52 protein-coding genes (1 of these 52 only partly in view) are annotated in these 47,030 nt (G+C 69.9%); 27 read left to right on the plus strand and 25 right to left on the minus strand.

Features of this window, described 5'->3' with window-relative positions; translation table 11 throughout:
* A protein-coding gene (locus DAERI_RS16890) for a PRC and DUF2382 domain-containing protein (protein ID WP_103130610.1) crosses the window boundary here: on the minus strand, window positions 1–741 show its 5' portion. The gene continues 171 nt to the left of window position 1, outside the view; only the first 741 of its 912 coding nucleotides appear in the window; the start codon lies at window positions 739–741; its stop codon lies off the left edge, out of view.
* A gap of 209 nt (window positions 742–950) precedes the next feature.
* Between DAERI_RS16890 and phoU the strand changes: the two genes are divergently transcribed.
* Window positions 951–1,595 (plus strand): phosphate signaling complex protein PhoU, encoded by a 645-nt coding sequence (gene phoU / locus DAERI_RS16895; protein WP_103130611.1) that lies wholly within the window; start codon window positions 951–953, stop codon window positions 1,593–1,595.
* A gap of 20 nt (window positions 1,596–1,615) precedes the next feature.
* Window positions 1,616–1,936: a MafI2 family immunity protein gene (locus DAERI_RS22125; RefSeq protein WP_133162062.1), complete on the plus strand. Its 321-nt coding sequence runs from the start codon at window positions 1,616–1,618 to the stop codon at window positions 1,934–1,936.
* A 99-nt stretch (window positions 1,937–2,035) separates the two neighbouring features.
* Here the strand turns inward: DAERI_RS22125 and DAERI_RS16900 are convergent, their stop codons facing one another.
* The 6 genes from DAERI_RS16900 to DAERI_RS16925 form a co-directional block, all read right to left on the minus strand.
* A complete protein-coding gene (locus tag DAERI_RS16900; protein WP_103130612.1) occupies window positions 2,036–2,263 on the minus strand; it encodes an antitoxin in 228 nt (75 codons plus the stop codon).
* Between the two features lie 14 nt (window positions 2,264–2,277).
* Window positions 2,278–4,092 carry an ABC transporter ATP-binding protein gene (locus DAERI_RS16905; RefSeq protein ID WP_103130613.1) on the minus strand — a complete coding sequence of 605 codons (1,815 nt, stop codon included), beginning with the start codon at window positions 4,090–4,092 and terminating at the stop codon, window positions 2,278–2,280.
* Between the two features lie 127 nt (window positions 4,093–4,219).
* Window positions 4,220–6,013 carry an ABC transporter ATP-binding protein gene (locus DAERI_RS16910; protein WP_103130614.1) on the minus strand — a complete coding sequence of 598 codons (1,794 nt, stop codon included), beginning with the start codon at window positions 6,011–6,013 and terminating at the stop codon, window positions 4,220–4,222.
* A gap of 67 nt (window positions 6,014–6,080) precedes the next feature.
* Window positions 6,081–7,001 (minus strand): phosphotransferase family protein, encoded by a 921-nt coding sequence (locus DAERI_RS16915; RefSeq protein ID WP_103130615.1) that lies wholly within the window; start codon window positions 6,999–7,001, stop codon window positions 6,081–6,083.
* Window positions 7,002–7,062: 61 nt separating this feature from the next.
* Entirely contained in the window at window positions 7,063–7,518 is a 456-nt protein-coding gene (locus DAERI_RS16920; protein ID WP_103130662.1) for a peroxiredoxin, read from the minus strand.
* Window positions 7,519–7,546: 28 nt separating this feature from the next.
* Window positions 7,547–7,726 (minus strand): hypothetical protein, encoded by a 180-nt coding sequence (locus tag DAERI_RS16925; RefSeq protein WP_133162063.1) that lies wholly within the window; start codon window positions 7,724–7,726, stop codon window positions 7,547–7,549.
* A gap of 158 nt (window positions 7,727–7,884) precedes the next feature.
* Here DAERI_RS16925 and DAERI_RS16930 point away from each other — a divergent pair, with 158 nt between their 5' ends.
* Together DAERI_RS16930 and chrA are read left to right on the plus strand one after the other, a co-directional pair.
* The gene (locus DAERI_RS16930; RefSeq protein WP_103130617.1) at window positions 7,885–8,985 is read left to right on the plus strand and encodes an acyl-ACP desaturase; all 1,101 of its coding nucleotides are present in this window, start codon (window positions 7,885–7,887) and stop codon (window positions 8,983–8,985) included.
* A gap of 96 nt (window positions 8,986–9,081) precedes the next feature.
* Window positions 9,082–10,242 (plus strand): chromate efflux transporter, encoded by a 1,161-nt coding sequence (chrA, locus tag DAERI_RS16935; protein ID WP_103130618.1) that lies wholly within the window; start codon window positions 9,082–9,084, stop codon window positions 10,240–10,242.
* A 515-nt stretch (window positions 10,243–10,757) separates the two neighbouring features.
* Here the strand turns inward: chrA and DAERI_RS16940 are convergent.
* Together DAERI_RS16940 and DAERI_RS16945 are read right to left on the minus strand one after the other, a co-directional pair.
* A complete protein-coding gene (locus tag DAERI_RS16940) occupies window positions 10,758–11,060 on the minus strand; it encodes a CxxCxxCC domain-containing protein (protein ID WP_103130619.1) in 303 nt (100 codons plus the stop codon).
* 56 nt (window positions 11,061–11,116) lie between these two features.
* Window positions 11,117–12,202: a pyridoxal phosphate-dependent aminotransferase gene (locus DAERI_RS16945; RefSeq protein WP_103130620.1), complete on the minus strand. Its 1,086-nt coding sequence runs from the start codon at window positions 12,200–12,202 to the stop codon at window positions 11,117–11,119.
* A gap of 101 nt (window positions 12,203–12,303) precedes the next feature.
* On the opposite strand from DAERI_RS16945, the gene DAERI_RS16950 reads away from it, so the two are divergent.
* Both DAERI_RS16950 and DAERI_RS16955 read left to right on the plus strand, forming a co-directional pair.
* Window positions 12,304–12,936: a TetR/AcrR family transcriptional regulator gene (locus DAERI_RS16950; RefSeq protein WP_165794256.1), complete on the plus strand. Its 633-nt coding sequence runs from the start codon at window positions 12,304–12,306 to the stop codon at window positions 12,934–12,936.
* On the plus strand, window positions 12,933–13,259 hold the full coding sequence (locus tag DAERI_RS16955) for a hypothetical protein (protein ID WP_103130622.1): 327 nt from the start codon (window positions 12,933–12,935) through the stop codon (window positions 13,257–13,259). The genes DAERI_RS16950 and DAERI_RS16955 overlap by 4 nt, the downstream gene beginning before the upstream one ends.
* A 41-nt stretch (window positions 13,260–13,300) precedes the next feature.
* On the opposite strand, the gene DAERI_RS16960 is transcribed toward DAERI_RS16955, so the two are convergent.
* The 4 genes from DAERI_RS16960 to DAERI_RS16975 all read right to left on the minus strand — a co-directional run bounded on the left by DAERI_RS16960 (window position 13,301) and on the right by DAERI_RS16975 (window position 15,512).
* Window positions 13,301–13,732, minus strand: a complete 432-nt coding sequence (locus DAERI_RS16960; RefSeq protein WP_103130623.1) for a hypothetical protein — start codon at window positions 13,730–13,732, stop codon at window positions 13,301–13,303.
* Between the two features lie 92 nt (window positions 13,733–13,824).
* Window positions 13,825–14,310 carry an SRPBCC family protein gene (locus tag DAERI_RS16965; protein ID WP_103130624.1) on the minus strand — a complete coding sequence of 162 codons (486 nt, stop codon included), beginning with the start codon at window positions 14,308–14,310 and terminating at the stop codon, window positions 13,825–13,827.
* Entirely contained in the window at window positions 14,261–14,644 is a 384-nt protein-coding gene (locus tag DAERI_RS16970; protein WP_103130625.1) for an ArsR/SmtB family transcription factor, read from the minus strand. The genes DAERI_RS16965 and DAERI_RS16970 overlap by 50 nt, the downstream gene beginning before the upstream one ends.
* Before the next feature lie 250 nt (window positions 14,645–14,894).
* Entirely contained in the window at window positions 14,895–15,512 is a 618-nt protein-coding gene (locus DAERI_RS16975; protein ID WP_103130626.1) for a TetR/AcrR family transcriptional regulator, read from the minus strand.
* Window positions 15,513–15,586: 74 nt separating this feature from the next.
* Between DAERI_RS16975 and DAERI_RS16980 the strand changes: the two genes are divergently transcribed.
* Window positions 15,587–15,991, plus strand: a complete 405-nt coding sequence (locus DAERI_RS16980; protein ID WP_133162064.1) for a DoxX family protein — start codon at window positions 15,587–15,589, stop codon at window positions 15,989–15,991.
* A 48-nt stretch (window positions 15,992–16,039) separates the two neighbouring features.
* Here the strand turns inward: DAERI_RS16980 and DAERI_RS16985 are convergent, their stop codons facing one another.
* Window positions 16,040–17,878: an acyl-CoA dehydrogenase C-terminal domain-containing protein gene (locus DAERI_RS16985; RefSeq protein ID WP_103130628.1), complete on the minus strand. Its 1,839-nt coding sequence runs from the start codon at window positions 17,876–17,878 to the stop codon at window positions 16,040–16,042.
* Between the two features lie 149 nt (window positions 17,879–18,027).
* Between DAERI_RS16985 and DAERI_RS16990 the strand changes: the two genes are divergently transcribed.
* On the plus strand, window positions 18,028–18,723 hold the full coding sequence (locus DAERI_RS16990) for a Crp/Fnr family transcriptional regulator (RefSeq protein ID WP_103130629.1): 696 nt from the start codon (window positions 18,028–18,030) through the stop codon (window positions 18,721–18,723).
* A 1-nt stretch (window position 18,724) separates the two neighbouring features.
* Here DAERI_RS16990 and DAERI_RS16995 read toward each other — a convergent pair whose 3' ends face one another.
* The gene (locus DAERI_RS16995) at window positions 18,725–19,396 is read right to left on the minus strand and encodes a DNA-3-methyladenine glycosylase family protein (protein ID WP_103130663.1); all 672 of its coding nucleotides are present in this window, start codon (window positions 19,394–19,396) and stop codon (window positions 18,725–18,727) included.
* Between the two features lie 116 nt (window positions 19,397–19,512).
* Here DAERI_RS16995 and DAERI_RS17000 point away from each other — a divergent pair, with 116 nt between their 5' ends.
* Window positions 19,513–19,977, plus strand: coding sequence for a YbaY family lipoprotein (locus DAERI_RS17000; protein WP_103130630.1), 465 nt, complete (start codon window positions 19,513–19,515; stop codon window positions 19,975–19,977).
* Between the two features lie 4 nt (window positions 19,978–19,981).
* Here the strand turns inward: DAERI_RS17000 and tmpR are convergent, their stop codons facing one another.
* Genes tmpR through DAERI_RS17020 form a run of 4 tightly spaced genes read right to left on the minus strand, consistent with a single transcriptional unit; the run spans window position 19,982 to window position 23,585 of the window.
* Window positions 19,982–20,698 carry a bifunctional dihydropteridine reductase/dihydrofolate reductase TmpR gene (gene tmpR, locus DAERI_RS17005; RefSeq protein ID WP_103130631.1) on the minus strand — a complete coding sequence of 239 codons (717 nt, stop codon included), beginning with the start codon at window positions 20,696–20,698 and terminating at the stop codon, window positions 19,982–19,984.
* Window positions 20,695–21,105 (minus strand): NUDIX domain-containing protein, encoded by a 411-nt coding sequence (locus DAERI_RS17010; protein ID WP_103130632.1) that lies wholly within the window; start codon window positions 21,103–21,105, stop codon window positions 20,695–20,697. The genes tmpR and DAERI_RS17010 overlap by 4 nt, the downstream gene beginning before the upstream one ends.
* 60 nt (window positions 21,106–21,165) lie before the next feature.
* Window positions 21,166–22,647, minus strand: coding sequence for an ABC transporter permease subunit (locus DAERI_RS17015; protein WP_103130633.1), 1,482 nt, complete (start codon window positions 22,645–22,647; stop codon window positions 21,166–21,168).
* Window positions 22,644–23,585 (minus strand): DMT family transporter, encoded by a 942-nt coding sequence (locus DAERI_RS17020; protein WP_103130634.1) that lies wholly within the window; start codon window positions 23,583–23,585, stop codon window positions 22,644–22,646. The genes DAERI_RS17015 and DAERI_RS17020 overlap by 4 nt, the downstream gene beginning before the upstream one ends.
* Window positions 23,586–23,693: 108 nt before the next feature.
* Between DAERI_RS17020 and DAERI_RS17025 the strand changes: the two genes are divergently transcribed.
* The 10 genes from DAERI_RS17025 (at window position 23,694) to DAERI_RS17070 (ending at window position 30,166) form a co-directional block, all read left to right on the plus strand.
* Window positions 23,694–24,002 carry a hypothetical protein gene (locus DAERI_RS17025; RefSeq protein WP_103130635.1) on the plus strand — a complete coding sequence of 103 codons (309 nt, stop codon included), beginning with the start codon at window positions 23,694–23,696 and terminating at the stop codon, window positions 24,000–24,002.
* A gap of 102 nt (window positions 24,003–24,104) precedes the next feature.
* Entirely contained in the window at window positions 24,105–24,782 is a 678-nt protein-coding gene (locus tag DAERI_RS17030; protein ID WP_103130636.1) for an SRPBCC family protein, read from the plus strand.
* Between the two features lie 213 nt (window positions 24,783–24,995).
* Window positions 24,996–25,745: a hypothetical protein gene (locus DAERI_RS17035; RefSeq protein ID WP_103130637.1), complete on the plus strand. Its 750-nt coding sequence runs from the start codon at window positions 24,996–24,998 to the stop codon at window positions 25,743–25,745.
* On the plus strand, window positions 25,742–25,924 hold the full coding sequence (locus DAERI_RS17040; RefSeq protein WP_103130638.1) for a hypothetical protein: 183 nt from the start codon (window positions 25,742–25,744) through the stop codon (window positions 25,922–25,924). The genes DAERI_RS17035 and DAERI_RS17040 overlap by 4 nt, the downstream gene beginning before the upstream one ends.
* 34 nt (window positions 25,925–25,958) lie before the next feature.
* On the plus strand, window positions 25,959–26,840 hold the full coding sequence (locus tag DAERI_RS17045; protein ID WP_103130639.1) for a TAXI family TRAP transporter solute-binding subunit: 882 nt from the start codon (window positions 25,959–25,961) through the stop codon (window positions 26,838–26,840).
* Window positions 26,841–26,965: 125 nt separating this feature from the next.
* On the plus strand, window positions 26,966–27,187 hold the full coding sequence (locus DAERI_RS17050) for an FmdB family zinc ribbon protein (protein WP_103130664.1): 222 nt from the start codon (window positions 26,966–26,968) through the stop codon (window positions 27,185–27,187).
* Window positions 27,184–28,287 (plus strand): S1C family serine protease, encoded by a 1,104-nt coding sequence (locus DAERI_RS17055; protein WP_103130640.1) that lies wholly within the window; start codon window positions 27,184–27,186, stop codon window positions 28,285–28,287. Before DAERI_RS17050 ends, DAERI_RS17055 begins: the two co-directional genes overlap by 4 nt.
* A 115-nt stretch (window positions 28,288–28,402) precedes the next feature.
* Window positions 28,403–29,014 carry a deoxynucleoside kinase gene (locus DAERI_RS17060; RefSeq protein WP_103130641.1) on the plus strand — a complete coding sequence of 204 codons (612 nt, stop codon included), beginning with the start codon at window positions 28,403–28,405 and terminating at the stop codon, window positions 29,012–29,014.
* A 97-nt stretch (window positions 29,015–29,111) separates the two neighbouring features.
* Entirely contained in the window at window positions 29,112–29,735 is a 624-nt protein-coding gene (locus tag DAERI_RS17065; RefSeq protein WP_103130642.1) for a deoxynucleoside kinase, read from the plus strand.
* 53 nt (window positions 29,736–29,788) lie between these two features.
* Window positions 29,789–30,166, plus strand: a complete 378-nt coding sequence (locus DAERI_RS17070; protein ID WP_103130643.1) for a hypothetical protein — start codon at window positions 29,789–29,791, stop codon at window positions 30,164–30,166.
* An 83-nt stretch (window positions 30,167–30,249) separates the two neighbouring features.
* Here DAERI_RS17070 and DAERI_RS17075 read toward each other — a convergent pair whose 3' ends face one another.
* Window positions 30,250–30,747, minus strand: a complete 498-nt coding sequence (locus tag DAERI_RS17075) for a ferritin-like domain-containing protein (protein ID WP_165794257.1) — start codon at window positions 30,745–30,747, stop codon at window positions 30,250–30,252.
* Window positions 30,748–30,885: 138 nt separating this feature from the next.
* Window positions 30,886–31,263, minus strand: a complete 378-nt coding sequence (locus DAERI_RS17080) for an ArsR/SmtB family transcription factor (protein WP_103130645.1) — start codon at window positions 31,261–31,263, stop codon at window positions 30,886–30,888.
* Between the two features lie 64 nt (window positions 31,264–31,327).
* Between DAERI_RS17080 and DAERI_RS17085 the strand changes: the two genes are divergently transcribed.
* The 5 genes from DAERI_RS17085 (at window position 31,328) to DAERI_RS17105 (ending at window position 37,980) form a co-directional block, all read left to right on the plus strand.
* Window positions 31,328–32,800 (plus strand): UDP-N-acetylmuramoyl-L-alanyl-D-glutamate--2,6-diaminopimelate ligase, encoded by a 1,473-nt coding sequence (locus DAERI_RS17085; RefSeq protein ID WP_103130646.1) that lies wholly within the window; start codon window positions 31,328–31,330, stop codon window positions 32,798–32,800.
* A gap of 34 nt (window positions 32,801–32,834) precedes the next feature.
* Window positions 32,835–34,892 (plus strand): DUF3160 domain-containing protein, encoded by a 2,058-nt coding sequence (locus tag DAERI_RS17090; RefSeq protein ID WP_103130647.1) that lies wholly within the window; start codon window positions 32,835–32,837, stop codon window positions 34,890–34,892.
* Window positions 34,889–35,767 carry a CapA family protein gene (locus DAERI_RS17095; protein ID WP_103130648.1) on the plus strand — a complete coding sequence of 293 codons (879 nt, stop codon included), beginning with the start codon at window positions 34,889–34,891 and terminating at the stop codon, window positions 35,765–35,767. Before DAERI_RS17090 ends, DAERI_RS17095 begins: the two co-directional genes overlap by 4 nt.
* A complete protein-coding gene (locus DAERI_RS17100; protein ID WP_103130665.1) occupies window positions 35,764–36,345 on the plus strand; it encodes a hypothetical protein in 582 nt (193 codons plus the stop codon). The genes DAERI_RS17095 and DAERI_RS17100 overlap by 4 nt, the downstream gene beginning before the upstream one ends.
* Window positions 36,346–36,576: 231 nt before the next feature.
* Window positions 36,577–37,980, plus strand: coding sequence for an RtcB family protein (locus tag DAERI_RS17105; protein ID WP_103130649.1), 1,404 nt, complete (start codon window positions 36,577–36,579; stop codon window positions 37,978–37,980).
* 438 nt (window positions 37,981–38,418) lie between these two features.
* Here DAERI_RS17105 and DAERI_RS17110 read toward each other — a convergent pair whose 3' ends face one another.
* The 3 genes from DAERI_RS17110 to DAERI_RS17120 are packed head-to-tail and all read right to left on the minus strand — an operon-like array spanning window position 38,419 to window position 41,883.
* A complete protein-coding gene (locus tag DAERI_RS17110) occupies window positions 38,419–39,762 on the minus strand; it encodes a M20/M25/M40 family metallo-hydrolase (protein WP_103130650.1) in 1,344 nt (447 codons plus the stop codon).
* Window positions 39,763–39,810: 48 nt separating this feature from the next.
* Window positions 39,811–40,815, minus strand: a complete 1,005-nt coding sequence (galE, locus tag DAERI_RS17115; RefSeq protein ID WP_103130651.1) for a UDP-glucose 4-epimerase GalE — start codon at window positions 40,813–40,815, stop codon at window positions 39,811–39,813.
* Window positions 40,816–40,863: 48 nt separating this feature from the next.
* A complete protein-coding gene (locus DAERI_RS17120) occupies window positions 40,864–41,883 on the minus strand; it encodes a LacI family DNA-binding transcriptional regulator (protein WP_103130652.1) in 1,020 nt (339 codons plus the stop codon).
* Window positions 41,884–41,958: 75 nt separating this feature from the next.
* On the opposite strand from DAERI_RS17120, the gene DAERI_RS17125 reads away from it, so the two are divergent.
* Window positions 41,959–43,161 carry an MFS transporter gene (locus DAERI_RS17125; RefSeq protein WP_103130653.1) on the plus strand — a complete coding sequence of 401 codons (1,203 nt, stop codon included), beginning with the start codon at window positions 41,959–41,961 and terminating at the stop codon, window positions 43,159–43,161.
* 15 nt (window positions 43,162–43,176) lie between these two features.
* On the opposite strand, the gene DAERI_RS17130 is transcribed toward DAERI_RS17125, so the two are convergent.
* Complete coding sequence (locus DAERI_RS17130; protein ID WP_103130654.1) at window positions 43,177–44,385, minus strand: citrate synthase family protein; 1,209 nt, start codon at window positions 44,383–44,385, stop codon at window positions 43,177–43,179.
* Between the two features lie 118 nt (window positions 44,386–44,503).
* Between DAERI_RS17130 and DAERI_RS17135 the strand changes: the two genes are divergently transcribed.
* Window positions 44,504–45,814: a hydroxymethylglutaryl-CoA lyase-like TIM-barrel protein gene (locus DAERI_RS17135; RefSeq protein ID WP_103130655.1), complete on the plus strand. Its 1,311-nt coding sequence runs from the start codon at window positions 44,504–44,506 to the stop codon at window positions 45,812–45,814.
* 29 nt (window positions 45,815–45,843) lie between these two features.
* Complete coding sequence (locus tag DAERI_RS17140; RefSeq protein WP_103130656.1) at window positions 45,844–46,644, plus strand: polyphosphate kinase 2 family protein; 801 nt, start codon at window positions 45,844–45,846, stop codon at window positions 46,642–46,644.
* The last annotated feature ends 386 nt before the right edge of the window (window positions 46,645–47,030 follow it).

The following is a 47,030-nucleotide window of genomic DNA, read 5'->3' on the forward strand; positions in this document are numbered from 1 at the left end:
CGCCCGCTCGGCCTCCAGCTCCACGCGCACGGTCTCGCTGGCGCCGTCCGCGAACACGTCGCCCTGAACCGGACGTGCCTCCGTCACGGGGTGGCGCTCGATGACGACCTCCTCGCGCTGAAGGGGCACGTTGACCGTCTCCTGTCGGGTCTCGACGTGCTTGCCGATCTCGACCTGCCCGGCGAGGTAGCGCTCCTTGTTCACCGACAGGCGCTCCTCCAGAAGCTGGAGGCGGCCCGGCGTCTTGAACATCCGGTCGGAGCTGTCCTCGTCGCGGTAGTTGTAGGAGCCCGTCGTCCCCGTTCCCGCCGCCGCCATCCCCGTCCCCATCGCCGCGGTGTCCGTCATGGTCTGGGTGCTGGAGGTCGTCATGCCGGTGTCGCCGCGCAGCACCCGCTCGTCGCTGCTCTGGAGGTCGAAGGTGTAGTCCTCATCGGAGGAGTAGCGGTGCATGGAGCTGAGCTGGGCCGCCGTGAGACCGTCAAAATGAACGCCGTCGTCCTCGATGCGCGCCAGCCCGATGGGGATAATCCGGGCGCCCTCCAAGCCGCCTCCGTCGTCGTCGACGAGGAGGTAGCGGATCTTCCCCTGGTCGTCGTCCACCAGCACGTCGCGCACAGTGCCGATACGCTGACCACCGCTGATATAGGCCGCCGAGCCGATCGGGTTGTATATCCCCGTGTCCTGGAAGTCCTGGCTGAACCTGCTCGAAATATCGGACAGTCTGTGCAGATGTGGCATACCTTTGGCTCCCTCTGAACTGAATTGCTGTTCGGAGCTATTGTCTGCATTGCGGCCATTCATTGTCTGAGAAGACTAAAAAGTGCATGTAACCCTAACGTTGCTTGAAGTGTCCTTCAAGGCCGGGTTAATCAGGGGCCAGACAGGATCATGACCTCCCCATGACCCAGCGACTCCCCGCGGGTGATACGTTCCTGACAGGAGTGCCCATGCGTGAAGCCCTCGAAACCGACCTGCGAACCGTCCTGAACGGCGTCCTGAATATGCTCGGCACGGTCGAGCGGATGCTGCCCATCGCCGGGGAGGTGCTGCTGCACGGGCGCACCGAGCGGCTGGGCGAGGTGCAGGCCATCGACCGCGAGGTGGACGCCCAGGAGGATAGACTCGAGGCCGAGTGCCTGCGAATCATCGCCCTGCACCAGCCCGTGGCGCGGGACCTGCGGCTGGTCGCCCTGATCCTCAAGAGCCTGTCCGACATCGAGCGGATGGGGGATTACACGGTGCATGTCGCGCAGGACGGAGCGGAACTCGCCCGGCAGCCCGCCCTGAAGCGCTACGTGAACCTGGGGCGGATGCTGGAGCGCCTGGGCGAGATGAGCCAGAACCTCCGCACCGCCATCGCCGACCGCGACGTGACCCGCGCCGAGGCCACCATCCGCATGGACGACGAGGTCGACGACCTGTACGAGCAGATTCAGCGCGAACTCGTCACCTACATGCTCGAAGACCCCCGCAACATCTCCAAGTCCCTGATGCTGATGCGGGTGGGCCGCAGCCTGGAGCGTATCGGCGACCATATGGAGAACGTGGCCGAGCGGGTGAGGTACTGGGTGACGGGGCAGCGGGAGGCGTAGGGGACGGGAGAGTCGGGACCATGGAGGCCCTTTCGAGCAGTGATCCCGAAAGAGCGACCGTCGCTTTAAGTGTTGTCCGCGCTTTGCTCGGGGCGGTCACGCCGGAAATACGCCGCGTAGGCTTCGTGATGGACGGGCGAAGGATTCAGATTCTGTGTATCCACGATGGTGCGCCGAGCGAGAGTCTCAGCGAAGAGATGAACGACGTTGAGGCGGAAATCCTGGGCGATTTTGCCGCCGACGTATCTGTAGAAATACAACTCGTGAGGCTGGATGCTCCGGCGGCCATAGAAAGGGAAGCCGTCTGGGTCTACGCTCGAAAAGAAGGAGCGCCCAATTGACAATCCGAGGAAAGGACCGCCGGAGTTATCGCCAGAGCCGCCAACCCACCGTATAGATGCAGCTCTTCGTGTCCAGCAGGTACAGGTTGGGATTCGGCATCACAACAAAGGCTCCCTCTCCTGCATGGGGGGCTGCTCCCGCTCAATGGGATTCTCGAAGCTGGTCAGGGCCGCGAAGATGGCGTCCCCGTCCTGCCGCTTCACGGGCGTAACGACCAGCCCGCGGCCGCACCGCCTGATCTCCACCTCGCCGTAGGGAAGCTGAACCTCCGATGGAATGCGGACAACCTGACTCTTGCCGCTCCTGAACACTTTGCTCCGGGTCATGCCCCACCTCCCCTTCAGGTAGCCACCGTATCCACGTCCTCCGCCCACAGCGCCCGCATCTCCTCGCTGCGGTCCAATAGCTCGGCCAGCGTCCCCGAGTCGGTCAGGTGCCCGTGCTCCAGCAGCAGGATGCGGTCGGCGCGGGTCAGGGCGGCGCGGCGGTGCGAGACGACGAGGCAGGTGGCGTCCGTCTCGCGGAAGAGGCCGTCCCACAAGAGGGCTTCCGTGCGGGCGTCCAGCGCACTGGACACGTCGTCGAACACGAGGAGATCGGCGTCGCGGGCGAGCATGCGGGCGACGGCGGTGCGCTGCACCTGCCCGCCGGAGAGCTTGACGCCGCGGGCGCCGACCTGGGTGTCCAGCCCCGCCGGAAGCTGCGCCACATCGGGTTCCAGCACGGCGAGCCGTACGGCCCGCTCCAGCCTCTCCGGGTCGCTGCCGCTCAACACGTTCTCGCGCAGGGTGTCGGAGAAGAGGCTGGGAATCTGGGCGGTGTACGCGCTGCGGGGCGGGACGAGGAAGGTGGCGGGGTCCGTGACCTCCTCGCCGTTCCAGAGGATGCGCCCCGAGTCAAGCGGCATCAGGCCGAGCAGGGCGCGCAGCAGGGTCGTTTTGCCACTGCCGATGCGCCCGGTGACGACGACAAACTCGCCCCGGTGCAGGGTGAAGCTCACGTCGGTGATTCCCGCGCCGCTGGGATGATGGGCGGTCAGGCCCTCCACCCGCAGTTCCTCCAGGGGACGGGCTTCGGGCGCGGTGTCCCTGGCGGGCGGCTCGTCATACAGGTGGACGGGGTGGTGGGCGACGACTGTTCCGGCGGGCGCGTCCTGGAGCAGCCGTTCCATCCGGTCGTAGCTGACCCCGGTGCGCCGATGGCGGGCAATCGCGTCGCCGAAAAAGCCCATCGAGCCGGTCAGGCGCGGCAGCAGGCCGATGAACAGCACGAAGTCGGCCACGTCGAGTGCCCCGCCCCGCACCTTGTTCGCGCCCAGCAGCAGCACCAGCCCCACCGCCACGTTCACCATGTTGGTGTTCACGCCGCGGATCAGCTCGGTGAGGAGCACGTCGCGCAGGGCCGCGCGGCGGCGCACCTCGCCGAGGGCGGCCATGCGGGCGACCATCTGATCCTCGCGGGCGGCGAGCTTCACGGCGCTGACGGCCCCGAAAGTCTCGCCGATGAAGTCGGTCACTCGGGCGGTCGCCTCACGCATCCGCCGGCGGTAGGTGCGGATCTTGGGCGAGAGGCGCTGCACGAACACGATCATCAGCAGGAGCGGCGTGCAGACCAGCGCCGTGATAATGGGGTCCACCCGCGCCATCAGCGTGACCGCGATGAGGCAGTAGGCGACCAGGCCCCAGCCGTCCACCCAGACCTCGGTGTAGGCGGCCACGTCGTCCACGTCGTCGCGGAAGCGGCTGACCGCCTCGGCGGGGGTGTCGGGGAGGCGGCGCGAGCCCCGGGCAGTGAGCAGGTAGCTCAGCAGGTTGCGCCGCACCAGGGCGTCCAGCGTGTACCACAGCTCGATCCAGGCCACGAACGCCCCGTAGAAGATGCCGAAGCGGCTGAGGCGCACGAACGCGAACCATCCGACCGACACCCAGGCGGCGGCGACCAGCGGGTCGATGGGCGCGCCCGCCGACCGGAGCGGGTCCGCCTCCTCCAGGTGCCGGAATACGCCGCTGACGGCCAGGGTGAGCAGCGCGGGCGCGGCGTGGACCATCCCCCACATCAGCAGGTTGAAGGCGAAGAGCCCCGGCCGGTACGTGAAGAGCCGCCGGGAGAGGGCGAAGGTGCGGTCGTGGGCGGGGGGGGGCGAGGTGGTGGTCATGGGAGGCTCCGCAGACAGGGCAGTGGGAAGTGGTGAGTGGGAAGTGGAAAGGAGGGACGGGGGCTCCGGCCCGGGCAGGGGCAGGCGCAACCACTCCCCACTGACCACGGGCCACTTCCTACCCCCCTCACGCCAGCACCCCTTCCTCCAGCTCCTCTGTCCCGGCCCGCAGCAGCGCCGCGTAGTGGCTGTGCCCGTCGCGGGCGAGGGCGGCGCGGGGGCCGTCCTCCAGCACCCGCCCGTCGCCCAGGACGAGGATGCGGTCGGCGCGGGCCACGGTCTCCAGGCGGTGGGCGATCACGATGGCGGTGCGCCCGGCGAGCAGGCGGGTCATCGCCTGGGTGAGCTGCGTCTCGGTGGCGGGGTCCAGGCGGCTGCTGGGCTCATCGAGGATGATCACGGCGGGGTCGCGCAGCAGCACCCGGGCGAAGGCGAGGAGCTGCGCCTGCCCCGCGCTGAGGCTGCCGGTGGGCAGGGGCGTCCGCACCCCGTCCTCCAGCCGGGCCAGCCAGCGCCCCAGGCCGACCTCGCGGAGCGCGGCCTCGACCTCGGTGTCGGGGACCGAGTCGTCGAAGAAGGAGAGATTGTCACGGACGGACGCCTGGAAAAGCTGCACGTCCTGGGTGACGACCGCCACCCCGGTGCGGAGGCTATGCAGCCGCACGTCACGGGTGTCCACTCCGCCCAGTTTCACGCTGCCCTCGGTCGGGTCGTACAGCCGCGACACCAGGCGGGTGAGGGTGGTCTTGCCGCTGCCCGTCCGGCCCAGCAGGCCGACCGTCTGCCCGGCGGGAAGGTGGAAGGAGATGTCGTGCAGCACAGGGCGAACGCCAGGGTCCTCCGGCGCGTAGCTGAAGCTCACGTGCTCAAAGCGCAGGTCGAGGGGGCCGTCCGGCAGGTCGCGCGTGCCCTCGGTGAGTTCCGAGCGCAGGGCGAGCAGTTCGCCGACCCGGGCGAGACCTGCCCCCGCCTTCTGGAGGTCCTGAAGCTGTTGGGTCAGTTGGTCGATGGGTTCCTCGACCATGCTCATGTACTGGTACAGCAGGAAGGCGGTGCCCAGCGTGATCGCCCCCGCCGCGTACAGGCCGACCGCCGCGCCCAGGATGCCCACGTACCCGGCCGCGAACAGGATCATGCTGAGCTGCCACACCACCGCCCGCCGCCGCCACGAGAAGGTGCTGCGCCGGAAAAACTCGCGCTGAACGCGCAGGAAGCCGCGCAGGTGGTGTTCACCCGCGCCCAGCGCGCGCACGTCGTCCAGCCCCGAGAGCCGCTCCTCGACGTAGCCGAAAAGCTGGGCGCTGCTCTCGCGCTCCAGGCGGGTGGGTTCCACGCCGATCTTCCGCACCCGGTTCATGGCGATCAGGGTCACCGCCACGAAGAGGGTGATCCCCACCCCCACCCGCCAGTCTGTCAGGTAGAACATCACGACCGCGCCGAGCAGGAGCAGCGCCGCCCCGAAGACGCGCACCGCGAACTGCGAGAAGAAGTTGCTCAGGGCCGTCACGTCGCCGTCGATGCGCTCGATCATCTCGCCGGGCGTGCGCTCCTTGTGCTCGCGCATGTCCAGCGAGAGCATGTGCCGCATCAGGTCCGCGCGCAGCCGGTTGGTGGCCGTCCAGCCCACCCGCGCGCCCACGTAGGTGGCCCCGGCAGTCAGCAATTGCACCCCCACCGCGAGCGCGATGTACAGCCCCGCCAGCCGGGCGAGCAGCCCCACGTCTGCCCCAGAGCCCAGCTTGGCGTTGTCCACGAAGCGGCGCAGCAGTTGCGGCAGCAGCAGGTTCAGCCCGGTGCCCGTCAGCAGCAGCGTGGCGAGCGCGATGACCTGCCATTTCAGCGGGCCGAGGTACGTCTTCAGGACGCCCAGCGCACCGGCACGCGGTGGGGAAGATGAGGAAGGAGACGGCGCGTCGGGCATTTTTCCAGGCTAGGACGGCGGGGGATGAGGACGCATCCGCCGAGTGGCGCAGTGGGGGGGGCGGGATTCATGAGGGTCCGAACAAGGCCGTTCCCACTTCCATCCAGTTGTCCGCGCCGGTCAGGTGCAGGTCCTCCAGAATCCCGTCCCACTCGTCCGGGTAGTACAGCAGGGCGCGGGCCGTCGCCTCGTGCACCTCATCCGGGGTGAGGTTCAGGGTGGCGGCCCAAGCCCGTCGGGCGGCGGGCCAACGGCGGAATTGGTTCACGGCGGGCGAGATCAGGTCGTGGGCGGGCGGGCCGGAACGGGCGTCGCTCCAGTCGATCAGCCCGGTCAGAGTGACGTGCCCGGCCTGCTCCCCGCACAGCAGGTTGAGGAAGTTCAGGTCCCCGTGCAGCAAGACCGGCGCGTGCGCGAAGCCGGGGCCGTTCCACACCACGTCGAGCAGAAACGCCTCGGCACTCCGGGCTAAGGCGGGAGGAGCGCGCAGTTCGCGGGGGAGTTCGAGCCCCTGACGCAGGAGCAGCCCCGGCCAGTCGAAATGGAGGTCGGCGGGGAGGGGCAGGGCCTGCACGGCGCGCAGCAGTTCCGCCTGCTGTCCTGCAAGCCGAATCTGCTCGGACTCGGCGAGCTCTCCCCACACCTCCCGCAGAGGCCTGCCCGGCAGGCGCCGCGTGACCAGATACGCCCACTTTCCCAACGTCCCCCCAGCCAGCAGGTCGGGGGTGGGCAACGGCAACTGCCCCCGGACTGCCCGGAGCGCCGCGCCCTCCCGCCGCGCGTCCCCGGCCCAGAAGGGGGGCACAAGCTTGACCACCGCGTCCCCGACGGCAAACACGGCATTCTTCCCCAGCCGGAAGCGGGTGAAGTCGCCTTCAGGCAGGCCGTGGCGCTCCCGGACCTCCTCCAAAGCCGCTCGCCAGGGAGCGAGGGGCTGGGTATGGAGGGTCAGGAAGGCGCCGTAGGTGAGGGGTTCGGGGAGGAGCATCCCGTCAGGCTAGGCCGCACCGGGGCTCGCCACATCCGCTGCGTGGCGGACCCGCAGGACGTTACAGTTCCGCCAGCTTTGCCAGCACCACTTCCGGGCGCACCGTGTAGTCGCTCGTCTTCGCCTCCACATGCTCGAAGCGCACCACACCCGCCTTGTCGATCAGGAAGACGGCCCGCCCGGTCACCCCGCGCTCGTCGATGGCGACCCCGTACTGCCGGGCCACGTTCAGGTTCAGGTCGGCGAGGAGGGGCACCTCGATGCCGTACTCGGCGGCCCAGGCCTTGTGGGTGTACACGCTGTCGCGGTTGACGCCCAGGACCACGGCCCCGGCCTCGGCGAAGTCGTCCTGCCGCCCGGAATACTCGGGAAGCTGCATGGAGCAGACCGGGCTGAAGTCGAGCGGGTAGAAGACCAGCACCACGTGGCTGTGCCCCCGGTAGCTGCTGAGGGTCACCGTCTCCCCGGTCGAGGAGGGCAGCGTGAAGTCGGGCGCGGGCTGACCGAGCAGGCTCATGGCGTCCATGGTAGCGAGTGGGGGCGGGTTACTCCGTCCTTTTGAACATTCCCCACAGCAGTCCGGCCACGACAGGCAGCACGATAAGAGCCGCCGTGAGCCAGCCGCCCACGCCCCAGCCGCACGCACGGTTGGCGAGGCCGAGTCCCGCACACAGCACGGCAAAGAGAATCAGCCAGGGAAAAGAACGCCGGGAAGACTCCGTCACCACGTCACCGTACCCTGGCCTGAACGGCACCGACGCCGGAACTATGAATGTTTCCCGCTTTACACCGCGTCCCAATTCACCGGTGTGTCAGGAAAGGGGGGCTAGTCTGGACGAGTACCGTCCACCACTCTGCACCCCCGGACGGCAAGGAGACCGACATGGCCGAGATTCTCCCCCCCAACATGCTGAACGAGCGCCCGCGCACGCCCGCCGGGCTGCTGAGCAACCGTGAAAAAGACCGCCTGATCGAGCGGGGCTTCCTGGGCCTGTACCGCTGGTACACGGCGCGCAGCCAGGAGACGCGCAACTGGAACCCCGACCGGTCCTTCGACTGGCGAAACATGAACAAGGACCTGCCGCCCGAGGTCATCACGGTGCTGCAGGGCTTTTTCGCGGTCGAGCAGTACGCGCCCGACTTCACCAGCCAGCTTATCCACGTGGTCCGGCGCTCGCATGGCCGCAGCCACTTCCAACTGCGCTGGGGCAGCGAGGAGGAAAAGCACGCCGACGCCTGGGAGAACGCCGTGCTGTTCAGCGAGCAGCGCAGCCCCGAGTGGATCGAGGAGTACAAGCAGCGGCTGCGGTCCCAGACCTGGGAACTGCCCTTTCCCGACGCAATCCACAACCTCGCGTACACCGTGTTTCAGGAGCGGGCCACCCAGCTCAACTACCTGAACATGATGAAGATCGCCCAGGGGAGGAGCGAGAAGCCGCACCTGAAGGGCGTGACCGACCCGGTCCTCGCCAAGGTCGCGCAGACCATCGCGGTGGACGAGGCGGCGCACTACAACTTCTTCCTCGAGGGCCTGCGGATGTACCTCTACTACTACCCCGAGCGCACGCTCGACGCGATCAAGAACGTGATTGCGCAGTTCTCCATGCCCGCCGCGCAGCTTGTGCCCGACTGGCAGGAGTTCTACGAGACGGTGTACCGTGCGGGCATCTACGGCCCCCGCGACTTCTCGCGCGACGTGATGCAGGTCGCCTTCCGCAACCTGGGCATCGAGAGCCGCAAGGCGCTGGAGGAGGGCATTCGCAAGACCCGCGAGGTGCCCGACTTCGACGGCGGCAACTTCAAGACGACCGCCATCTTCGAGACCTTCGACTACGGCCAGGTCGAGGGCGACGTGCGGAGGCTGCACGTCAAGATTCAGGACTACGAGAAGGAGATCGGCTTCGACAAGCTCGACCCCACCGAGTTCGTCGAGAACCCCGAGGTGCCGAAGAAGGCGGAGTCCGGGCAGGCGGCGGACGACTGAGCCACCCCTCAAAACAGTGAGGCTCCTGCTCTGGCGGGGGCCTTCTGCGTTGGGGCCTGACCCGCCGGGCACGCTCGCCCCGTAAGCTGACCCCCAATGCCCGCCCTCGAAGTCTTTCTCGTCTTCCTGCGCCTGGGCCTGACGAGTTTCGGCGGGCCGGTCGCGCATCTGGGCTACTTCCGCGCGGAGATCGTGGCGCGGCGCGGCTGGCTGGGCGAGGCGGGCTACGCGGACGTGGTGGCCCTCGCCCAGTTCCTGCCCGGCCCGGCGAGCAGTCAGGTCGGCATGACGCTGGGGCTGCTCCGGGCGGGGTGGCCGGGACTCTTAGCGGCCTGGACAGCCTTCACCCTGCCCAGCGCCCTCCTCATGTTCGCCTTCGCGCTGGGTCTGACCCGGTTAGGAGACGTGGCGGGGGCCGGGTGGCTCGCGGGACTCAAGGTCGCCGCCGTGGCGGTCGTGGCGCAGGCGGTGGCGGGGATGTGGGGCAGTCTGGTGACGGACCGGACTCGGGCGGGGCTGGCACTGGGGGTGGCGGCGGCCTTGCTGCTGCTGCCGGGGGCCGGGGCACAGATGGGGGCGCTGCTGGTCTGCGCGCTGGTCGGCTGGCGGTTTCTTCCTGCCGGAACAACTGGCGCGGGCCACCTGCCGCGCGTTCCTGTCTCCCAGCGGGTGGGAGCAGGGCTGCTGCTCGCCTGCGGGTTGGGTCTCCTGCTCCTCCCCCTCCTCGCGCCGCTGGGTGCCCGGTGGGCGCTCGCGGACGCCACCTTCCGGGCGGGGGCGCTCGTGTTCGGGGGTGGGCACGTGGTCCTGCCGCTGCTGGAGACGGGCTTCGTGCCCCGCTTCCTGCCGCACGAGACCTTTGTGGCGGGGTATGGGGCGGCGAACGCGGTGCCGGGGCCGCTCTTTACCTTCGCCACGTACCTGGGGGCGGCGCAGGGGGCGGTTCCCGCCTGGCAGGGTGCCCTGATCGCCACGCTCGGCGTCTTTCTCCCCGGCGCCCTGCTGATGGCCGGGGCGCTGCCCTTCTGGACGGCGCTCTCGGCCCGGCCCGCCGCACGCTCGGCACTGGCGGGGGTCAACGCGGGGGTGGTGGGGCTGCTCCTCGCTGCCCTGTATGACCCGGTCTTCACCTCCGGCATTCGCGGCCCGCGGGAGGCGGCGCTGGCGTTCGTGGCCTTCGGGGCGCTGACGGCGGGGCGAGTTCCGGCTTGGGCCGTCGTGGGGGCATGTGCGGTGGTGGGGTGGGTGCTGTCCTGAAAGACCGTCTGACAGGGCAGGCAGCGGCAACGACCTCAAGGCGTGTGGTTGTGGGAAGGAGAGCCTTAAGAGGCGTGACCGGATGGGCAGGGCATCTTGATACGGTTTGCCCCCACCCCCCCCGCCCCCCTACCCCCACCGGGGGCAGGGGGGAGTTTTCCGCTGCGCTCGGCAAGGGGCCCGGCCCATCACGCCTGTGGCCGTCCTCCTTCACGCGGAATGTTTGATCTTGCTGCATCCTCAGCCACGTGCCCACCGTCTCGCTGCGCGAGCCGACGTGGTGAAGGCGGTGCGAGAGCAAGTTCCTTGCGGGGATCGTCCGTCCACCATAGACGGTTTTGAAAAAGCTAAAGCTTTGGCGCCATTGGCTCCTCCCCCCTGCGGGGGAGGTTGGGAGGGGGTGGCGAGCACAGATCGCCCTATTGCCCGGCCCCAGAGGGCCCTGGCGTCCCCTCCCGATCCTCAACTTTCCAGCCCGTACATCCCTGTCCGTCAGCAACCGTCTCACATAGTCGCTAAGTCCCGTAAGCCTCCTCCTCCAACCCGTAAATCTCGAGGAACCGCTGGACCCGGGCCTCCAGTGAGGGCAAGGGCGCCACTTCCCCGCATACCCAGTCGGGCTGGTAGTTGCGGCAGACGGCGGGCCGGGTCATGTAGACGGCGCACAGGCAGTCTCTACCCAGATGGACGCACGGCACGCCCAGCGGCTTCCCCAGCGCGTGAATATCGGGGGCCGAGCAGCACGCCCCGCACGCCGTACACTCGCGCACGAGTGGGGAGCGGGGCGGGAAGTCGGGGGGCGCGGCGAAGGGGTCCATGGGCGGATCAGGAAGACCGTAGCGCCTCTGGCCCGCGCCCGGTGTAACCCGGTCCTCTACCTGAACTCGCGGGCCGCGGCGATCAGCGCATCGTTCTCGGCGGGGGTGCCCACGGCGACGCGCAGGCAACCCTCCAACATGGGGAGCCGGTCTTGGCGGCGCACCACGATGCCGCGGCTCAGCAGGTGGCGATAGGCGGCCTCCGCGTCCGGCGTGCGGATCAGGTAGAAGTTCGCCCGGCTGGGGTGAACCGTCCAGACGGGGTGATCCGCGAGGGCGGCGATGACCCGCTCCCGCTCGCGCACGACCTCTGCCGCGCGCTCGGCCACGTACCCAGGGTTTTCCAGCGCCACCTCCAGCGCGGCCTGGGCAAGAGTACCGACGTTGAAGGCGGGAACGAGCTTCTGAAGCTGGGTGGCGAGGGCGATGCTGCCCAGCGCGTACCCCAGCCGCACGCCCGCCAGCCCCCACGCCTTGCTGAAGGTCCGCAGGCTGAGGCGGTTCTCCCCCGCCCGCACAAGGTTCCGGTAATCGGTGCCGCTGAACTGGTGGTACGCCTCGTCGAGGACGACGACCCAGCCTTCGGCGGCCTCCACGACCTCGCGCACCGCAGCCTCCGCGTCCACGAAGCCGGTCGGGGCATGGGGCTGGGTCACGTAGAGCACGCCGGGGCGGTTCTCCCGCAGGGCGGCCTTGAGTGCCCCCACCGGCAGCGAGAAGTCAGGGTTCAGCGGCACCTGCACCAGCCGGGCGTCCAGCAGCCGCGCCTCCAGGGTGTACACGCTGAAGGTGGGGCTCACCGTCAGCACGGTCTGCCCGATCCCCGCCAGCTCGGTGAGCAGCTTGATGAGGACGTTGCTGCCCGGCGTGAGGACCACGCCCGCCGGGTCCCAGCCCTCGAAGGCGGCGACCCGTTCCTTCAGAGTGTCGGCGTGGAGGTCGGGATAGCGGTTCCAGGGACGGGCCAGCATCCGCCCCGTCGCCACCACCTTGAGGTCCGCCGGGAAGTCGTAGGCGCTCTCGTTCTGGTCGAGCTTGATGGGGGCGTCGATGGGCGTGAAGGGGTACGCGGGCACCGAGCGGACGGCGGGGCGCACCCCGGCGGGCTCGGCGGGATTCGTCACAGGAGGCCGGGAGGTCATGCCGACCGTTCTACCACCCGCCACGCGCCCCGGGTGGGCTGTCCACGCATCCCAAACGGGCGTTCGCTTGTTCGCGTGCTAGCCTACCCTCACAGCCGCCCATGACGGACCGTCCTGCCCCCACCCCCGAGATGCCGCCCGCCGACTCCCCCGCCCGGAACCGGCGCGAGCAGATTCACGAGGTCGCGGGCCGCCTCTTCTCCGAGCGCGGCTACCACGCGACCAGCATGCGCGACCTGGCTGGGCAGCTCGGGATGCAGGGGGGCAGCTTGTACGCGCACATCAGCGGCAAGGAGGACCTGCTCGTCGAGATCGTGCAGCAGGCGGCGCGGCAGTTCGACGCGGCCCTCCTCCCGCTGCGGGGCGAGGCGATGCCCGCCGACCAAAAGCTGCGCGAGGCGATGGAGCGGCACATCCGGGTGGTGGCCGACAACATGGAGAGCGCGACCGTGTTCTTCCACGAGTGGAAGCACCTCTCGCCCGCCGCCTACGCCCACGTGACGAGCTGGCGCGACACCATCGACGCCTTCTACCGCGACCTCGTGGCCCAGGGGATGGGCGAGGGCCTGTTCCGCCCCGACCTGGACGTGAAGATGACCGCCAACCTGATCCTGTCCGCCGTGAACTGGACCTACACCTGGTATCGCCCGGGCGGCCCCCTCACCCCGCGCGACGTGGCCGAACGGTACGCCGACATGTTGCTGGTTGGCCTGCGGGCACCGGACCCGGCATGAGCCACCCCACCGTCACGGTCCGCATCCGCGACGCGCTGCGGTACGCCCAGGGCCGCGCCGCGAAGCTGGACCGCACCCAGCAGCTCGAACTGGGCGAGGACCTGTTCATCCGCATCGGTCCCGGCGGGCGCAAGTTCCTGCTGTTCTGCCTGGACGGCGAGCCGGACCAGGGCACCGCCCGCGCCGTCGCCGAAGCGCTGGGGCTGAAAGACCCCCAGTACGGCTGGCACCAGGGGGCCACCCTGCGCTCGCTGACTGTGGTGGAGGCGGGGGCGGAGGGCAACGCTGAGGCGGGGATAGAAGACGCACCGGAGGGGAGCTGAAGCCGAGCGCGCACGCTACGGTGGGCCTCACTCCCCTCCGCTCAATCCCGCCTCGTCATGTCGGCCGTGTACCCGCCGCCGGGCCACTGCCAGCCGCCCGTCACCGTCCGGCCATCCTCGCTGAACGTTCCCCGGTAGAAACTCGGGGAGTCCCTGACTCCGGCCCAGATGGTGAGCGTGTCGCCCTCCAGCTCGTAGACGTAGTCGAGCGTCATCCCATCGGTGTAGCTGTAGACGCGCGTGTGGATGTCCGCAGACGGCTCGCCCCCGAAGGGATACAGGTGGCCGATGATCTCGATCCCGCGGATGGGCCTGCCGTCATGCATGAGGTCGAAGTGCTGCATCAGGAAGAAGCCGCCTTGCAGCCACTCGTACCGGACCTCGCCCGTCGCGTCCCCGAAGACCTGCCAGGTGCCGACCAGCCGGTCAAGACTCCTGAGGTCGGGATTGGGTGTCAGCGGTTCGGCGGACATGCTGTTCCTCCTGTCTGAAAGGGGTGGACACTGAGCCACGCGGGAGTTCGGCCCGGTGAGTGTGTACTCCGTTGCGCCACGCAAGCCCACGTTCAGCCCAGCGAGACGGCCACCTGCTCCAGCAGGTCCAGCGCCCGCTGCATCCCCGCCTCCATCCCCGAGTTCAGGTGGGCGTCGCGGTCCGCCTGGCTCCGGTGCTGCACCAGGATGGTGAGGGTCGTCCGGCCGTTCTCCTCGGTAAAAGTGACGGTGTTCAGCGCCTCCCCGTCCGGCATGCCCTCGTAGACCTCCGTGGAGACGATCCGCTCGTTGGGCACGATCTCGCGGTATTCACCGTGGAAGCCGACCTCGGGGCCGCCGTTCGGCACCATCACGTAGCGCCAGGCGCCGCCCACCCGCAGGTCGATCTCGGCCACCGTCACCTCACCCAGGTCGGCGCCCCACCAACGTTTGACGAGGTCGGGGGTGGTAAAGGCGCGGTAGACGAGGTGCCTGGGCGCAGCGAACTCGCGGGTCATCAGGATCTGCTTATCGCCGGGGAGCGTCACGGTCGCGGCCTTGCTCGCCTGTACCACCATCTCGTTCCTCCTGCTGGAGTTCTTCCAGCACGCTGTCCAGCCGCTCAAACCGCGCGGACCACGTTCGCTCGTACTGGCTCACCCAGTCGTGGATGGGCCTGAGCGCCTGGCCGTTGAGGCGGTAGAGCCGCTGCCGTCCGTCGTCCCGCACGCCCACCGCGCCGACTTCGCGCAGCACCCGCAGGTGCTTGGACACCTGGGGCTGCGCCAGACCGAGCAGCCGCACCAGATCGTTCACGCTGCGCTCCCCCGTGGCGAGGAGATCCAGAATCTCCCGCCGCCGGGGCTCCGCCACCGCATTGAACGCATCCGTGGTCGTCGCCGCCCGTGCCATGGGACTATTATATACCTATATTGGAATATATCAAGAGGGAGGCTCCCTGTTGGAGACCGTAGCGCTGGCACCCCGTTCCAGGCAGGCCGGCAGAAGAGGCCTGTCCTTCGGCACAAGCCACACCTTGTGGTGCAGGCCTCCCCACTCGGTTCAGGAACCCGAAAGCACGCCCCCGGTCACGAGCCCGGGCCTGCGGGAACACGCCCGATCCCGAACCTTCACGCGCAGCGGTGAGGCTGATGGCACGGGGTCACGCGGCCCCGGAGGACTTCAGCGCCCCGATCAGGCCCGGCCAGATCACGCGCAGAACGGCCTCGGTGAGTTCCTCCCCACTCATCCCGGGTTGCGAGGGCCACCACTCGGCCAGCCCGTGGATGCCCTGCTTGACGAACTCCATCTGGAGGCGCAGCCGCCGCATCTCCGCCGCGCCGGGCGCCTGCGGCAGCAGGGGAAGGAGCAGGGCCAGCAGGGCAGTCGTCACCTCCTCCTGAATGGAGGCGGCCAGGACCTCCAGGGCGGGCTCCCCGCGCGGCGTCACCAGCAGGACCCGCATCGCCTGCGGGTGGCTCCCGACATAGGTGAAAAAGGCCCGCAGGGCCGCGCGCAGCCGCTCCTCCACATCGCCTTCCGCGACCAGGGCCTGCTGCCCCACCTCCAGCAGCTCGGCCCGAATCACCGTCATCACCTCCGCGAAGAGGTTCTCCTTGGAAGAAAAGTGATCGTACAGCACGGGTTTCGAGACGCCCGCCCGCGCCGCGATCTGGTCCAGGCTCACGCCGTAGTAACCGGACGCGGCGAAGAGGTCGGTGGCGCTCTGGAGGATCAGGGAACGGCGCTCGTTCCGCTTCAATCTGCGCTTGTCACCCACCTCCTCATGCTAAGCTACTAACCAGTAACCTACTATTTGGTAGGTTCGGGCTCTCGTTCCAGGAGGTCGTGCTCGTGGTTGTATCAGCGCTTCAGATCGTCTTGGCGTTGGTGATGCTGCTCTCCGGTCTGGCGAAGAGCCGGATGTCCAAGGCCCGCCTCCTTCAGACCGGGCAGTCCGGCATGACCGACCTGGAATTGCCCACCATTCGCTTCATCGGCATCAGCGAGCTGCTGGGCGCCCTGGGCCTCACCCTGCCGTGGTGGACGGGGATCGCGCCGTGGCTCACGCCGCTCGCCGCGCTGGGCTTCGCGGTCATCATGGTCCTGGCCTTCGGCGTCCACACCGGGTTGATGCGCCGCGCCCCCAGCCCGGAGGTCGCCCGGCGGGAGGCGTGGAACCGGGTCACGAACGTCGTGCTGCTGATCGCCTCGTTGACTGTGGTGGTCGTGCGGGGTGGGGAATTGCTGGGGCAGTAAAAGGAGGCACCCCCACCCGCGGGTGAGGGCGCCCGAACCTGGCTGCGCTTACGCCCCGACGAGCGCAGGCTCGAAGCCGAACACCGCGCGGTCGTCCACGGCGAGGGGCTCGTTTCCGGCCTTGATGGTCGCGGCGAGGGTCTTCGTCTCGGGGAAGAGCTTGGTGAAGTAGAAGCGGGCGGTCTGCACCTTGGCGAGGTAGAAGCCGCTCACGTCCTGCCCGGCGTCCACCTTTTCCTGGGCGATCTTCGCCATGCGCGCCCACAGGTAGCCGTACACCACATGGCCGAAGTAGCGCAGGTAGTCCACGGCGGCGGCGTTCACCTCGTCGGCGCCTTCCGGCCCCTGCATCGCCTTCTGGCCGATCACCATCGTCAGCGTGCCGAGCTGGTTCGCGGCCTTGCCCAGCGCGTCGAGGTACGGCGCCAGGTTCTCGTCCTCGGCGTTCTCCTCGACGAACTCCTGGAGCATTCCAGCGAGCTTCTGGAGCTTCTTGCCGCCGTCCATCAGGACCTTGCGGCCCAGCAGGTCGAGCGACTGGATGCCGTTCGTGCCCTCGTAGATCTGGGCGATGCGGGCGTCGCGGACGAACTGCTCCATGCCCCACTCGCGGATGTAGCCGTGCCCGCCGAAGACCTGCTGGCTCTGGACGGCGACATTGAAGCCGTTGTCGGTCATGAAGGCCTTGGCGACCGGCGTGAGGAGCGCCACGAGGTCGGCGGCCTCCTTGCGCTTGGCCTCGTCGGGGTGGTGGTGCTCGATGTCGATGCTCAGCGCGAGCCACATCGCCAGCGCCCGGCCCGCCTCGGTGTACGCCTTGCCCGTCAGCAGCATGCGGCGCACGTCGGGGTGAACGATGATGGGGTCGGCCACGTCCTGCGGCTTCACGCGGGGCTCGTGGCGCATCTGCACGCGGTCCTTGGCGTAGGCGAGGGCGTTCTGGTACGCGACCTCACCGAGCGCGAGGCCCTGGAGGCCGGTGCCCAACCGGGCGGCGTTCATCATGATGAACATGTGGTTCATGCCCTTGTTGATCTCGCCGACGAGGAAGCCCCTCGCGCCGTCGAAGTTCAGCACAGCGGTCGCGTTGCCGTGAATGCCCATCTTGTGCTCGATGGAGCCGCACATGACGCCGTTGCGCTCGCCGGGCGTGCCGTCCGCGTTCGGCAGGAACTTGGGCACCAGGAAGAGCGAGATGCCCTTCGTGCCCTGCGGGCTGCCCTCCAGCCGCGCCAGGACGAGGTGCAGGATGTTCTCGGCCAGGTCGTGTTCGCCCGCGCTGATGAAGATCTTGGTGCCCGTGATGCTGTAGGAGCCGTCGCCGTTGTCGGTCGCCTTGGTGCGGATGATGCCCAGGTCGGTGCCCGCGTGCGGCTCGGTGAGGCACATCGTGCCGGTCCACTCGCCCGAGACGAGCTTGGGCAGGTAGAGGTTCTTCAATTCCTCGCTGCCAACGGCGTGCAGGGCCGAGTACGCCCCGTGCGAGAGGCCGGGGTACATGGACCACGCGACGTTCGCCGAGTTGATCATCTCGACCATCACGTTGGAGACGAGGTGCGGCAGGCCCTGGCCGCCGTAGGTGGGGTCGGCATCGAGGGCCGTCCAGCCCGCCTCGCGGTACTTCTTGTACGCGGCCTTGAAGCCGGTGGGGGTGGTGACACTGCCGTCCTCGTGCCGAACGCAGCCCTCCTCGTCGCCCACGCGGTTGAGGGGCACGAGTTCGGTCTCGACGAAGCGGGCGCCCTCCTCGAGCACCTGGGCGATGAGGTCGGGGTCAGCGGTCTCGTTCTCGGCGTAGAAGGGCAGCCCGGCGAGCATCTGGGGGGCCTGGAGCAACTCGTGCATCAGGAACTTGATGTCGCGCAGGGGGGCTTTGTACTGGGGCATGTCTGGTCTCCTCCTGGGGGCACCCCGAAGAAGGGCACCTCTCACTTTTCTCTTGTACTCAGTCTAAAACGTTAACCGACCTAAAGTCACGTGTGCTGCGTCACACCGTACCGCTCCCTCACAGCTCTTCGGGTATTCTGGCCGGGAACATGAACTACCCAAGCCTGGTCTGGCACCTCAAGCGTACCGAGTTGTTCGCGGACCTTGAGCTGACCGAACTGGAACGTGTGGCCGCGTCCACCCCCTACCGTTCCTATGGGCCGGGAGAAGTCATCTACCGCATGGACGACCCGGCGGACGCCCTCTACTTCGTGCGCAGCGGGCTGGTCAAGATCAGCAAGCTCTTTCCCAACGGCAAGGAAGCCATTCTCGGGGTGATCGGCCAGCACGACACCTTCGGCGAACTGCTGCTGCAACCCGAGGAGCGCCGCCCCACCCAGGCCGAGGCGCTGGAGCGCACCACCCTGATCGTGCTCCCGCGCCACGAGCTGCAAAAGCTGCTGGACACCAAGCCCGCCCTCGCCATGAAGCTGATCCGCCTGATGGCCGCGCGGCTGTTCGAGGCGCAATCGTGGACGGCGGCGGTGAGTGCCTACTCCGCTCCCGAGCGGGTCGCTAGCCTGCTCTACCGCCTCGCCAACGAGTTCGGGCGGCCCCACGCGCAGGGGGTGGAACTGGCCCTCAAGCTCAACCAGGAGGACATCGCCCGGATGGTGGGCGCCACCCGCGAGACGGTGAGCCACTCGCTCGGGAAGCTGAAGCAGGAGGGAGCCATCGTGCGCGCGCGCACCCCGATGATCCTCAACCCCAAGGGGCTGCGCCGCTTCCTGGAGGAGGAAGAGTAGGCTACAGCGGGTCTGTCCCGGCCAGCACGGGGGCCGGGTCGTCCTTTCCCATCTTCGCCGCCAGCCGCCGCCGCGCGACCTCCGCCCAGAGGTAACGCGCGGCGAGCGTTCGGTAGGGGGACCAGGCCCGGACGGCGGCCTGCGCCTCCTCAGGTGATGCTTCTGGATACAGCCGCGCCACCTCCTGCCGCAGCACGAGGTCGCCGAAGCTGAACACGTCGGGGCGGGAGAGGCCGAAGATCAGGAACATCTCGACCGTCCAGCGCCCGATCCCCGGCAGGGGGATGAGGGCCGCAATCACCGCCTCGTCGGGCAGGGCCGCGAGGTGGGCGAAGTCCACCCGGCCATCTAACGCCGCGTCCGCCAGCGCCCGCACGGTGCGGACCTTGGCCCAGGAGAGGCCCGTGGCGCGCAGCTCGTCCGGCGTGACTCGCAGCAGATTCTCGGGGGTGATGCCGCCCAGCGCCGCCTCCAGCCGGGCGTGGATACTGGCCGCCGCCCGGACGGAGAGCTGCTGGCCGCCCACACTCCGCACCAGGGTGCCGAAGGGGTCCGGTGTGGGGGCGAGTACGGGCAGCGGGCCGACGCGCGCCAGCACCTCGGCAAGTGTGGGGTCGCGGGAGAGCCAGGCGAGCGCCCCGGCATGGTCGGTCAGGGGAGGGGTGGGGAACACCCGACCACTCAAGCGCACCACCCGCCCCGGGCGCATGAGCCACTCGGCGGAGGAACGTGAAGAAACTTCAGCCCGCGCCCCTCGCACCTGATGGGCGACCGCCTTAGCGTGGGGGCATGAAGCGTTTCCTTGCCGTGCTGCTGGCCGCCCTCCTCGCCGCGCCCGCGTTGGCGCAGATTCGCATCACCCGGCCCGCCCCGCCCCCCGCTCCGGCGACCCCGGCCACCGCGCCCGACCTCTCGGACGTGCCCGCGGGGTGGCGCGTGGTGAGTGGCCGCATCCAGGCCCCCCGTGAGGTTCGCCTGCCCGCCGGAAGCACCGTCACGATCAGCCTGGAGGACGTGACCCTGGCAGACGCCCCGAGTACCACCCTGCTGCGGGTGAGCTTCCCCGTGAGCCGCCTCTCGACGCCGTACCAGATTCAGTTCAATCCGGTGCGCCTGAATCCCCGCCGCACGTACGCCGTGCGGACCCAGGTTCGCGGGCCGGACGGCCGCCTGCTGTACACGAGCGACACCCGCCAGGAACTCCCGGGCGGGCGCAACGCGGTGCTGAACCTGCGGGTGGTGCCCGTCCGCTGAGCCCTCACAGGTTCCACCCCCCCGCCACCTCCAGTTCCTGCCCCGTCACGTAGTCGCTCGCCCGCACGAAGTACAGGGCCGCGTCCACGAGTTCCGCCACCGTGCCGACCCGCCCGGCGGGAATCTCGCGCAGGGGCTGGCTCACCGACGTTTCGATGACGCCCGGGGACACCACGTTCACGCTGACGCCCGTGCCCGCGAGGACCTTGGCGAGCGCGTGCGAGAGGTGCAGGACGCCCGTTTTAGCGACCACGTAGGGCACGATGCCGGGCCGGGCGATCAGGTGCCGCGCTCCCGCGTAGCCCAGGTTCACGATGCGACCGAAGCCCGCCTCCCGCATCAGGGGCGCCGCCGCCTGGCAGGTGGCGAAGGTCGCGGTGAGGTTGGAGGCGAGCATGTCGGCCCACTCGGCGTCCGTCGTCTCCAGGAGGGGCTTATGAACATAGTTGCCGACGTTGTTGATGAGGACGGCGAGGGGCGAATCCGGGAACGCCTCGTGGGCCTCCCGGACGAGCCGCCGCGCCTGGTCGGGGTCGGTGAGGTCGGCCCGGAGGACGGTCGCCCGCACCCCCCGCTCCTCGCAGAGCCGCGCCGTCTCCCGCGCGTCCGCCCCGCTGCCCCGGTAGTGGACGGCGACCGCGTACCCCTCGCCCGCGAGCGCGACCGCCAGCGCCCGCCCGATGCCCCGCGCCGAGCCGGTGACGAGGGCGGTGCCCCTCACGCCTCCCCCCGGCTCAGGGCGAGGTCCACCAGGGTCCGGGTGAAGGTATTGAGCGGGTAGGTGGAAGCCTCCCCCAGCGGCACCCACGCCCACGCCTCGATCTCCTCGTTCGGCGTGACCTCCGGCGTGTCCGTCCGGGCGAGGAAGTCCACCAGCACCATGTGGGCGGGCTTGTGGAACTCGGGGCTCAGCACGGCCTCCTGCGTTTGGGCATAGCGCACGTCGCGCAGGCTCAACCCGGTCTCCTCGCGGAACTCGCGCACCACGGCCTGTTCCAGCGTCTCGCCCCAGTCCACCTTGCCGCCGGGGACGCCCCACAACCCGCGCCACTTCGTCGTGCGGGCGAGCAGCACACGGTTGTCCGGCCCCCACACCAGGGCCCCCACGCAGACGACGGGTCTTTCCATGGGGAGCAGGGTAAGCGGTGCGCGGGGAACGGGACGCAGGAGAAGCGACAAAGCCGGGGGCTACACCCTCCGCCGCTGGCGCAGCACCCGCCGCTCGAGGGTCGTGACGATCAGGTAGAGCGCCACGCCCAGGAGGATCAGCAGGGCGATGGCCGCGAACTGGCGGGGCGTGTTGTAGTAGGCCCGCGCCTGGTTCACGGCGAAGCCCAGCCCCGGCGCGTTGCTCACGAACTCCCACACGACCGCGCCGATCAGGGCGAGCGAGAGGGCCAGCCGCAGGCCCCCCAGCATCACGGGCAGGGCCGAGGGCAGTTCCAGCCGGGTCAGCCGCTGCCAGGGGCCAGCGCGCAGGGTGGAGAAGAGTTCGTGGTCGGTGGGCCGCACCTCGCGCACGCCGACGATGGTGGCGACCATGACGGGGTACAGGGCGCTCAGGGCGCTGACGAGCACGGCGGGCACGGTGCCGAAGCCGAACCAGGTGATCAGCAGCGGCGCCAGCACCACGATGGGCGCGCTCTGCGACGCGACGACAAAGGGGCTCAGCAGGCGTTCGAGCGCGCGGGACTTCGCCAGCGGATACCCGATCACCGCCCCCGCCAGCGAACCGAGCAGGGCGCCCAGCAGCGCGATCCGCGCCGTGTCCCAGGTGAAGGTGAGGAATTCCCCGGGGGTGCGGCTCAACTCCGCCCAGACCCGCGCGGGGGTGGGCAGCAGGAACGGCTGGTTCAGCAGGCGGGCCGCGACCTCCCACAGCAGCAGCCCCGCCAGGAGGGCGGCGGCGGGGGCGAGCGAGCCGAGCCGAAAGCGGCCGCGCGGCTCCACCTCCAGCCGGGTGCTGTCCCCCGTCCCCAGCAGGTCGCGCAGCCGGGCCTCCAGGCCGTCCGTGTAGGCGGTGACCCGGCCCTCGCCGCGCGTGTCGAGCACGTCCACGATGCGCCCGCCCCGCAGCACGGCCACCCGGTCCCCCAGCCACACCGCCTCGCGGATGGAGTGGGTGACGAGGACGGTCGTGCGCCCCGTCTTCTCGTGCAGGTGGCGCAGCTCGGCATTGAAGCGCTCGCGCACCAGGGCGTCCAGCGCCGCGAAGGGCTCGTCGAGGAGCAGCACGTCGCCGCTCTGAGCGAGGGCGCGGGCCAGCGCCACCCGTGCCCGCATCCCGCCCGAGAGCTGGGCGGGGGCGTAGTCCGCGTAGGCGTCCATGCCGACAAGGTGGAGGGCCTCGCGGGGCTCCAAACCGCCCCCCGCCCCCAGGTCCTGCGGGAGCGCGACGTTCCGCAGCGCCGTGCGCCAGGGGAGCAACCGGTCATCCTGGAACATCAGCGCGGGCGGCGTGGCGACCTCCACCGTGCCCGATTGCGGGCGCAAGAGCCCCGCAATCACCCGCAGCAGCGTGCTTTTCCCGCCGCCCGAGGGGCCGATCACCGCCAGGAACTCGCCGTGCGGCACGGTGAGGTTCACGTCCTCCAGCACGGTTTGACCGCCCAGGCGCACGGTCACGTCCGTGAGCCGGATGGCGATGTCGGCGTCCCCGGGCGCGTTCATGCCGGGGGCCTTCCCCGCGTGTTCACCAGGATGACGCCCGCAATCGCCACCGCCCCGCCCACCAGCGACAGAACCTTGGGCAACTCCCCCAGCCACACCCACGCGATCAGGATGGCGAGGACTGGGCTCACGTACAGGAAGGAGGTCGTGGTTCCCGCCCCCACCCGCGACAGGGCGAAGGTCCAGGTCAGGTAGGCCAGCGCCGCCGGAAACAGCCCGATGTAGATCACGGCGAGGTGCGCGGGCAGCGGCGCGTGGGCGAGCTGCGCCCCAAAGCCCGGCAGGAAGACGAGCAGCGGCAGCGTGCCCGTCAGCAGGCTCCAAACCGTGAAGTGCAGGGGATTGATCCTCTTCAATAGGGGCTTTTGAAAGACGAAGTACAGGCTGGTGAAGAGGGCGGCGGCCAGGATCAGCAGCGCCCCCCGGGTGAAGTCCAGGCTCTCGCCGCGCCCCAGCACGATCAGGGCGACGCCCGCCAGGCTGATCAGCGTCCCCAGCCAGCCCAGCGCGTTCAGCCGCTCCCCGGCGAAGCGCGTGGCGAGGAGCGCCGTGATGACCGGCCCGGCGGCGATGATCAGGCTGGCGGTTCCGGCGGGCACCGTCAGCTCGCCGTAATTCAGGCAGACGTGGTACAGGGTGATCCCGGAAAAGCTCAGCAGCCCGATTCGCCCCAGGTCGGGCAGGGACGGCAGGGGGATGCGGGCGACCACCGCGTACACCCCCAGCGCCACGCTCGCCACCAGGAAGCGGTACAGGGTGAGATGCCCCGGCGAGAAAGCCTCCAGCCCCGCCCGGATCCCCGCGAAGGCCGACGCCCAGAACAGGATGGTGACCCCGATTGCCCCCAGCGACAGGGGGTCGAGGCGGCCGACCTGCGGCGCGCGCGAGGTCGGGGAGCCTTCTCCGGGGGCGCGGGAGGGGGAGCGGGGCCGAGTCACGCCCGCCAGCCTAGCGCGGCCCGTGCATGAGGGGGGGGTCAAGGCGGACACATCCGCCCGGCCAGAGACAAGCGGAAGCATGAGGAGCAACGACAGGAGGTTTCCCGCATGGACGACAGCAAACGCGGCGACGCTCCCCAGACCGGCGCGTCCTATATGGGCGCCACGGGGGATACGCCCGACGCGAATACCAACCTCGACCCCGACATGCAGGGCGGCGAGAGCGGCGCCGACCGCCAGGCGACGGGCGACATCCATGACCGCCACACCGAGTCCCGCGGCCTGGGGTCGGGCGAGAACGGGCAGAGCGACCCCGCCCGGCAGATGGACAACAGCGGGATGCTCGACCCCACGGGCCAGGGCGAGGACTCGGACATCATCGGGGCGAGCGGCGACGACCGCAACGCGGAGCGCTGAACTGCCCGCCCCCTCAATTTCACCTTAAATGTGGGTTGGGGAAGGATTCACCCGGCCCGCGAAGAGCGGCCCCTAGACTGCCGGGAGCGGAGGAGACCAGCTATGAGCGCGAACATGGACAATTCGAACAGCAAGGAAACGGGCAACAGCATGGACCAGGGCCGCCTGATCAGCGGGGCGGCGGGGGGCGCGCTGCTCCTGCTGGGCCTGCGGCGCCGCGGCTTCCTGGGGCTGAGCATGGCCGCTGTGGGCGGCTACCTCGCCTACCGCGCAGCCACCGGCAACGACCCGGTGATGTCGGCGGCGGGCCTGAGCGGCAACGCGGCGGCGGCCAAACCGATCTTCGTCGAACACAGCGTGGTCATCGATCGCCCGGCCCAGCAGGTGTACACCTACTGGCGCAACTTCGAGAACCTGCCGCGCATCATGAGCCACCTCGAGAACGTGACCATCCTCGACGAGCGCCGCAGCCGCTGGGTCGCCAAGGCGCCGCTGGGCACCCACGTCGAGTGGGAGGCCGAGATCGTGAACGACAAGCCCGGCGAGCGCATCGGCTGGCACTCACTGCCCGGCGCGACGGTGGACAACGCGGGCAGCGTGCAGTTCGAGAGCCTGCCGAACGGCGGCACCCGCGTTCACGTGGCCCTCTCGTACCGCCCGCCCGCCGGGGCACTCGGCGCGGCGGTCGCCAAGCTGTTCGGCGAGGAGCCCAGCCAGCAGATCGCCGACGACCTCCAGAAGTTCAAGCAGACCTTCGAGGGAGCGAATCCCCAGGCCTGAAGCACAGGGACATAGAGGAGGCGGTGGCCAACGGGCTGCCGCCTCCTTTCTGTTGCCCCGCACCACGCCTTACCCCAGGAGAGGGATCAAAACGCCTTCTCCAAGAGCAGAGCATCGAGTGGAGGGCCTTGTTCGTCCGTCCCCGGGTCTCAGCTCACCCCACGCGCTCCCCGCAATGGCAACCCCCCACCCTCTTCCGGCGTATAAGGAAGCATGAGCAAGCCTGTCCGCCAGGAGACGGTGATCGCCACCCGGCCCGCCGGGGACCTCGCGCCCACCCGGGTGACACCGGGGCGAATCGCGCTCTACACCGGGGGCGCCGTGCTGGCCCTCGCGGCGCTGGCGGGCGCGGCGGTCGCGGTGGCGGGCGTGGCGCTCACGACGGTCACGGTGGCGGCCCTGATCGTGGCGGTGCTCGCCGTGATCTTCCTGATGCCCGCCCTGCTGCTCGCGCTGAATGCCGGGCGGGTGCGGGCCAAGGAGGAGGTCGCCCGCGCGCTGCCGCTGGAAACCTTGATCGTGCAGCGCCAGCAGTTCGAGAACCTGATTGCAGCCAAGGGGCGCCAGCTCGCCGAGGCAAACGGGCACCTCGCGGACTTTGCCCGGCTGATCGACCAGAACCGGAAGGAGATGGACGCCGCCGACATCGCCCGCTGGGAGAATGACCTCCAGGTGAGCCGCGACGCTTTCGCCCGCGCGCAGACACACCTGGAAGACCTGCGCGCCGACCTCGTGGAATTTGACCGGCAGATCAAGAAGGCGCGGATCGACACCCAGCTCGCGCAGGCCAAGGGGAACGTCGCCTCGGCGCTTCAACAGGCCAACCTCAGCGCCGAGGACCGCCACGTCACGGAATCGGCCCTCTCCGAGATCGCGCGGCGGGCGGGGCGGAACGCCGAGCTGCTCGACCAGGCGCTCGCCAGCGGGGAACGCAGCGCCCGGCCCGGCGGGGGCGCCGCGTGAGGCGGGCGCGGGTCCTGGGCACACTCCTCGTCCTGATCCTGCTGATCTGCGGGGGCGTGATCTACCTCGACCAGCGGGGGGCGTTGGGGGCAAGTTCGCCGGGTCAGACGACAGCGACCCCAGCGACACCCAGCACCTCGACCCCCTCCGACGATCCCGGCTACGGCGAGCTGAAGTGATGCCCCCTTCCCCCCCTTCTCCACCGGAGGCCCCATGAGACACGTCCCCCTCACCGCCCTGCTGCTGACCCTGAGCGCCGCCGGGGCCGCCACCCCCACGTTCCTGAATGTGGCGACGGGCAGCCCGACGGGCACCTACAGCGCCATGTTCAAGAACATCGGCCTGGTCTGCACCCAGAACGCGTACCTGCGCGAGCGCGGCACCAGCGGGTCGTTGGAGAACATCGACCTGCTGCTGAGCAACGAGGTTTCGCTCGCCTTCGTGCAGTCGGACGTGCTCAAGGCGCGCCAGCAGATCGACAAAGACCCCCGGGTGGAGAACATCAAGGCGCTGCTCCCCCTGCACCGCGAGGAACTGCACCTCTTCGCCCGGCCCCCCGTTGTCAAGAAGAACATCCTGGGCCGGACCACGACGACGGGCATCCAGACCTTCGCGGACTTGAAGGACAAGCGGGTGGGAGCGTGGGGCGGCAGCCTCATCACGGCGCGGGTCCTCACCGCCATGAGCGGCGTGCCCTTCCAGGTTGTCAGCCTCAAAGACCAGCCCTCGGCCTTCGCGGCGCTCCAGTCGGGGCAGGTGGACGCCGTGCTCGCGGTCGTGGGCCAGCCCGCCACCTGGGTGAAGAACCTCAGCGGCGTGAACCTGATCGCGGTGCCGACCAACGCCAGGCTCAGCGCGATCTACACCCCCGCCAAGCTGTTCTACCCCAACCTCAGCGCGAACTCGGTCCCCACCATCGCCGTGCAGAGCGTCCTCGCCACCCGCGACTTCAAGACGCCGGAGAGGAAGCAGCTCCTGCTGGGTTACCAGAAGTGCGCCATGAGCCACCTCGTCAACCTTCAGGAGGACGAGGGGATGCATCCCAAGTGGCAGGACGTGGACTTCAAGACCTGGCCCTGGCCGCGCTATAAGTGAGGGCGAAGAACAGCGGGGCTCAGGCCGGGCCAGCTCCTCATGGGGAGGCTGGGGCCTTGACGTTCTGCTTGGCGGGACGCCCCTCCGCGTCCGGCTTGCTAGATTGACGCCGGAGGCACATGGCCATGCCGACGTACGTTTACAAGAACATTGAGACTGGCGAAACCTACGAGATCAAGCAGAGCATGCGCGAGGCACCCCTGACGCGGCACCCCGAGACGGGAGCGCCCATCAAGCGCGTCCTGTCAGCTCCCGGCATCGCGTTCCGGGGCAGCGGCTTCTACGTGACCGACTCGCGCCCTAAACCCAGCGAGGGGAGCAGCAGCGGGGGGGGCGGCGGCGAGTGAGGCCCGCCCTGCGCGCTGGCCTGGCGGCCCTGCTGCTGGCGGGGGTGGTCACGGGCGCGTACGTCACCGGACGGGTGGACGCCCAGCGCGCCCTGGTCACCCCGGATGAGGTCAACACGGTCGAGGTCAGCCAGCGCGCCCTCCCGGCGGTCGTGCGGATCGACGCGCGGCTGCGCCGGGAGGTGCTGCAACCCGGCGACGACCCGGTGGAGACGGGCAGCGGCTTCTTTTACAAGAAGAACCTGATCGTCACGAACTACCACGTGATCCAGGACCAAGAGTCGGTCAGCGTGACCCTGTACAACGGGCGGCGCGTGACGGCGCGGGTGGAGGGCATAGACCCCGGCATCGACATCGCCATCCTGCGGGTGACGGGGGTGACGGCGCCCCGGACGCTGGCCTTCGGGCGGAGCGCGAGCCTGATCCCGGGGCAGAAGCTCATCACCATCGGCACCCCGTTGCGGATTCAGAATTTCGTGGGCGTGGGGAACTTCAGCGTGGCGGCGAGCGCGCGGGACCTGCCGCGCAACGACCAGCTCGGGCAGGAGATCGGGCAATACCTCGTGAGCACGAACAACATCCAGGGCGGCAACAGCGGCGGCCCGCTGCTCGACTCGCGGGGGGCCGTGGTGGGGGTGGCCGACTCCAATGCCGCGCCCAACGGCTTCGTGCCCGGCGTGATCGGGATCGCCATTCCCGGCGACCTCGTGCGCCAGAGCCTGGACGACCTGGAGAAGATCGGGGTGCCGCAGCGGGGCACGCTGGGCGTGACGCTGGTGGACCTCGACACCCTGGACCCCGCCCTGCGCCAGCTCGCGGGCCTGAGCAGCTCCGAGGGCGCCCTGGTGGACGAGGTGCCCGCCGGGAGCGCCGGGGCGCGGGCGGGCCTGCGCGGCTCGCTGCGCAACAGCCGCGGCCAACTTCTCGCCCCGCTGGGCGACGTGATCGTGTCGGTGGACGGGCAGCGCGTGCGCGACAGTTTCGACGTGACCCGCCTGGTGGCGACCAAGCGCCCCGGCCAGGTCGTCAACCTGCGGCTGTGGCGCAACAAGAAGCCGGTGGACGTGCGGGTGACGCTGCTCAAGCGCACCTTGCAGTGAGCGAGTGGGCATTGTTCAGCAGCCAAAAAGAAATGAAAGAGCACGGCTCGCGCCAGGGCTCTTTTTTTCTGACCGCTGACGGCTGACCGCTGGAAGCCCTATCATTCCCCCCGTCATGTATCTGGTCGTCGAAGGCCCCATCGGGGTGGGAAAAACGAGCCTCGCCGGGCGCCTCGCCGCGCGCTACGGGGCAGAGCTGAATCTGGAGGTCGTGGAGGAGAATCCCTTCCTGGCCCGTTTCTACGAGTCCCCGGAAACCTACGCCTTTCAGGTGCAGGTGTTTTTCCTGCTCTCGCGCTTCAAGCAGCTCTCGGCCCTCGCGCAGCCGGGCCTCTGGAGCGGCAACGTGGTCAGCGACTACCTCTTCGACAAGGACTTCATCTTCGCGGCGATGAATCTCAAAGACGCCGAGTTCGCCCTGTACGAGGACCTCTACAGCCACCTCTCGCCCCGGCTGCCCACCCCCGATCTGGTGGTGTACCTGCGCGCCGAGCCGGACCTCCTCCTCTCGCGCATCGGGAAGCGCGGGCGTCCCTTCGAGCGCGACATGCAGGCCGCCTATCTTCAGGAGCTGACCAGCCGTTACGACGAATATTTCCGCACGTACCCCGGCAGGCTGCTCACCGTGGACGCCAGCGGCTACGACTTCGTGGGGAGCGCGCGGGACGAGCAGGCGATTCTGAGCCGGGTCCACGAGGCGCTGCACGCGGAAAGCGCGGCGGACTGATGGACGGCAGTGAGTGGTCAGTGGTGAGTGGTGAGTGGGTCGGTGGTCTTTCCACTCCCCACTCCCCACTTCCCACTTCCCGGCGGCGGAGCCGCTGATGTACCTCGCCATCTCCGGCAACATCGGCAGCGGCAAGAGCACCCTGACGCGGATGCTCGCCGACCGCTACGGCCTGCGCCCAGTGTACGAGCCGTACGCGGAAAACCCCTACCTGGAGGATTTCTACCGCGACATGCGGCGGTATTCCTTCCACAGCCAGGTGTACTTCCTCTCGCGGCGGCTGGAGCAGCACCTGGGTATGGTGACGGGGGCGCGGTACGTGATTCAGGACCGCACGGTGTTCGAGGACGCCAACATCTTCGCGCGCAATCTCTACGAGTCCGGCCAGATGGAGCCGCGCGACTGGGCGACCTACCGGGGCCTGTACGAGGGCATCCTCCCCGCCCTGCGGGTGCCCGACCTCCTCATTCACATCGACGCCAGCCTGCCTACGCTGAAAAAGCGCATCGCGCAACGTGGCCGGGCGTATGAAAAGGACATCCCCGACGCCTACCTCGCGGGCCTGAACCGGCTGTACGACGAGTGGATTCGGGGTTTCGACGCCTGCGCGGTGGTACGGGTGCCCGGCGACACGCTCGACTTCGTGCAGGATCCCGCCGCCTTCCAGTGGGTGTGCGACCGGGTGCAGGCGCACGGGTTCGGGCTGCCGCTGCTGCGCTGAGGGAACGACTTTCGGGGGATGCTGCCCGCCCAGCGCAGGCTCAGAATCGGGACGTGAAGCGTTTCTGCCTGGGCCTGTGCGCCTGTCTGCTGCTCACCGGCTGCAATGACGACCGCATGGAGGCCCACTGGCCTGCCCCGCGAGGCATTCTGAACGGGCAATATGCCGGGATGGAGATGGTCGGAATCGACCGCTGGGGTGGGTATGGCGTGAATGGACGGGTGGCCGAGCAGTTCATCGAGCTGCGCTGTATCCAGCAACCCAGGCGCCGAATTCGCCGGGCTTACTGGCCGGGGCCGGAGTGGGCCGGGACGGTGGAATGGGGACAGGCAGGCGTAACGTACCGCCTCCCACGCGGCTGGCGAAGCCCGGACCTCCACCCCTTCACCTTCAGCCCGGCGGACGTGGCGCGACTGAGGGAGTGCCCCTAACCTAGCCCTTTCCCGCCCTTGACACACGAACAAGGGACAGAACCTGTCGGCCCTGTCCCTGATAGCCCAGTCCTGCTCGCTGTTCAGGCGTTCATCGCCTCGACGTTGATCTGCTGGGCGACCTGGGTGAGCTGCTCGTCGGCCTGCTTCTCCTCGTTCAGGGTCTGCTCCAGGAGCTGCACGGCGTCCTGGTCACCCAGAAGCTGGGCATAGGTGCGCGCGGTGCCGTATCCGGCGATCTCGTAATGCTCCATGGCCTGCTGGGCGGCGATCAGGCCCGCTTCCAGCACCTCGGGCGAGGCGTTCTCCTGCATCAGCTTCTGGGCTTCCTGCACCAGGCCCTTCATGCCCTCGCATTCCTCGCCGCCGGGCTGCTGGCCCAGCCGCTGGAAGATCTGCTCCAGGCGCTGGATCTGCCCCTCGGTCTGCTGGATGTGCATCTGCATGCCCTGCCTCAGCTCGGGCGTCTGGATCATCCCGACGCTCTGCTGCATCGCTTGCAGGCCCTGCTGCTCGGCGCTGTAGATGTCCTGGAGCTTGTGCACGTAGAGGTCCTGAAGGTCTTGCATTTGCATCGCCATATTCATTTCACCTCTGCCGAGTATTTTGACCGGGAACTGACCCTACCTTCCTGGCAGCAGACTCAAGAACATGAAGGCCGGGGTTTCAACGTCGCTTCATGAACCCAAGGCCGCGAGGCGTGTCGTTAAAGGGACGGCTTACACCCCGGCGTGGCCTACATGTTCCAACACATTGCCCAAGAGGCCTGTCACGTGCGCATCCGCGAGGCGGTAGTACACCACGCGGCCCTCCCGGCGCGGCGCGACGAGGTGCCCCTCGCGCAGCAGCCGGAGCTGGTGGCTCACGGCGCTCTCGCTCGTGCCCGCGATCACGGCGAGGTCGCACACGCACAGCTCGCCGGTGCTCAGGGCCGTCAGCAGCCGCAACCGGGTGGGGTCGGACACGGCCTTGAGCAGCGCGGCCGCCCGCGCAAGTGCCCCCTCGTCCGGCTGGGCGGCCCTGGCCCGCGCAACCGCCTGGGGATGCACGCAGGTCACCTCGCAGGTCTCGTCCCGGGGAGGAGTGCGAACAGTCATGGCGTCAGCATACGGCCCGGCCCAGCCCCAAAAAGAAAGCCCCCGCCTTTGCTAGCCTCCCCCCATGCGCCTGCCCGACCTCGCCGCCGCCCTGAACGTCCCCGCCCATGACCTCCCGAGTGTGGAGGTGCGCGGCGTGACGCACAACGCGGCGTGGGTGCAGCCGGGCTTCCTGTTCGTGGCGATCCGGGGGGCGCGGTTCGACGGGCACCACTTTTTGGGGGAGGCGCGGGCACGGGGCGCCGTCGCCGCATTGGGGGAGGGCCTGCCGGAGGGTGTCTCCTCTCCCCTGCCCTACCTGACGGTGAGGGACGCGCGGGCCGCCCTGGCGGACGCGGCGGCGGCGCTGGCCGGGCACCCCAGCCGCAGGCTCCGGGTGGTCGGCGTGACGGGCACGGACGGCAAGACGACCACGAGCTGGCTGACCCGCCACCTGCTGCGGGCGGCGGGCCTCCCCACCGGCCTGCTGAGCACCGTGGGCTACGAGCTGCCCGACGGCGTGCTGCGCCACTTCCCGGCGCACTTCACCACCCCGGAGGCTCCCCAGGTGCAGGCGGCGCTGCGCGAGATGCTGGACGCGGGCGGGCGGGCGGCGGTGCTGGAGGCGAGCAGCCACGCCCTGGCCCTCGACCGGGTGCGCGGGGTGGACTGGGACGTGGCGGTGTGGACGCACCTGAGCCGCGAACACCTGGACTTCCACGGCACCATGGAGAACTACTTCGCCGAGAAACGCAAGCTGGTGGAGCGCGCCCGTTTCGCGGTGCTGAACGCCGACGACCCCTGGACGGAGCGATTGACGGGCCTCGCCCCCGCCGGGACGACCTACTCCGCCGAAGGGGGGGAGGCCGACTGGCAGGCGAGCGGCACCCTGGAACGCGCGACCGGGCTGCACTTCCGCGTCACTTCACCACTCGGGGAGTTTGGCGCCGTGCTCCCCATGATCGGGCGCTTCAACGTGGCGAACGCGCTCGCGGGGATGGCGGCGGCAGCGCACCTCGGCGCGACCGTCCCGCACCTTGTGGAGGGCTTGAGCACCTTCCGGGGGGTGCCGGGGCGGATGGAACTCGTGCCGGGGACGGAGGGTGATCCGCGCGTGATCGTGGACTTCGCCCACACGCCGCCCAGCCTGGAAAAGGCCCTGTCTACTCTGCGCGCGACGACGAACGGCAGACTCTGGGTCCTCATCGGCTCGGCGGGGGGGCCACGCGACCCGGGCAAGCGGGCGCCGCTCGGCGAGGTGGCGACCCGGCTGGCCGACCACGTGGTCTTCACCGAGGAGGATCACCGCGACACACCGCTGGACGACATCCTGCGCGAGATGGAGCGGGGGGCGCGGGAGGCGGGCCGGGACAACTTCACGAGCATCGGTGACCGGCGGGAGGCCATCCGGCACGTGATCCGGGCGGCAGCCCCGGGAGACACCGTGCTCCTCGCCGGGAAGGGGCCGGAGGACACCCTCGAACGGGACACCGGGACGCTGCCGTGGGACGAGGTGGGCGAGGCGCGGGCGGCGCTGGCCGCTCGGCACGAAAGCTGATGCACCCTCTTCCCCGAACGTGTCTAATACCACCATGCCTCTCCCCCGCCCGGCCCTGGCCCTCACCCTGCTGCTCGTGCTCCCCGGCGGGGCGCGGGCGGCTTCCTCATACACCCTCCCGGTCAACCTGGGCACCCTGAAAAACCCGGGGCTGCTGCGGGGCGACAAGGATGCGGGCCTCCCCGCCCTGAACCCGGCGCAGCGTTCGGCCCTCTCGCGCCAGGGTTTCGTGATCGCGCCCACCCAGTGGCGGCAGTTCGACGCGGTGTACGAGGCGACCCGCTACGCCAATCAGCCCGTCTTCGTCACGACCGACGCGGTGCTGCACATCTATCACCTCGTCTTCGACAAGCTGCTGCGCGACCTGGAACGCGAGACGTTTGAGCCCGCCGCCCGCCGCATGACGGCCCTGCTCGTGGCCGACGCCCGCAGGCAGCGGCAGGCCCTCGCCGGAACGCCGCTGGAACCCGACGCGCGGCGGGCGCTGGCTTACCTGGCCGTGGCGCAGAAGCTGGCCGACCCGAGCAGCCCCATTCCGCCAGAGGTCGCGCCGCTCGTCCAGGCGGAACTCCGATTGATCAACGCCCATGCCGGACTCGCCGGGTCCCCGATCTTCGCCTCCTCCAAGATGATCGAGGACTACTCGCAGTACGTGCCGCGCGGGCACTACACCCGCTCGGAGGCGTTGAAACGCTACTTCCGCACGATGATGTGGCTGGGGCACATGAACCTGCGCGTGAAGGACGCGGGCGAGACGCGCACGGCGGCCCTCGTCACCCGGCTGCTGACCGGCAACGCGGAGGCGCAGGGGCTGTGGGCCCGGCTGTACGACCCCACCACGTTGCTGATCGGGGCGAGCGACGACCTGAACTTCCGGCAGTACGCGGCGACCCTCCAGACCGTGACGGGCGGGAACGTGCGGCAACTCGCCGACCCGGGAAAGCTCTCCGCCTTCCAGGCCGCGCTGTCAAAACTGCCCCCCCCGCGCGTGAACAGTGTCTTCGTGGTCGCCAAACCCGGCGAGGGCGTGGACGTGCGCCAGCGCGAGACGCTGGGCTTCCGGCTGATGGGGCAGCGGTTCACGCTCGATGGGGCCGCGCTGCAACAGCTCGTCTACCGCGAGGTGGGCACCGAGGACAGGCCGCGCACCCTCCCGCGCGGGCTCGACCTCCTCGCGGGGATGGGGAACGAGGCGGCGTTGAACGAGTTGCGGCGGCTGGGGGACGCCCGGTACGCCAACTACGAGAGGCAGATGGCGAAGGTGCGCGCCCAGTTCGGGGCCCTCCAACCCGCCGACTGGACCGCGAACGTGTATAGCGGGTGGCTGTACGTGCTTCAGGCGCTGGCAAAACCGGGGGCGCGCGACAGCCGTTACCCCGCCTTCATGCGGACGCCCGCCTGGACGCGCAAGGAGATGCTCACGGCGCTGGGCTCGTGGACCGAACTGCGGCACGACACCCTGCTGTACGCCAAGCAGACGATGGCCGAGATGGGCGGTGGGGGCGAGCCGCCGCCTCCCCACGGCTACGTGGAGCCGAACGGGCAGGTCTGGACCCGGCTCCTCGCGCTGGAGGCCCTGACGCGGCGGGTGCTGACGAGTCAGAAAATCCTCTCCGAGCGCACCGCGAACAACCTGTCGAACCTGCGGCAGATGCTGACCCTGCTGGACCGGGCCACGACGAAGGAACTCGCCGGGCAGGCCCTGACGACCGACGAGTACGACCAGCTCCGCTACTTCGGCGGCTGGCTGGAGGGGCTCAAGCTCGCCAGCACCGACCCCGAGCAGGAGGGCGGCACGGAAGGCACCCCTGAGTTCGACGAGACCCCCTATGCGGCGGTCGTGGCCGACGTGGCGACTGACGGCGGCAACGCGCAGGTGCTGGAGGAGGCGACCGGCACCATCCACGAGCTGTACGCGGTCGTGCCCGACGGTCGCGGCGGAATCCAGGTCGCGCGCGGCGGCGTGTACTCGCAGTACGAGTTCACGGTACCCCTCTCGGGCCGCCTGACCGACGAGGCGTGGCGCGCTCGACTAAAGGCCGGGCAGCTCCCGCCCCCCCACCCCTGGCTGAGCGGCGTCGTGGTGAAGTGAGCGGCGGGCGGGTCCTCCTCGCCCTGGCCGCGACGCTGGCCCTGACCTCGGGCGGGCGGGACGCGCCCCCGCTTACTCTCGCACTGGCGGGCGACGTGAGCCTGGCGCGGGGCGTGGCGGAGGCGAATGCGGGGAACTGGGGCGCAGCCCTCTCCGGCGTAGCGGAGGCCTGGCGGGCGGACGCGACCTACGGGAATCTGGAATCCCCCTTGACGGATGCGCCGCACCAGGGAATGGGAGTGGATCTGCGCGCACCTCCCGCAGGCGTGGCGGCCCTGAAAGCCTTCTCCCACCTGGGCGTCGAGAACAACCACGCGGGGGACGGCGGCGAGGTGGGGCAAAGCGGGAGCCGGAGGACTCTGCGCCGTGACGGGATTATTCCCATCACCCGCACGCTGACCGTGACGCGGGTTCAGGGCGTGCCGGTCGCCTGGATCGCCTTTCTGGACGACGGGCAGAGTCCACCGCCACTGGCCGCCATTCAGGAAGGCGCACGCCGGGCCAGATTCGTCGTTGTGGGCGTCCACTGGGGCGCGGAGTACAACCCTGTTACCGCTCGGCAACGAGCCCTCGCGCGGCAACTGGCGGCGGCGGGCGCCTCCCTAATCGTGGGCAGCGGGCCGCACGTCCTCCAGGGCAGCGAGCGCCTGGGCCGGACGCTTGTGCTGTACAGCCTGGGGAACCTGCTCTTCGACCAGCCGTACCCGGATACGTGGCTGGGGGCGGTCGTGCGGGTGGGGGTCGGGGCGGACAACCTGCGGGCCTGCGCTGTCCCCACCCGCTCCCGCGCGGGCCGCGTCACTCGGGCCAACGCGGAGGAACGCCGCACCGTTCTCGCCCGGCTGGAACTTCCCGCGTGTCCGGGGGCCGGGTGAGGGCCCTCCTCCCCCTCCTGCTGTGGGGCATGGCGCTGGCGGGGGGCGACGGGGACGGCTGGCGGGTCCTCCACCCGGACGGGATCTTGACCGCTGCCGGGGCGCTGTACCCTCCCCCCTCCTGCCCATCCCTGCACTTGCCCGCCTCCTGGGACGTGCGCTCGGGGGTCTACGCGGACGTGACGGGCGACGGCAGCCCGGAATGCATTCTTGCGGTGTGGCGGCCCTGGCGCGACTGGCCGATTACCCGTTGGTCGGCGTCGCCCTCGCCCATCGGGCAGAACCGCGACGCGCGGGGGGACAGTTCGCAGGTCGCCGTGCTCAAACCCGGCCCGGATGGCTCGTACCGCAACGTCTGGGTGGGAAGCGCCCTGTACCGCCCCGTCACGGCGCTGACCGTGCTGCCGGATGGCCGCCTCGTCACGCTGGAGGGGACTTATGCGGGGGGCCGCGCCGCAACTGCCGTCGCCCTGAGCGAGTGGACCTGGACGGGCTTCGGCTTCCGGCTGGAACGCCGGGTGGGGCTGCGGGCACGGGCGCTCAGCGTGGATGCGCAGGGCCAGCCCGCCGTGCGCTGAACTGGCCTACGCCACCCGGCTGATAGTCGAACCCGGGCGGGAACGGCAGAGTGGGCGCAGTCCACAGATGAAGGAAAGAAGGGAGGCGAGCCATGCCGCGAATACGACAAGATAGCCGGAGCAACGAGGCCGACGACCCAGGCGACCGGGACGGGGCAGCCGCCCCCCGGTCCTCATCACAGAGGGACGCCGCGAGCGACTGAAGGCGGCGCCCCCACGCAGGGACAGCACATGAACGGAAAACTAGTGACGAAGCTGGGCTTCGAGAAAAAGGCCGTGGCCCTCGCCCTCGCCGCCGCCACCCAGCGCGAGCGGGCGGGGCTGGGCCGCGAGGAGATTCTGAACGAGCTGCGTGCGGTGCAGGACAATCCGGGCGCGTTCCTCCCGGGTGGCGTGTATGCGGACCTCGCCGCCGAACTCACCGCCCAGCGAGCGAAGGCGGACGCCCGCCGCGGCGCCGAACTCCGCCCCACGCCGCTGCCCTACCGCGTGTGGGGCGAGGACCTGATCGAGCCGGGCGCCCGGCAACAGATGGACGTGGCGATGGTGCTGCCCATCTCGCGTGCCGGGGCCCTGATGCCCGATGCCCACGTGGGCTACGGTCTGCCCATCGGCGGGGTGCTTGCCGCCGAGGACGCCGTGATTCCCTACGGGGTGGGCGTGGACATCGGCTGCTCCATGCGCCTGAGCGTGCTGCCCCTGAAGCCTGACGCGCTGGGCACCGACGAGGCGCGCCGCCTGCTCCTGAAGCACACCCGCTTCGGCGCAGGGGTCGGCTTCGAGAAACGCGACCGCGAGGACCACGAGGTTCTGCACGAACAGACCTGGCGCGAGCAGCCCCTCCTGCGCCACCTCTTCGACAAGGCCGCCGAGCAGATCGGCACGAGCGGCAGCGGCAACCATTTCGTCGAGTTCGGCACCCTGACGCTCGCTCAGCCCGACCTGGGCTTGGAGGCGGGCGAGTACCTAGCCATCCTGTCGCACAGCGGCTCGCGCGGCTTCGGGGCGCAGGTGGCGAACCACTACACCAAGGTCGCGCAGGCCCTGCACCCGAACCTCGACGCCGCCGCCCGCAAGCTCGCCTGGCTGCCCCTGGGCACCGAGGACGGCGAGGGCTACTGGCAGGCGATGAACCTCGCCGGACGCTACGCCCTCGCCAACCACGAGCTGATCCACCGCCGCCTCGCCCGCGCCCTGAACGTGGACCCCCTCACCACCGTGAGCAACAGCCACAACCTCGCCTGGCGTCAGCGGGTAGGCGAACACGACCTGATTGTTCACCGCAAGGGCGCCACACCCGCCGAACGCGGCCAACTCGGCCTGATCCCCGGCAGCATGGCTGACCCCGGCTTCGTGGTGCGCGGCCTCGGCAACCCCGACGCCCTCGCCAGCGCCAGCCACGGCGCGGGCCGCCAGATGGGGCGCAAGGCGGCGGCCAACACCCTCGCCAAGAAGGACGTGCAGACGTACCTGCGGGAACGCGGCGTCACCCTGATCGGTGGCGGCATCGACGAGGCCCCCCAGGCCTACAAACGCATCGAACACGTGCTCGCCCGCCAGCGCGACCTGGTGGACGTGGTGGCCCAGTTCACCCCCCGGGTGGTGCGGATGGACACGGGGAGTGAGGACGTGTAGGGGAAGGAATTTTAAATAGAGGTGGAAGTTGCCCTGGCCTGACGCGCGCGTAGGTCGGGGCAGCTTTTTGGGTTGAAGGTTGGGGGCATAACTTGGCTGAGGAGGGCAGGCTGGCGCCTGCCACCCCCCACCCAACCTCCCCCGCAAGGGGGGAGGGGCCAAAAGAGCTAAAGCTTCAGCTCTTTAAAATCGTCTATTGTGGACGGCCGATTCCCACCCTTCGGCTCGCTCTCGCACCGCCTTCACCACGTCGGCTCGCGCAGCGAGACGGTGGGCACGCGACTCGGGACACAGCAAAATCAAACCTTGCGGGTTGAGAAAAGCGGCCACAGGCGAGGCGGGCGAGCCCTTTGCCCAGCGCAGCGCCGCTCCCCCTGCCCCCTCTGGGGGGTAGGGGGTTGGGGGGTGGGGGTAACCCGCAGCAAGACCCCCTGCCCTTCACCCCAACCCACCCGCCAACCTCTCCAGCAACGCCACCCCGAACGCCACTCCCTGCCCGAAGTGCTCCCGCAGGATGTTCTCGTTCGGCGCGTGGACCCGCCCGCCGATATTCCCGATCCCCGCCGCCACGCACGGCACCCCCAGCGCCTCCTGAAAGGGCTGCATCGGCCCACTCCCCCCGCTGGACGGCTGCACAATCGGCTCCACCCCATACGCCTCCCGCGCCGCCGCAATGCACGCCCGCACGAAGGGATGCCCCGCGTCCGCCCGTGCAGGCTTCTGGTGCGCCTCCAACTCGACGATCTCCACGTCCGTGAGCCCCTGCGCGTCGAGGTGGACCCGCAGCAACTCCAGCACCCGCGCCGGGTCCTGATCGGGCACCAGCCGGAAGTCGAGCTTGACGAACCCGTGGGCGGGTAGAACTGTCTTGCTGCCCTCCCCCTCGTACCCGCCGCCCCAGCCATTCACGTTGACGACGGGGTGGAGGTTCAGGCGCTCGTGATACTCCGGGCCGGTCGCCAGAGGGCGGGTGACGCCGTAAGTGTCACGCACGGCCTGCCCGTCCCCGGGAATCCGCGCGATGGCCGCCCGGTCCGCCTCGGATGCCTCCCGCACGTCGTCATAGAAGCCGGGGATGGTGATGCGCCCGGTGTCGTCTCTTAGGGAGGCGACCGCGCGGGCGAGGCGGTACAGCGGGTTGTCAATCACGGCGCCCAGGCTGCTATGCAGGTCCGAGGCCGCCACCCGGCAGCGCAGCTCCACGCACATCACGCCCTTGAGCCCCAGCGAGAGGACGGGCCGCCCGTCGGGGTCGATGCCGCCAAATTCCCACCAGCAGCCGTCCGCCCGCAGTTCCTCCGCGTGCTCGGTCACGAAGCGTTCCAGCGAGGGACTGCCGACCTCCTCCTCACCCTCGATCAGCCAGCGGACGCGGAGGGGGAGGGTGCCGCCGTGCCGCTCCTTCACCACGCGGATCGCCGCCAGGCGCGAGGCGAACTCCCCCTTGTCGTCCGAGGCGCCGCGCCCGTACAGCCGCCCGCCCCGCTCCGTGAGCTGAAAGGGCGGGCTCTCCCACAGCTCAACGGGGTCTTCGGGCTGCACGTCGTAGTGGTTGTAGATCAGCAGCGTGGCAGGCCCCTCACCCGCCTCGGCGACGAGGACGGGGGCCACCTCGCCGGGGTACTCGCGCACGCGGAAGCCCTCGGCCTCCAGCAGCCGGGTCACGAAGGCCGCCGTCTCGGGCAGCATCCGCCCCTGCGCCGACACGCTCTCCAGGGCGACGAGGTCGCGCAGGTCTTCGAGGCCGCGCTCGATGTGGGCCGTCAATTCAGCTTGGGTCACGGGGGCAGGGTAAGGGATGGAGAGAACTCCAGGGCCCTGACCTCTGGCTCACCGCTCGAAGTCGTGCGGGTGCTTCCTGTGCCAGTCCCAGGCTGTCCGCACGATCTCCTTCAGGTCGGTGAACTGCGGCTGGAAGCCCAACTCGTCCACGATGCGGTGGGCGTCGGCGACGAGGCGGGGCGGGTCACCCGGGCGGCGGGGGGCGATCTCGCGGGTGAGGGGCGGGAGGCCGTCCTCGGTAATCACGGCGTCCACCGCGTCGAGGACCTGGCGAACGGAAAAGCCATGGCCCAGGCCGACGTTGTAGGTGGCGGCGTCGGCCTTGCCGCCCGCCATCGCATTGACCGCCAGCACGTGCGCGTCGGCGAGGTCCTGCACGTGGATGTAGTCGCGGATGCAGGTGCCGTCGGGGGTGGGGTAGTCGTCCCCGAAGATCATCATCTTCTCGCGCTGGCCCAGGGCGGTCAGGCAGGCGAGTTCGATCAGGTGCGTCTTGTTGGGGTGCGCCTCGCCGATGTCGCCGCCGGGGGCCGCGCCGCACACATTGAAGTAGCGCAGGATCGTATACGGCAGCCCGTGAGCCACGTGGAAGGCGTGGATCATGTTCTCGGTCATCAGCTTGGTCTCGCCGTACACGCTCTCGGGGTGCAGGGGCGCGTTCTCGGGGATGGGCACGTTGTCGGTGGTGCCGTACACGGCGGCGGTCGAGGAGAAGACCAGCGGCACCTTGCGCGTCTCCACGATGCCCTGGAGGAGGTTCAGGCTGCCCACCACGTTGTTGCGGTAGTAGCGGCCCGGGGCGCGCATGCTCTCGCCCACCTCGATCAGGGCGGCGAACTGGATCACCGCGTCGGGCCTGTGGGCCTCCAGCGCCGCCTTCACGCTCGCCGCGTCGAGCAGGTCCGCCTGCACCAGCGGCACCCCCTCCGGCAGCGCCTGGGCATGCCCGCTCGACAGGTTGTCGAACACCACCACCTCGTGCCCCGCCGCGCGCAGTTGCCGCACCGTGTGCGACCCGATGTACCCCGCTCCTCCCACCACCATCAGCCTCATGGGGCACAGGGTAAAGGATGGCGGCGGCCCGGGGCTTTTCCCGGACCTTCAGGCTTGGGCGGTCGTTCCACGCACGACGAGCCGGGTGGGAAGCCGGACGCTCTCGGGCGTCTCCCCGCGCAGCAGGGCGAGCATCGCGCGGCCCGCGTGGGTTCCCTTGTCCTCGGTGGGCTGGTGGACCGTGGTGAGCCCCAGGGCGGCGCTGCTGGGAATGTCGTCGTAGCCCACCACACTCAGGTCTCCGGGCACGCTCCGGCCCAGATCGGCGGCGGCCCGCAGCGCCCCCTGTGCGAGCACGTCGCTCATGCACAGCAGGGCCGTCACGCCGGGGTGGGCGGCGAGCAGCCCCCGGGTGAGGTGGGCGCCGGACTCGGGGGAGTTGTCGGGGCTCTCGCACAGGTGCAGACCTGCCGCGCCCTCCAGACCCCGCCGGTACCCCTCCAGCCGGGCGCGGATGTGAGCATTGGGCGTCCCCTCTCCTCCCAGTGGCAGGGCGAGGACCCCGACCTCCCGGTGCCCCAGGTCCCGGAGGTGCCGGGCGGCGGCGTGGGCGCCCTCCTCGTCCTCGATGCCGACGAGGGGCAGCCCCTCCTGCGGCGCCTGGTCCACGAGGACGGCGGGCAGGGCGCGGGCACGGGCGGCGGCCAGGGCGGGGCTCGCGCCCGTGGTCGCGTACAGGATCACGCCGTCCACGCTGGCCGCCGTGACCGGGCTGGGTTCCGCTTCCCCGGCCCCAGCGAGCAGCAGCAGGTTCAGCCCCTCCTCCTGCACCGCCCGCGCCACTCCCCCCAGGAAGAGGCTGGCGGCGGGATCGGCGAAGGCGCTCTGGAGGGGGCTGTCGTACACCACCCCGATCACCCCGCTGCGGCCCCGCCTGAGGCTGCGGGCGAGGGGGTCGGGGCCGCTGTAGCCCAGTTCCCGGGCCGCCTTGAGCACACGGGCCCTCAGATCGGGGGACAGTTGGTCCGGCCGGTTGTAGGCGTTGCTGACGGTGGCGGGCGACACGCCGAGCCGGGCCGCCACGTCGCGCAGGGTCACGCGGCGAGGGGGCACCTTGGCAGGGGGCATGGCGGAATGCTAGCGTATGGATACGGCGTCTGAATCGATTCAGAGCACAGCCATAAACTCGCTCCCGGAGTGCCCATGACGGACCTGCCCCTCCTTCCCACCGCTTCCATTTCCCCCGCCCGCAGCGAGACCGCGCGCCGTGCGGTGGATGCCATCTTCCTGGTGAACGGGATTCTCTACGCCACCTGGGCGGTGAATATCCCGTCGGTCCGCGACGGGCTGGGCCTCACGGCGGCGCAGGTGGGGCTCGCGCTGCTGGCGGTGGGGCTGGGGAGCCTCGCCAGCATGCCGCTGATGGGGGGGTGGACGGCCCGCTTCGGCAGCGCGCGGGTCACGCGGGTCGCCGTGGTGCTGGCGATGCTCTCGTTGCTGCCGCCCCTGCTCGCGCCGAACCTCGCCACGCTGGTGCTCACCCTGGCCGTCATGGGGGCGGCGAACGGCGCCCTGGATGTCGCCATGAATGCCCAGGGGGTGACGGTCGAGCGGCGGCTCTCGCGGCCCGTCATGAGCCGCTTCCACGCCTACTTCAGCCTGGGGGGCGTGGTCGGGGCGCTCCTGGGCACCCTGCTGGTGGGGCGGGTGCCGCTGCTCGCCCACGGCCTGCTCGTGGTGGGGGCGACCACCCTGGCCGGGGCTCTCGCGGGGCGCCTGCTGCTGCCCGACCTCCCGGACCCGCAAGCGGCGGAGGCCCGGGGTGGCCGTTCCCCCGCCCGTCTGAGCCCCGCCGTGCTGCTGCTGGGCGCCCTGTGCTTCCTGGGGATGCTCTCGGAGGGCGCGAACTACGACTGGGCGGCGCTGTACTTCCGGGACGTGCTGGGCCTGGCGGGGGGCAACTCGGGCATCGGGTACGCGGCCTTCGTGATCGCCATGACGCTGGGCCGCTGGTTCGGTGACGCCGCCCGCGCCCGCCTCGGCGACGAGCGGACGGTGCGCGCGGGGGCACTCCTCACCGCCGCCGGGCTGGGCCTCGCGCTGCTCGTGCGGGACCCGCTGCCCGCCACCCTGGGTTTCGCGCTCTCGGGCCTGGGCCTCAGCAACGTGGTGCCCGTGCTGTACGGCACCGCCGGGCACGCGCTCGCCGGGCGGGGCATCGCGCAGGTCGCCACCATCGGCTACGCGGGCTTCCTCCTCGGCCCCCCGGCCATCGGCTTCGTCGCCGAGCATGTCGGCCTTCCCGCCGCGCTCGGGCTCGCGCTCGCCGGGGCGGCCCTGGTGGCGGCGCTGGGGGGACGGGCCTTCATCCTCGTCCGGGGTCGGCAAGGGGCAGGAGGGGCCTAGCCTTCTCCCCGCCCCCTATCTCCCCACGTAGCGGGCGCGGGGGCGGATGAACTGCCCGTGCGTGCGCGCCTCGATGGCGTGAGCCAGCCAGCCCGAGGTGCGGCCGAGCGCGAACAGCGTGACGGCGTCCTCTGCCCCCCGATTGAGCACCCGCACCAGCGCGGCCAGGGCGAGGTCGATGTTGGGGGCCTCGCCCGTCTCCCCCGCCAGATGGTCGGCGAGCGCGAGGACGGCCCGGACGGTGGGTGATTGTGGGAACGCCCCCCCGAGCGCGGACAGCAGGGCGCGGGCCCGCGGGTCCCCCTGGGGATAGAGCCGGTGCCCGAAGCCGGGAGGGTGGCCGTGGCGGCGGGTCGCCTCCCGCAGGGCCGCCCCGGGGTTCCCGTCCAGCGCCTCCCCCAGCAGGTCGAAGGCGGCCATCCCTGCCAACCCATGCCGCGTGCCCTGCACCGCCGCCAGCGCGGCGAGCGTCGAGTGGGGGAGGCTGGCGCCCCCACCCGCGGCCACCCGTGCGGCGAAGGCGCTCACGTTCAACTCGTGGTCGGCCAGCAGCACGAGCGCGCGCCGGAGAAGGTCGGCCCCCCCGGCCCCACTTCCCCAGGCCCGGGCCAGGCGCGCGTGCAGCGGCAGGTCCGGGGCCGGGGGCACCCCCAGGTGACGCTCCAGCGTGCCGTAGAGCAGGTTCAGCACCCGGGCGGCCGCGGCGGGCAGAACCTCGGGGCGTCCGTCCAGGGCCGCCAAATCATGCGCCCCCGCGTGTACGAGGGCGAACCCCAGGGCCTCCAGCGCCGTGCCCGCCCGCGGAAGCGGCGCGAGCGTGAGCCGTGCGCGCAGCGGAAGTCGCTTCCAGGTTCCCGCGTCGCCCGTCCACAGCAGCGCAGCGACCTCCTCCACCGCCGCGGTCTCGGCCAGGGCGGGGGCGTCCTGCCCCCGGTAGCTCAACTGTCCGTCCGCGATGAGCGTCAGGGCGCTGTCGAGCACCGGCATGCCCCACGAGAGGGCGCCCTGCACCGCCTCCTCCGCCCTGGCCTCCGGGTCACGCCGCGCGCCCTGGCGCCGCCGCAGGTTCTGCACGTCCTCCGCGTGGTAGCGCCGCTCCCGGCTGCCCGCCGGGCCGGGCTCGCTGCGGATCAGCCCCCGCGAGACGTAGGCGTACAGCGTCGCCGGCTTCACGCCCAACAGGGCCGCCGCCTCAGCCGTGGTCAGGGTTCGGGGAGGTGTCATATCAGGGCTCTCGCAGAGTAATCACGGGGAGAACAAAACACCGAAAGCATACTTTCACCCCAACATTGATTCCCGAATCAAGATTGACGGTGAATATTGACAGGTCTACCGTGCGGGCATGACGACCCTGCCCCCTGTGCCCGACGTATCAGAACCCAATCTCTTCCCAGACGCTTTTCCCCCCGACGGATTTCCCCGCGTGGTCTGGGAGGAGGGGAAACGGCCCTCCAGCCTTCCCCCCGTCGCCTGGACCACCGAAACCACCCACCGCGACGGCCAGCAGGGCGGGCTGCCCCTGACCGCGGAGGATGGCCTCGCCATCTACGACCTGATGGGGGCCTTCACGGGGGAGTCGGGCGCGATCCGGCAGGCCGAGTTCTTCGTGTACCGCCCGGCCGACCGCGTGATGCTGGAGGGGGCCCTGGAACGCTGGAGGGGCGGCCACCCCGTCGAGCCGACGACGTGGATTCGCGCGACCCGGGGCGACGCGGCCCTCGTGGCCGGGCTGGGCGTGCGCGAGACGGGGATGCTCGCCAGCGCGAGCGACTACCACACCTTCTACAAGTTCACGCCGGGGGGCCGCGCTCAGGCGGCACACACCTATCTCGACGCGGTGCGGGCCGTGCTCGACGCCGGCCTGCGCCCCCGACTGCACCTGGAGGACGCTACTCGCGCCCCCCGCGAGTTCATCCTACCGTTCGTGGCGGCGGTGCAGGAAATCGCCGCCCCCTACGGCGAGGACCAGGCCCCCCGATTCCGTGTCTGCGACACGATGGGGCTCGGCCTGCCGCTGGAGGGCGTCGCCTGGCCCCGCAGCGTGCCCGGCATGCTGGGCGAGCTGATCGCGGCGGGCGTTCCCGGCGAGCGGCTGGAATTTCACCCCCACAACGACACGCATCTGGTGGTCGCCAACTGCCTCTCCGCCGTTCTCGCGGGTTGCGCGGCGATCAACGGCACCCTGCTGGGCAAGGGCGAACGCACGGGGAACGCGCCGCTGGAGGGCGTGCTGCTGCACCTAATCGGCCTGGGGCTGCTGCCCGGAGAGCCCGACTACCGCGCGCTGAACGACCTGGCCGACCTCTACGAGCGGCTGGGGCAGGGCGTTCCGGCGAAGTACCCGCTCTACGGCCGGGACGCGCACCGCACCCGCGCGGGAATTCACGCCGACGGGCTGAACAAGTTCTGGCCCATGTACGCCCCCTTCGACGTGCCCCGCCTGCTGGGCCGACCCCTGACGCTCAGCCTCACCAAGGACAGCGGCCTGGCGGGGCTCATCTTTCTGATCAAGGGGCACACGGGTGTGGAGCTGGGCAAGGATCATCCCGGCCTGCGCGCCCTGCACGCCAGCCTGACCACCGAGTTCGACGCGGGCCGCCAGACCGCCATCGAGTGGGAGGAGATCGAGACCCGCGCCCGCTCGCTCGTCTGAGCCGGAGCGGGGGCGTGTTAGCCTCGGACATGCCGCTTGAAGACTACCGCGTGCCCCCAGGCCAGCCTGTCCAGCTCAGCCGCTGGGCCACCGATGACGACGACGGCCTTTCCAAGAAGCAAGGGCAGGCGCTGCTGCCCGACCTGGAAGAACGGCTCGCCGACCTCCAGGAGCGCCTCTACGCCGAGGGACGGCAGGCACTCCTCATCGTGTTGCAGGCGCGCGACGCGGGCGGCAAGGACGGCACCGTGAAGCGGGTGATCGGGGCTTTTAACCCCAACGGCGTGCAGATCAGCAACTTCAAGGTGCCGACTGAGGAGGAACGGGCTCACGACTTCCTGTGGCGCATCCATGCCCGCGTGCCCCGTCTCGGCATGATCGGCGTCTTCAACCGCAGCCACTACGAGGACGTGCTGGTTCCGCGTGTCCACGGCCTGATCGACCCCCCAACCGCCGAGCGCCGCCTGGAACACATTCGCGCCTTCGAATCCCTGCTGACCGATTCGGGGACCCGGATCGTCAAGTTCTACCTGCACATCAGCCCCGAGGAGCAGCGGCGGCGGCTCCAGGCCCGATTAGACGACCCCAGCAAGCACTGGAAATTCAACCCCGGCGACCTGGAGGAGCGGGCCCACTGGGACGACTACACCGCCGCCTACGAGGCGATGCTGACCACCAGCGCGGCCTCGGCGCCCTGGTACGTCATTCCCGCCGACCGCAAATGGTTTCGCAACCTCCTCGTCAGCCAACTTCTGATTCAGACGTTAGAGGAAATGAATCCGCAGTATCCAGCACCGACGTTCGATCCGGCGAACGTCCGGGTTGAGTAGAGCGGGGAGCCGGGCCGATGGGACGCGGGAAAAACACCATCTCCTTCAGAAGACGACGCCGTGATACGTCTGGGCCCACCCGTGGCAGACACTCCGGCCATCCAAAGTCATAGTCATACAGCCGTTCGGTTGCTCTCCCCACGGTGAGTGCAGACGTGAAACCACCGCTCTTTCCCCAGGGCCGCTTGCGCTCTCGCCGCGTTATCAAGACCGGACGATACCTCCTCTACAGCTTCCCAGGTGATGACAGGTGTATGTGGGCCGTTCCACGAGATACAGGCGGCTTCCAGCACGGACGGCTCAGCAAGAGTGCGAAGACGAAAAAAGTCCTTAACAGTCGAGCGTCAGCAGAAGCCATACACCGGGGCTACCAGCAGGCAACAACG

It is taken from the genome of Deinococcus aerius (assembly GCF_002897375.1).
Lineage (GTDB): Bacteria > Deinococcota > Deinococci > Deinococcales > Deinococcaceae > Deinococcus > Deinococcus aerius.

Coding starts and splice junctions, on each gene's coding strand:
- phoU (WP_103130611.1), top strand. CDS start 951: ATGCGTGAAGCCCTCGAAACCGACCTGCGAACCGTCCTGAACGGCGTC.
- DAERI_RS22125 (WP_133162062.1), top strand. CDS start 1,616: ATGGAGGCCCTTTCGAGCAGTGATCCCGAAAGAGCGACCGTCGCTTTA.
- DAERI_RS16900 (WP_103130612.1), bottom strand. CDS start 2,263: ATGACCCGGAGCAAAGTGTTCAGGAGCGGCAAGAGTCAGGTTGTCCGC.
- DAERI_RS16905 (WP_103130613.1), bottom strand. CDS start 4,092: ATGACCACCACCTCGCCCCCCCCCGCCCACGACCGCACCTTCGCCCTC.
- DAERI_RS16910 (WP_103130614.1), bottom strand. CDS start 6,013: ATGCCCGACGCGCCGTCTCCTTCCTCATCTTCCCCACCGCGTGCCGGT.
- DAERI_RS16915 (WP_103130615.1), bottom strand. CDS start 7,001: ATGCTCCTCCCCGAACCCCTCACCTACGGCGCCTTCCTGACCCTCCAT.
- DAERI_RS16920 (WP_103130662.1), bottom strand. CDS start 7,518: ATGAGCCTGCTCGGTCAGCCCGCGCCCGACTTCACGCTGCCCTCCTCG.
- DAERI_RS16930 (WP_103130617.1), top strand. CDS start 7,885: ATGGCCGAGATTCTCCCCCCCAACATGCTGAACGAGCGCCCGCGCACG.
- chrA (WP_103130618.1), top strand. CDS start 9,082: ATGCCCGCCCTCGAAGTCTTTCTCGTCTTCCTGCGCCTGGGCCTGACG.
- DAERI_RS16940 (WP_103130619.1), bottom strand. CDS start 11,060: ATGGACCCCTTCGCCGCGCCCCCCGACTTCCCGCCCCGCTCCCCACTC.
- DAERI_RS16945 (WP_103130620.1), bottom strand. CDS start 12,202: ATGACCTCCCGGCCTCCTGTGACGAATCCCGCCGAGCCCGCCGGGGTG.
- DAERI_RS16950 (WP_165794256.1), top strand. CDS start 12,304: ATGACGGACCGTCCTGCCCCCACCCCCGAGATGCCGCCCGCCGACTCC.
- DAERI_RS16955 (WP_103130622.1), top strand. CDS start 12,933: ATGAGCCACCCCACCGTCACGGTCCGCATCCGCGACGCGCTGCGGTAC.
- DAERI_RS16960 (WP_103130623.1), bottom strand. CDS start 13,732: ATGTCCGCCGAACCGCTGACACCCAATCCCGACCTCAGGAGTCTTGAC.
- DAERI_RS16965 (WP_103130624.1), bottom strand. CDS start 14,310: ATGGTGGTACAGGCGAGCAAGGCCGCGACCGTGACGCTCCCCGGCGAT.
- DAERI_RS16970 (WP_103130625.1), bottom strand. CDS start 14,644: ATGGCACGGGCGGCGACGACCACGGATGCGTTCAATGCGGTGGCGGAG.
- DAERI_RS16985 (WP_103130628.1), bottom strand. CDS start 17,878: ATGCCCCAGTACAAAGCCCCCCTGCGCGACATCAAGTTCCTGATGCAC.
- DAERI_RS16990 (WP_103130629.1), top strand. CDS start 18,028: ATGAACTACCCAAGCCTGGTCTGGCACCTCAAGCGTACCGAGTTGTTC.
- DAERI_RS17000 (WP_103130630.1), top strand. CDS start 19,513: ATGAAGCGTTTCCTTGCCGTGCTGCTGGCCGCCCTCCTCGCCGCGCCC.
- DAERI_RS17010 (WP_103130632.1), bottom strand. CDS start 21,105: ATGGAAAGACCCGTCGTCTGCGTGGGGGCCCTGGTGTGGGGGCCGGAC.
- DAERI_RS17015 (WP_103130633.1), bottom strand. CDS start 22,647: ATGAACGCGCCCGGGGACGCCGACATCGCCATCCGGCTCACGGACGTG.
- DAERI_RS17025 (WP_103130635.1), top strand. CDS start 23,694: ATGGACGACAGCAAACGCGGCGACGCTCCCCAGACCGGCGCGTCCTAT.
- DAERI_RS17030 (WP_103130636.1), top strand. CDS start 24,105: ATGAGCGCGAACATGGACAATTCGAACAGCAAGGAAACGGGCAACAGC.
- DAERI_RS17035 (WP_103130637.1), top strand. CDS start 24,996: ATGAGCAAGCCTGTCCGCCAGGAGACGGTGATCGCCACCCGGCCCGCC.
- DAERI_RS17045 (WP_103130639.1), top strand. CDS start 25,959: ATGAGACACGTCCCCCTCACCGCCCTGCTGCTGACCCTGAGCGCCGCC.
- DAERI_RS17050 (WP_103130664.1), top strand. CDS start 26,966: ATGCCGACGTACGTTTACAAGAACATTGAGACTGGCGAAACCTACGAG.
- DAERI_RS17060 (WP_103130641.1), top strand. CDS start 28,403: ATGTATCTGGTCGTCGAAGGCCCCATCGGGGTGGGAAAAACGAGCCTC.
- DAERI_RS17065 (WP_103130642.1), top strand. CDS start 29,112: ATGTACCTCGCCATCTCCGGCAACATCGGCAGCGGCAAGAGCACCCTG.
- DAERI_RS17075 (WP_165794257.1), bottom strand. CDS start 30,747: ATGGCGATGCAAATGCAAGACCTTCAGGACCTCTACGTGCACAAGCTC.
- DAERI_RS17080 (WP_103130645.1), bottom strand. CDS start 31,263: ATGACTGTTCGCACTCCTCCCCGGGACGAGACCTGCGAGGTGACCTGC.
- DAERI_RS17085 (WP_103130646.1), top strand. CDS start 31,328: ATGCGCCTGCCCGACCTCGCCGCCGCCCTGAACGTCCCCGCCCATGAC.
- DAERI_RS17090 (WP_103130647.1), top strand. CDS start 32,835: ATGCCTCTCCCCCGCCCGGCCCTGGCCCTCACCCTGCTGCTCGTGCTC.
- DAERI_RS17105 (WP_103130649.1), top strand. CDS start 36,577: ATGAACGGAAAACTAGTGACGAAGCTGGGCTTCGAGAAAAAGGCCGTG.
- galE (WP_103130651.1), bottom strand. CDS start 40,815: ATGAGGCTGATGGTGGTGGGAGGAGCGGGGTACATCGGGTCGCACACG.
- DAERI_RS17120 (WP_103130652.1), bottom strand. CDS start 41,883: ATGCCCCCTGCCAAGGTGCCCCCTCGCCGCGTGACCCTGCGCGACGTG.
- DAERI_RS17125 (WP_103130653.1), top strand. CDS start 41,959: ATGACGGACCTGCCCCTCCTTCCCACCGCTTCCATTTCCCCCGCCCGC.
- DAERI_RS17130 (WP_103130654.1), bottom strand. CDS start 44,385: ATGACACCTCCCCGAACCCTGACCACGGCTGAGGCGGCGGCCCTGTTG.
- DAERI_RS17135 (WP_103130655.1), top strand. CDS start 44,504: ATGACGACCCTGCCCCCTGTGCCCGACGTATCAGAACCCAATCTCTTC.
- DAERI_RS17140 (WP_103130656.1), top strand. CDS start 45,844: ATGCCGCTTGAAGACTACCGCGTGCCCCCAGGCCAGCCTGTCCAGCTC.